Source organism: Stenotrophomonas sp. 22692, from assembly GCF_052045015.1.
GTDB lineage: Bacteria > Pseudomonadota > Gammaproteobacteria > Xanthomonadales > Xanthomonadaceae > Stenotrophomonas > Stenotrophomonas geniculata.
Map to the genome: position 1 here is coordinate 1 of NZ_JBQEMR010000032.1, position 44,259 is coordinate 44,259.

At 66.3% G+C, this 44,259-nt stretch carries 35 protein-coding genes; 6 read left to right on the forward strand and 29 right to left on the reverse strand.

Annotation, left to right across the window (positions count from 1 at the left end):
• Window positions 1-266: 266 nt before the first annotated feature.
• Both ACTJJM_RS16850 and ACTJJM_RS16855 read left to right on the forward strand, forming a co-directional pair.
• Window positions 267-1,085, forward strand: a complete 819-nt coding sequence (locus tag ACTJJM_RS16850) for a S1/P1 nuclease (protein WP_224328483.1) — start codon at window positions 267-269, stop codon at window positions 1,083-1,085.
• Between the two features lie 11 nt (window positions 1,086-1,096).
• On the forward strand, window positions 1,097-1,897 hold the full coding sequence (locus ACTJJM_RS16855) for an MBL fold metallo-hydrolase (protein ID WP_049481688.1): 801 nt from the start codon (window positions 1,097-1,099) through the stop codon (window positions 1,895-1,897).
• A 57-nt stretch (window positions 1,898-1,954) separates the two neighbouring features.
• Here the strand turns inward: ACTJJM_RS16855 and ACTJJM_RS16860 are convergent, their stop codons facing one another.
• Genes ACTJJM_RS16860 through ACTJJM_RS16870 form a run of 3 tightly spaced genes read right to left on the reverse strand, consistent with a single transcriptional unit; the run spans window position 1,955 to window position 4,114 of the window.
• Complete coding sequence (locus ACTJJM_RS16860; protein WP_071306368.1) at window positions 1,955-2,518, reverse strand: hypothetical protein; 564 nt, start codon at window positions 2,516-2,518, stop codon at window positions 1,955-1,957.
• A complete protein-coding gene (locus ACTJJM_RS16865; RefSeq protein WP_227199723.1) occupies window positions 2,515-3,756 on the reverse strand; it encodes a M56 family metallopeptidase in 1,242 nt (413 codons plus the stop codon). The genes ACTJJM_RS16860 and ACTJJM_RS16865 overlap by 4 nt, the downstream gene beginning before the upstream one ends.
• A complete protein-coding gene (locus tag ACTJJM_RS16870) occupies window positions 3,749-4,114 on the reverse strand; it encodes a BlaI/MecI/CopY family transcriptional regulator (protein WP_010484077.1) in 366 nt (121 codons plus the stop codon). The genes ACTJJM_RS16865 and ACTJJM_RS16870 overlap by 8 nt, the downstream gene beginning before the upstream one ends.
• Window positions 4,115-4,232: 118 nt before the next feature.
• Here ACTJJM_RS16870 and ACTJJM_RS16875 point away from each other — a divergent pair, with 118 nt between their 5' ends.
• Together ACTJJM_RS16875 and ACTJJM_RS16880 are read left to right on the forward strand one after the other, a co-directional pair.
• Window positions 4,233-4,790, forward strand: coding sequence for a flavin reductase family protein (locus tag ACTJJM_RS16875; RefSeq protein WP_019660006.1), 558 nt, complete (start codon window positions 4,233-4,235; stop codon window positions 4,788-4,790).
• Window positions 4,791-4,824: 34 nt separating this feature from the next.
• Window positions 4,825-6,777 (forward strand): acetyl-CoA hydrolase/transferase C-terminal domain-containing protein, encoded by a 1,953-nt coding sequence (locus ACTJJM_RS16880; RefSeq protein ID WP_224328490.1) that lies wholly within the window; start codon window positions 4,825-4,827, stop codon window positions 6,775-6,777.
• An 86-nt stretch (window positions 6,778-6,863) separates the two neighbouring features.
• On the opposite strand, the gene ACTJJM_RS16885 is transcribed toward ACTJJM_RS16880, so the two are convergent.
• The 15 genes from ACTJJM_RS16885 to ACTJJM_RS16955 form a co-directional block, all read right to left on the reverse strand.
• A complete protein-coding gene (locus ACTJJM_RS16885) occupies window positions 6,864-7,169 on the reverse strand; it encodes a HigA family addiction module antitoxin (protein WP_010484074.1) in 306 nt (101 codons plus the stop codon).
• An 11-nt stretch (window positions 7,170-7,180) separates the two neighbouring features.
• The gene (locus tag ACTJJM_RS16890; RefSeq protein WP_010484073.1) at window positions 7,181-7,459 is read right to left on the reverse strand and encodes a type II toxin-antitoxin system RelE/ParE family toxin; all 279 of its coding nucleotides are present in this window, start codon (window positions 7,457-7,459) and stop codon (window positions 7,181-7,183) included.
• Between the two features lie 271 nt (window positions 7,460-7,730).
• Complete coding sequence (gene tkt, locus ACTJJM_RS16895; RefSeq protein ID WP_010484072.1) at window positions 7,731-9,728, reverse strand: transketolase; 1,998 nt, start codon at window positions 9,726-9,728, stop codon at window positions 7,731-7,733.
• 215 nt (window positions 9,729-9,943) lie between these two features.
• Window positions 9,944-11,263, reverse strand: coding sequence for a dicarboxylate/amino acid:cation symporter (locus tag ACTJJM_RS16900; protein WP_043403118.1), 1,320 nt, complete (start codon window positions 11,261-11,263; stop codon window positions 9,944-9,946).
• 57 nt (window positions 11,264-11,320) lie between these two features.
• Entirely contained in the window at window positions 11,321-13,036 is a 1,716-nt protein-coding gene (locus tag ACTJJM_RS16905; RefSeq protein WP_224328493.1) for a BatD family protein, read from the reverse strand.
• A complete protein-coding gene (locus ACTJJM_RS16910; protein WP_053443838.1) occupies window positions 13,033-14,889 on the reverse strand; it encodes a tetratricopeptide repeat protein in 1,857 nt (618 codons plus the stop codon). The genes ACTJJM_RS16905 and ACTJJM_RS16910 overlap by 4 nt, the downstream gene beginning before the upstream one ends.
• Entirely contained in the window at window positions 14,886-15,890 is a 1,005-nt protein-coding gene (locus ACTJJM_RS16915; RefSeq protein ID WP_423159723.1) for a vWA domain-containing protein, read from the reverse strand. Before ACTJJM_RS16915 ends, ACTJJM_RS16910 begins: the two co-directional genes overlap by 4 nt.
• Window positions 15,887-16,336 (reverse strand): DUF4381 family protein, encoded by a 450-nt coding sequence (locus tag ACTJJM_RS16920; protein ID WP_053443453.1) that lies wholly within the window; start codon window positions 16,334-16,336, stop codon window positions 15,887-15,889. Before ACTJJM_RS16920 ends, ACTJJM_RS16915 begins: the two co-directional genes overlap by 4 nt.
• The gene (locus ACTJJM_RS16925; protein ID WP_171955068.1) at window positions 16,333-17,262 is read right to left on the reverse strand and encodes a DUF58 domain-containing protein; all 930 of its coding nucleotides are present in this window, start codon (window positions 17,260-17,262) and stop codon (window positions 16,333-16,335) included. The genes ACTJJM_RS16920 and ACTJJM_RS16925 overlap by 4 nt, the downstream gene beginning before the upstream one ends.
• 8 nt (window positions 17,263-17,270) lie before the next feature.
• On the reverse strand, window positions 17,271-18,296 hold the full coding sequence (locus tag ACTJJM_RS16930; protein ID WP_440865831.1) for an AAA family ATPase: 1,026 nt from the start codon (window positions 18,294-18,296) through the stop codon (window positions 17,271-17,273).
• A 226-nt stretch (window positions 18,297-18,522) separates the two neighbouring features.
• Window positions 18,523-20,496 (reverse strand): type IV pilus secretin PilQ, encoded by a 1,974-nt coding sequence (locus tag ACTJJM_RS16935; RefSeq protein WP_019659995.1) that lies wholly within the window; start codon window positions 20,494-20,496, stop codon window positions 18,523-18,525.
• Between the two features lie 21 nt (window positions 20,497-20,517).
• A complete protein-coding gene (locus ACTJJM_RS16940; RefSeq protein ID WP_010484064.1) occupies window positions 20,518-21,024 on the reverse strand; it encodes a pilus assembly protein PilP in 507 nt (168 codons plus the stop codon).
• Window positions 21,025-21,050: 26 nt separating this feature from the next.
• On the reverse strand, window positions 21,051-21,707 hold the full coding sequence (locus ACTJJM_RS16945) for a type 4a pilus biogenesis protein PilO (protein WP_049410131.1): 657 nt from the start codon (window positions 21,705-21,707) through the stop codon (window positions 21,051-21,053).
• Complete coding sequence (locus ACTJJM_RS16950; RefSeq protein ID WP_010484062.1) at window positions 21,704-22,594, reverse strand: PilN domain-containing protein; 891 nt, start codon at window positions 22,592-22,594, stop codon at window positions 21,704-21,706. The genes ACTJJM_RS16945 and ACTJJM_RS16950 overlap by 4 nt, the downstream gene beginning before the upstream one ends.
• Window positions 22,594-23,652, reverse strand: a complete 1,059-nt coding sequence (locus ACTJJM_RS16955) for a pilus assembly protein PilM (RefSeq protein ID WP_010484061.1) — start codon at window positions 23,650-23,652, stop codon at window positions 22,594-22,596. Before ACTJJM_RS16955 ends, ACTJJM_RS16950 begins: the two co-directional genes overlap by 1 nt.
• Before the next feature lie 219 nt (window positions 23,653-23,871).
• Here ACTJJM_RS16955 and ACTJJM_RS16960 point away from each other — a divergent pair, with 219 nt between their 5' ends.
• Window positions 23,872-26,295, forward strand: coding sequence for a penicillin-binding protein 1A (locus ACTJJM_RS16960; RefSeq protein ID WP_311068698.1), 2,424 nt, complete (start codon window positions 23,872-23,874; stop codon window positions 26,293-26,295).
• A gap of 360 nt (window positions 26,296-26,655) precedes the next feature.
• On the forward strand, window positions 26,656-27,300 hold the full coding sequence (locus ACTJJM_RS16965) for a hypothetical protein (protein WP_012511978.1): 645 nt from the start codon (window positions 26,656-26,658) through the stop codon (window positions 27,298-27,300).
• Between the two features lie 176 nt (window positions 27,301-27,476).
• Here ACTJJM_RS16965 and ACTJJM_RS16970 read toward each other — a convergent pair whose 3' ends face one another.
• From ACTJJM_RS16970 to ACTJJM_RS17020, 11 genes are all read right to left on the reverse strand, one after another.
• Window positions 27,477-28,220, reverse strand: a complete 744-nt coding sequence (locus ACTJJM_RS16970; RefSeq protein WP_049432669.1) for a hypothetical protein — start codon at window positions 28,218-28,220, stop codon at window positions 27,477-27,479.
• A gap of 69 nt (window positions 28,221-28,289) precedes the next feature.
• Window positions 28,290-33,458: an ESPR-type extended signal peptide-containing protein gene (locus tag ACTJJM_RS16975; protein WP_440865832.1), complete on the reverse strand. Its 5,169-nt coding sequence runs from the start codon at window positions 33,456-33,458 to the stop codon at window positions 28,290-28,292.
• Between the two features lie 63 nt (window positions 33,459-33,521).
• On the reverse strand, window positions 33,522-34,229 hold the full coding sequence (locus ACTJJM_RS16980) for a pilus assembly protein (RefSeq protein ID WP_440865833.1): 708 nt from the start codon (window positions 34,227-34,229) through the stop codon (window positions 33,522-33,524).
• A gap of 17 nt (window positions 34,230-34,246) precedes the next feature.
• Entirely contained in the window at window positions 34,247-35,380 is a 1,134-nt protein-coding gene (locus tag ACTJJM_RS16985; protein WP_311068702.1) for a CfaE/CblD family pilus tip adhesin, read from the reverse strand.
• Window positions 35,377-38,100: a TcfC E-set like domain-containing protein gene (locus tag ACTJJM_RS16990; protein ID WP_440865834.1), complete on the reverse strand. Its 2,724-nt coding sequence runs from the start codon at window positions 38,098-38,100 to the stop codon at window positions 35,377-35,379. Before ACTJJM_RS16990 ends, ACTJJM_RS16985 begins: the two co-directional genes overlap by 4 nt.
• 51 nt (window positions 38,101-38,151) lie before the next feature.
• Window positions 38,152-38,658 (reverse strand): CS1 type fimbrial major subunit, encoded by a 507-nt coding sequence (locus ACTJJM_RS16995; protein WP_043400351.1) that lies wholly within the window; start codon window positions 38,656-38,658, stop codon window positions 38,152-38,154.
• A gap of 340 nt (window positions 38,659-38,998) precedes the next feature.
• Complete coding sequence (locus ACTJJM_RS17000) at window positions 38,999-39,364, reverse strand: NirD/YgiW/YdeI family stress tolerance protein (RefSeq protein ID WP_043400377.1); 366 nt, start codon at window positions 39,362-39,364, stop codon at window positions 38,999-39,001.
• 467 nt (window positions 39,365-39,831) lie between these two features.
• Complete coding sequence (locus ACTJJM_RS17005; RefSeq protein ID WP_313311417.1) at window positions 39,832-40,896, reverse strand: hypothetical protein; 1,065 nt, start codon at window positions 40,894-40,896, stop codon at window positions 39,832-39,834.
• Window positions 40,897-41,188: 292 nt separating this feature from the next.
• Entirely contained in the window at window positions 41,189-42,466 is a 1,278-nt protein-coding gene (locus ACTJJM_RS17010) for a citrate synthase (protein WP_019338763.1), read from the reverse strand.
• A gap of 296 nt (window positions 42,467-42,762) precedes the next feature.
• A complete protein-coding gene (locus ACTJJM_RS17015) occupies window positions 42,763-43,005 on the reverse strand; it encodes a type B 50S ribosomal protein L31 (protein WP_010484049.1) in 243 nt (80 codons plus the stop codon).
• Between the two features lie 88 nt (window positions 43,006-43,093).
• Window positions 43,094-44,032 (reverse strand): nucleoside hydrolase, encoded by a 939-nt coding sequence (locus ACTJJM_RS17020; RefSeq protein ID WP_440865835.1) that lies wholly within the window; start codon window positions 44,030-44,032, stop codon window positions 43,094-43,096.
• Between the last annotated feature and the right edge of the window lie 227 nt (window positions 44,033-44,259).

A 44,259-nucleotide genomic window follows, 5' to 3' on the forward strand; every position in this document is an offset into this window, starting at 1 on the left:
GGTGGCGTTTCGTACGTCTTCAAGTTCAAAAGCGGTGTGTGGAGCGTGGGGGCTTCCCCCCCGCTCCCCCGCCGCACGCAAAACCCTCGCAGCATGTTGCCCCGGTGATTGCCGGGGCTTTTTTGTGCCTGGGACTGAAGCGGTTCCGGAGCTGGGGCAAGGCGGGGAGCGGAGCAGGGACACGCCGTAAACCCATTCCTCTGCGCTCCCACTTCGGAACAGGAACGCGCCGCTCTTCAATCCACCTACCCCGCTAGAATGTGCGCATGAAAGCCCTGCACTCCCTGTTCCTCGCCGCCGCCCTGGCGCCGGCCCTGCTGTCCGTCTCCGCCCCCGCACATGCCTGGGGCGCGCAAGGCCACCGCCTTGTCGCCGAAGTCGCCGACGCCCGCCTCAACCCCACCGCCCGCGCCGAAGTGGACCGCCTGCTGGCCACCGAACCGGACGCCACGCTGGCCAGCATCGCGCCGTGGGCCGACCAGCTGCGCGCCAAGGACCCGGGCCTGGGCCGCCGCTCGGCCGGCTGGCACTACGTCAACATCGCCGAAGACAACTGCCACTACGAAGCACCGAAGCACTGCAAAAACGGCAACTGCATCGTCGAGGCCCTGAAGGCACAGAGCGCCATCCTCGGCGATCGCAGCCTGACCGACGGCGAGCGCCTGCAGGCGCTGAAGTTCGTCGTGCATCTGGTCGGCGACATCCACCAACCGATGCACGCCGGTTACGCCCACGACAAGGGCGGCAACGATTTCCAGCTGCAGTTCGGCAACCGCGGTACCAACCTGCACTCGCTGTGGGACAGTGGCATGCTCAACACCCGCAAGCTGGACGACGCCGGCTACCTGCCGGTGCTGCAGAGCCAGCGCGCACCGAAGCTCGCGCGCCAGTCCCACCCGCAGCGCGACCCGCAGACGTGGGCCGAAGCCAGCTGCCGCATCTCCATGCAAGCTGGCGTTTATCCGGCCACGCGTAAAATCGGTGACGAATACACCGAGCGCTACCGGCCGCTGGCCGAAGCGCAGCTGCGACTGGCCGGTGAGAACCTGGCGCAGTTGCTGAACCGCGTGCTCGGCACGCGCTGAGGAGAGTTTCGATGTCGGTCCAGGTGCAGTCGTTCTTCCACCGTGACAGCAACACCTTCAGCTACCTGGTCAGCGACGTGGCCAGCGGCGAGGCGGCGCTGATCGACCCGGTCCTGGACTACGACCCGGATACCGACGCCAGCAGTGAAGCGCCGTTGCATGCCGCGTTGCAGGCCATCGAACAACAGGGCCTGCAGCTGCGCTGGCTGCTGGAAACCCATGCCCACGCCGACCATGTGTCGGCCGGGCGCCGGCTCAAGCAACGGTTCCCGCAGGCCACGCTGGCCATCGGTGAAGGCATCCGCGCGGTGCAGGCCACGTTCGCACCGCGCTATGGCCTGCAGCTTCCCGCAGCCGATGAGATCTTCGACCACCTGTTCAGCGATGGCGAGACCTTCGCTTTGGGTGACCTGCGCTGCCAGGTGATCGCCGTGCCCGGCCACACCAGCGACAGCATCGCCTATCTGATCGACAATGCGCTGTTTACCGGCGACTCGCTGTTCATGCCCGACGGCGGCACTGCCCGCTGCGATTTCCCGGGCGGCGATGCCGCGCAGTTGTACCGCTCAATCCAGCGCCTGCTGGCCCTGCCCGATGCGACGCGCGTGTTTGTCTGCCACGACTACGGCCCCGGTGGCCGCGGGTTCGCCAACGAAACCACCATCGGCCAACAGCGCGCGCACAACATCCACGTGCACGACGGCGTAGCCGAGGCAGAGTTCGTCAGCGTGCGCCAAGCCCGCGATGCGACGCTGGAAGAACCGAAGCTGATGCAGCCCGCAGTGAAGGCCAACATCCAGGGCGGGGCCTGATCCACGCCGCTGCGCCCGCCGGGCATGGCCCGGCGCTACCCCGGTCATCGCGAGCGATCATTTTCCCTGCGCGCGCACCACGTGCTGGCCCTTCACGATCTCGAAGGTAAAGGCATATTGCAGGGTGACGGCCACCGGTTCGACACGCTCGGCGCCCCGGCAGTCACCGCGATTGGCAGGCACCTTGCCGGCCGCGAAGTGGCAGACCGCTGCGGACGAGTACTTCCACATCGCCACGGCTTCCTGCGCTGCCTGCAGCAGGGGCGCATTCTCGCCCGCAGCACCTGCCGCGCACTCCGGGCGATCGGTCAATGGCAGGCTGCGCTCGACGTCGCCGTTGGCATCAACCACCACCTGCAGGCAGATGGTGGTCGGCGCCAGTTCCGCGCGCGGGTCGCGATCACCGACCTCCGGGTCCGGTGCCGCGTACAGTTGCGGCATCCGGTAGCCCTCGGTCGCACCCAGCGAATACACCTGCAGCTGCCCACTGCCGCCGCCCGCCTGCGGCTGCAGGCGCTGGTGACCGACATTCTCGCTGCGGGTATCGACGGTGGTCAGGCGATCCTGGGTTGCACACCCCACCAGCAGCGCCGCCATCAACAACAGCGGCGCGGACTTCACTTCGCGTCCTCGGTGTCATCCATGGCGTAGGTGATCGGAATGCGTACGGCACCGGCCACCGGCTTGCCGTTCTTCACCGCGGGACGATAGGTCCAGCTGCGCGCGGCGGCGATGGAGACGGCGTCGAACACCCCCGGATTGGTCGCACTGAGTACCCGCACATCGGTCGGATGGCCCTGTGCATCCACTTCGATGCGCAGATTGACCACGCCTACCTGGCGTTGCTCGACGGCGGACTTCGGATAGGACGGCGGCGGCATCTTGTCCACCTGGATCGGCCGGTCCAACCCCGCCTTGGCCGCATCGTCCTGCGCATGTTCGAACGGCTCGACACCGATCCGGGTGCCACCGGCCGCACCGCCCTGGCTGGCCCATGCCACCGCCCCCATGCCCACACACAACCCGACCACCAGCACCTGCCCGGACACCCACGGCAATGCCTTCCGCTTGGACTGCTTCAACATGGCGATACGCTCCTTCAACACGGGTTGGCTGCGCCAATGGCAGACCGCGGGCGCAACCGGGTGGACCAGCTGCGCCTTCAGCAGCGTGCTGGCATAGAGGCCGCGCAGCGCAGGCTGCGGACCGATGGTGCGGGCATCGCAGGCCAGTTCCTGATCGCGCAGGAAGCGGCGTGCCGCCCATGGCAGCAGCGGGTGGAACCAGAACACCGCGCGCGCCAGCAGCAGAGCGCCGTTGGCCCAGTGATCGCCATGGCGGCGATGGCTGCGCTCGTGCTGCAGGATCAGCCCCTGTTCCTGTGCGCTGAACTGCTGGTCGAATGCCGGACCGACCACGATGCGCGGCCGCCACAGGCCAACCAGCGCCGGCAGGCCGGGGTCGCCGCTGGCCTGCCAGCTGCCATCGGCGCGCGGCTTCAGTAGGCCCATCCGCCGTTCGAAACGACGCTGTGCGCGCAGGTCGCGCAGCAGGCACAGGCCCGTGCCCAATGCCCACAGCACCAGCAACAGCCCGGCCCATGGCAACGACGGCCCGTTCAGGGCATCGATGGCACCGGGCATCACTTTCAGCGGCAGCGTGGGCACCTGCTGCAACAACGCAACCTGCGGCAACGGCAGCATCAGTGCCACCAGCAGCATCGGCAGCAGCCACCAACTGCGGTAGGCCAGCCCCACACCGCCCATCCGCACCAGCAGCGGGCGCATTACCGCCAGCAGGACCGCGCCCACCGCCAGCCACAGGCTGGCCTGCCACAATCCGTCGAGCAGCTCAGTCATGGTCCAGCTCCTGGATCAGCTTCTTCAGTTCGGCGATGTCCTGCGCGCTCAACTGGCCGCGCTCGCTGAAGTGCGCGACCAGCGGCGCCACGCGCCCCTCGAAAACACGCCCGATGAAGTCCTGGCTCTGCGCCTCCACCCAGGCCTGGCGCTGCAGCAGCGGCCGGTACAGGTAGCGCCGGCCATCGCGCTCGGCAGCGATCGCGCCCTTGGTCAGCAGGCGGTTGAGCAGGGTCTTGATGGTCGGCTCGGCCCAGTCGCGGTGAGCCAGCGCGGCCACCACGTCATCGGCGCTACGCGGTGCCTGCTGCCACAGCACCTCCATCACAACGGCTTCGGCTTCGCTGATCGGGGTCATGGTTTACATCCGTAATCGACAGCACGATTACGCGCGTAATCGAATCATCTGTCAAGCCCCTCGACTCCGGGTTCATCCCGGCTGCGCCAGCATCGATTCCTCCCGCCCCAGGCCCCGGATGAAAGCGCTGTCCAAGAAGGATTTCCCGGTCGAGCAGGCGCGCCGCTTCCTCGAACCCGGCCCGATCGTGCTGGTCAGTACCGCGTGGCAGGGCCAGCGCAACCTGATGACGATGGGCTGGCACATGGTGATGGGTTTTTCGCCGTCGCTGGTCGCCACCTACCTGTGGAATGAAAACCACAGCCATGCACTGGCCGTCAGTAGTGGCGAGTGCGTGATCAACGTACCCGGCGTGGAGCTGCTCGATACCGTGGTCGACATCGGCAACTGCAGCGGCCGCGAGGTCGACAAGTTCGCGCGTTTCGGGCTGGATGCAGTACCTGCGCGCGAGGTCGGCGCGCCGCTGGTCGGGCAATGCCATTCCTGCTTCGAATGCCGTCTCTACGACGACAGCCAGGTGCAATCGAGCAACCTGTTCATCTGGGAAATCGTGCGCGCCCACGTCGCGCCCCGGCCGAAGCTGCCGCGCACGGTGCATTACCGCGGCGATGGGCAGTTCATGGTGTCCGGCGCGGAAGTCTCGCGTCGACGGCGGTTCAAGCCCGACATGCTGTAATGCCAGCACTCCCCCACACGCAGGACCGCCGCGCATGACCGAACACCTCACCGACCTGGACGCCGCCGTCGACTGGTTGTTTGCGCGCGTGGACGGGCCGCTGCGGATCGGGGCACCGCTGGCACTGGGCAAGCCACACCGGCTGCTCAATGCCCTCTACGCACGCGTCGAGCACGACCCTTCGCGGCCGCTGCAGCTGTATACCGCGCTGTCGCTCAACCCGCCGAAGGCCCGCGGAAACGGCCTGGAAGCGCGCTTCATGGCACCGTTCGCGCAGCGCCATTTCGGCGACGATTTCCCGCGCCTGGCCTATGCCGATGCGATCGCGCGCGACGCGTTGCCGGCACATGTGCAGGTGGAAGAGTTCTACATGCAGTCCGGCGCCCTGCTCGGTTCGCGGCAGGCGCAGTCCAGCTACACCAGCCTGAACTACACCCACGCCGCCGATGCGGTCGCCCAGCGCGCGCCGCAGGTGATCGTGCAGAAGGTGGCGATGCGGCCGGATGACCGCCGGCTGTCGTTGTCGTGCAACAACGACATCACCCAGGACACCCTGGATGCGATGACCGCGCGCGGCCTGCCGCGCCCATTGATGATCGCCGAGATCGATCCGCAGCTGCCCTATCTGGGCGGCTCGGCGACGGTCGATGTGTCGTTCTTCGATCTGGTGATTACCCCGCCACCGCCGTACCCGGCGCTGTTCGGGCTGCCGCGGCAGCCGGTCGGCGATGCCGACTACGCCATCGGTCTGTACGCCAGCACGCTGGTGCGCGACGGCGGCACCCTGCAGATCGGTATCGGCACGCTGGCCGATGCACTCAGCCACGCACTGGTGCTGCGCCATACCGACAACGCCCGCTACCGCCGCGTGCTGCACGCGCTGGATCCGCAGCTGGCCAGCCACCCGCTGGTGCAGGAGATCGGCGGGCTGGATCCGTTCGAAGTGGGCCTGTACGGCTGCAGCGAGATGCTCAACGAGGGCTTCCGCCGGCTGGTGCAGACCGGGGTGATCAAGCGCAAGGTGCACGACGACCTGGCGCTGATGCAGCGCATCGAAAATGGCAGCACGCTGTCCATCGACCACGCCACCCTGGCCGCCGAGGGCGAGTACCTGCACGGCGCGTTCTACCTGGGCTCGCCGGAGTTCTACGAGTGGTTGCGCACGCTGCCGGAAGATGAGTGTCGTGCGATCGGCATGCGCCGCATCAGCGAGATCAACCAGCTGTACGGTGGCAACGAAACGCTGGAACGCCTGCAGCGCCGGCACGCGCGCTTCTTCAATTCCTGCATGATGGCCACCGCGCTGGGCGCGGCGGTATCGGATGCGCTGGACGATGGACGCGTGGTGTCCGGCGTGGGCGGCCAGTACAACTTCGTGGCGATGGCACATGCCCTGCCGGAAGCGCGCAGCGTGCTGATGTTCCGCGCCGCGCGCGATGACAAGGGCCGGCGTGAATCCAACGTGCGCTGGAACTACGGCCACACCACCATCCCGCGCCACCTGCGCGACATCTACCTGAACGAGTACGGCATCGCCGACCTGCGCGGTCTGACCGACGAGGACTGCGTGCATGCGATGACCGCGATCACCGAAGCCCCGTTCCAGGGCGATCTGCTGCAGCAGGCACATGCCGCGCGCAAGCTGCTGGCGACCGCGCAACCGCACCCGGTGCGCCTGCAGCGCAATACGCCGCAGGCATTGGCGGCAGCGCTGGCACCGTTCCGCGCCGATGGCAGCCTGCCGGACTATCCGTTGGGCAGCGACTTCAACGAGATCGAGCAGGTGCTGGTGAAAGCGCTGGGTTGGCTGAAGGCCAACACGCAGACCCGCGGCGACAAGCTGCGTACCGTCTGGGCAGCGTTGCGGCAACCGGCCGGCGACGGCGATGCGGTGTACCTGCAGCGCATGGGCCTGCAGGCTCCGACGGATTTCGCAGAGCGCCTGGACGCGCGACTGCTGCGCCTGGCGCTGGCACGCACTGCCTGAGAAAAGGGGACGGAGGGGATCAAGTCGTTCATGCACAGACGACTTGATCCCCTCCGTCCCCTTCTTTATTCATGCATGGCGCGGATCTACTGTCCGATCCTCACTGCATCCTCAAGATACAGGCGGGCAATGGGCGGATGCTCTCGATGCTCGACCTGCCACAGGTCATAGGCCGCCTGCATCGCCAGCCACATACGAGCACTGCCGAGGCCCGCAAGTTCAAGACGGTACGCGAGTTCAGCAGAGATGCCGGCGTGCCCGTTGATGATGGTCGACAGCTGTCCACGGGAATAACCAAGGTGCTGCGCCAGCGCACTGATGGACATGCTGATCGCCGGCAGGATGTCTTCGCGCAGCGATTCTCCTGGATGCGGCGGATCATGCAACGGCATCGAGCAGACTCCTAGTGGTAATCAAGGTAATCGACCAGTTCGACGTCGAGCCCACGAAAGCGGAACACCAATCGCCAACTCGCCGAGACATTCACAGCCCAGTAGCCGCTATAGCTTCCGTGCAGGGGATGCAGGCGATTTCCGGGCAGCCCCATGTCTCCAGGCAGCCGGGCTTGATCCAACTGCAGAAGCAAACGCCGCAACCGAGCCACATGATCGGCACGGACTCCGGAAATGTCGCCCCGCTCATAGAGCGCCTTCAGGCCCTTATGCCTGAAGCTGACGATCATGCAGTACCAGTGTAAGGCCACACCTTACACTCCGCAAATCCAGTATAGGTTTCTGCGCCGCGCTTGTTGACCATTTTTACTATTGAGGTTGTCTCGGCAGACTCTCCTTTTCGCAAGGAACGCAGGCCAGATGAAGAGGCCAACGCGACAGCGGTGCCGTCGGGCGGAACACGCCGTCCCCTTTTCTCGTCCACGCATGGCGTGGATCTACCCAGGAAAACGAGAAAGGCCGGCTTGCGCCGGCCTTTCCTTCATCACGCTGCGATGCTGCTTACAGCGCCTTGGCGGCTTCCACCACGTGGGCGGTGGTGATGCCGAAGTGCTTGTACAGCTGGTCGGCCGGGGCCGAGGCACCGAAGGTGTCAATGCCGATCACTGCACCGTCCAGGCCGACGAACTGGCGCCAGAAGCCGGTGACGCCGGCTTCCACGGCCACGCGCTTGCGCACGGCGTTCGGCAGCACCGATTCACGGTAGGCCGCATCCTGGCGCAGGAACACGTCGGTGGACGGCATCGAGACCACGCGGGTCTTGAGGCCGGCCGCATCCAGCTGGGCCTTGGCTTCAGTGGCCAGCGAAACTTCCGAACCGGTGGCGATCAGGATCACGTCCGGAGTGCCGGCGGCATCGGCCAGCACGTAGCCACCGCGCTCGATCTGGGCGATCTGCTCGGCGTTGCGCGGCTGGTGCGGCAGGTTCTGGCGGCTGAACACCAGACAGCTCGGGCCGTCCTGGCGGGTGATCGCGGCCTTCCAGCTCACTGCCGACTCGACCGCATCGCACGGGCGCCACACGTCGTTGTTCGGGATGTAGCGCAGCGAGGCCAGGTGCTCCACCGGCTGGTGGGTCGGGCCGTCTTCGCCCAGGCCGATCGAATCGTGGGTGTAGACGTGGATGGCGTGGGCCGGGATCAGCGCGCTCATGCGCACGCCATTGCGGGCGTAATCGCTGAACACCAGGAAGGTGGCGTCGAACGGAATGAAGCCACCGTGCAGGGCCAGGCCATTGGCAATGGCGGTCATGCCGAACTCGCGCACGCCGTAGTACACGTAGTTGGCGTTGGCGTCGTCGCTGGCAACGGACTTGCTGCCCTTCCACAGGGTCAGGTTGGAGTGCGCCAGGTCGGCCGAGCCGCCGACGATTTCCGGCAGCAGCGGGGCATAGGCTTCAATGGCCAGCTGCGAGGCCTTGCGCGAGGCGATCGTCGGGCCTTCAGCCGCCACCTGGGCGATGTAGGCATCGGCCTTGGCAACGAAGTCGGCCGGCAGTTCGCCGTGCGAACGACGGGTCAGTTCGGCGGCCTCGCCCGGGTACTGGCTGGCGTACTTGTCGAACAGCTGTTCCCACTCGGCCTGGCGCAGGGTGCCGGCGCCATTGGCGCGCCAGCCGTCGTAGATCGCCTGCGGGATCTCGAACGGACCGTACTCCCAGCCCAGCTGCTTGCGGGTGGCTTCCAGTTCGTCCTTGCCCAGCGGTGCGCCGTGGCTGGATTCCTTGCCCGCCTTGTTCGGCGAACCAAAACCAATGGTGGTGCGGCAGCAGATCAGGGTCGGCTTGTCGCTCTGCGACAGCGCGGCCTCGATGCCGGCCTTGATGCTTTCCGGGTCGTGGCCATCGACGTCACGGACCACGTTCCAGCCATAGGCTTCGAAACGCTCCGGGGTGTTGTCGGTGAACCAGCCCTCGACGTTGCCGTCGATGGAGATGTGGTTGTTGTCCCAGAAGCAGACCAGCTTGTGCAGGCCCCAGGTACCGGCCAGCGACGCCGCTTCATGCGACACGCCTTCCATCAGGCAGCCATCGCCCATGAACACCCAGGTGCGGTGGTCGACCACTTCCAGCTCCGGGCGGTTGAAGCGCTGTGCCAGCAGCTTCTCGGCCAGGGCGAAGCCCACAGCGTTGGCGAAACCCTGGCCCAGCGGGCCGGTGGTGGTTTCCACGCCCGGGGTCTCATGGCGTTCCGGGTGGCCGGCGGTGTGGCTGCCCAGCTGGCGGAACAGCTTCAGCTGCTCGATCGGCAGGTCGTAACCGCTCAGGTGCAGCAGCGCGTACTGCAGCATCGAACCGTGGCCGTTGGACAGCACGAAACGGTCGCGGTTGAACCAGTGCGGATTGCTCGGGTTGTGGCGGAGGTAGTCGTTCCAGAGGACTTCGGCGATGTCGGCCATGCCCATGGGCATGCCGGGGTGGCCGGACTTTGCGGTTTCAACCGCATCGGCGGCAAGGAAGCGGATGGCGTTGGCCAACTGGCGACGGGTAGGCTGCGTCATGGTTCTGTCGGAATCGGGAGGCGGCCGCGGACGTGCGGGCGGCCTATTGTCCCATAGTCGCCGGGCGGGGGGTCGGTTCACCTTGCCCGGTAGTGCCGGCCGCTGGCCGGCACTTTCATGATCTCCGCCGGATTCCGCATGTGAAAAGGGGTCGGATACCTTTCCCTGCAGCAAGGAATCCGACCCCGATCAGGTCGCCAGCAGTGGCCTTGGACTCAGTCCTGGTGGGGCGTAAGCGCCGGGCCGTCGTGGGACTCGCCCTTGGCCACCAGGGTGGTCAGGGCCAGGTCGCCGGTCACGTTCAGGGCGGTACGGCACATGTCCAGGAAGTGGTTCACGCCCAGGATCAGGCCGATGCCCAGCGGGTTCACGCCCACCATCGCGCAGATCATCGCCACCACTGGCAGCGAGCCCGACGGCACGCCGGCCGTGCCGATGCCACCGAGGATGCAGACCGCCATCACCATGATCTGCTGGCCGATGCTCAGGTCCACGCCAAAGAACTGGGCCAGGAAGATCACCGTCACGCCCTCGAACAGCGCAGTGCCGTTCTGGTTGGCGGTGGCGCCCACGGTCAGCACGAAGCGCGACACGCGCTGCGGCAGACCCATCTGGTCGGCCACGCGCAGCGCGGTCGGCAGGGTGGCGTTGCTGGAGGCGGTGGAGAACGCCATCACCGTCGCTTCCTGGGTATCGCGGAAGAACGACAGCGGCGAGCGGCCGGACAGCCACACGGCGGTGCCGTAGGTCACGATCATGTGCAGGCCCAGCGCCAGCACCACCACGCCCACGTAGGCGCCCAGGCGGATGATCAGCTCGAAGCCGAACAGCGCGGCCAGGTTGAACATGAAGCAGGCCACCGCATACGGGGCCAGGCGGATGACCAGGTTGATCAGGGTCATCGAGATTTCGAACACGCCTTCGATGGCGCGACGCAGCGGGGCGACCTTCTCGTTGTCGGTCAGCACCATGCCGATGCCGAACATCAGCGCGAAGAACATCAGCGACAGGATCGCGCCGTTGTCAGACGCCGCCTGCAGCACGTTGCTCGGCACGATCGACAGCAGCATGTCCATGCCCTTCGGCGTGCCGTGGATGCCAGCGACGATTTCCTTGCTGCGCTCGGCGTTCTCCGAAAGCATCATCGCGGCGACCTGCGGATCGACGCCCGCGCCCGGCTTGAGCAGGTTGACCAGCACCAGGCCGATGCCCACGGCAATGCCGGACAGCAGCACGGTATACGCCAGGGTCTTCCAGCCGATGCGGCCGAGGGCGCGGATGTCGCCCATCTCCGACACGCCCATGATCAGCGCCGAGAAGATCAGCGGCACGATCAGCATGAAGATCAGGTTGAGGAACAGGCCCGACGCCGGGGTGGTGATGTAGTCCATTACCCACTTGGCACCGGCCTGCAGACCATCGACGCTGCCACCCAGGGCGTGCACGATCAGTCCCAGGATCAGGCCGATCGCAAAGCCGATGCCCATCTTCCAATGCAGGGGCAACTTCTTCTTGTCGGCAGCAGCTGCTGTCATGCGCGGGTTTCCTCGAAAAATGAATGCACTCTAACAAAGCGCGCAAGCGGCGCCGGTTCAGGTTCGCCGCGGCGGATACAGCGGCGCCAGGCCAGTGTCAGCGGTGATCGCCGCCGCCGACCAGTGCGGTCCGTCACGGAAGACCCCGCGCAGGCGCGTGCGCAGCGGCGCCAGATCACCTTGCCCGCCCCAGCGCGCCTGTTGCAGGTCCTGCAGCACCTGGCGCTGGGCCGGGTCATCCAACCGCGCGATGACCTGCTCGATGCGTTCAACGCCGGCCATCGCGCACAGCTGAGCTTCTACCTGATCGAAGCCTTCACCATCCAGCGCGCGGCGCAGTTCGGCCAGGCCGGCACGTCCAGTCGCCACAGCCGGCACAGCCCCCCTGCCCGCCTCAGGCGACGCCACGCGCGGGCGACGGCCACGCTGCCAGCCCCACAACAGGGTCAGCAGCCACAGCAGCGCCAGGCCGATGGCGGCGCTCATCCATGGCCACGGACGCTCGGCCAGGCCGCTGGCGCGCGGATCGGTGGCCGCGATACGACTGTCCTGGCCATCGCCCCCCGGCAGCGCAGCATCGGTGTCGATCGGCGGCAGCGGCGCAGGTGAAGCACTGCCACCGCCATTACCGGCTGCGACGGCGAGTGTCAGGTCCGGCAGCTTCGCTTCCTGTGGCTTGCCGTTGCGCACGTCCCACCACGGCAGGCGCGGCCCCGGCACCACCAGCGAACCCGGCTGGCGCGGCACGATCGAGTAACGGCGGGTGATCTTCAGCCGCGGCGTGCTGCCGTTGAAGGTCTCTTCGTACTGCGCCGGTTCGGCGAACACCTGCGCGGCGCTGCCAACGTCGGGCACCGGCAGGTCGGTGAACTGCGCGCGGGTGGCACCGTCGGCAATCGCCTCGACCACCACGTTGGCCGCCTCACCGGTACGTGCGCTGGTCGGTGCACTGGTGTAGCGCAGCTGCAGGCCCTGCAGCGGCAGCCACGGCTGCGGCGCCTGTGCCGGCTGTGCCTGTACCTGCAACGTGCGGTCGGCGCCGGTGGCATTCATCCGCCCGTCGCCGCCGCCAAAGAAGTCGTCGAAGAAGCCACCGGCACTGCGCCCACTGAAACGCGCACCGGCCAGCCGAAGTGCACCGCTGCGCTCGGGGATCAGCAGGAAGCGCCGCTCGACCACGTTGTAGCGGCGGCCATTGACCTGCCGCACATCGGTGCGGTCATCGCCCACCCGCTGCAACGACGCACCGGCGGGGGTATCCAGCACCAGTTCGCCGGAGGCCAGCTGCGAAGCGAAATACAACCGCACCACCACGCCTACGCTCTGCTGCACATACGGCGTCTGGTCATCGACAACGGTTTCGATGAAGGCCACTGCGTTGCTGTCGGGGCCGGCCACGGCAGCGGCATCCACCTGCAGGGTCAACGGCGCAGTACGTACGCTGCCCACCTGCAGGCCCGGCACCACCAGTGCACCGCTACGCCGCGGCGTGAGTGCCACGCCATACAGATTGCGCTGCTGCATGCTGCCATTGCTCCACTCCACCTGACGGCTGCTGGTCTGGCCGCTGAGATCGAAGTCGGTACGCAACGGCGTGAAGTCTGGCGCGCCCTGATCGCTCTCGACATTGAGAGTGACCGTGTCGCCCATCGCGATGCGGTCGCGGTCCAGCCACGCGCGCGGCTGCGCCCACGCCAGCAGCGGCAGCCACAGCAGCAGTGCTGCCAGTACCTGCAGTGGCCAGCGCCCGTGCATGTTGATCGCCCGCGTCATCGCCCTTCCCTCTTCCTGCGTTCGTTTTCCAGCTGGAACTTGGCCCGCAGCAATGCGCCCGGATCATCCGGCACGCGCCGCATCCACGCCTCCACCGCCTGTTGCTCCTCGCGTTGGCGCGGGGTGGTGCCGTCGCTGCCTGGCACGGGCTTGCCATCCTGTTCGCCCTTGCCCTCACGTGCCTGCTGCATTGCCTGCTGCATGCGCTGGCGCTGCTGCTCATCCGCCTGCGCCTGCGCCTTGGCATCCTCCACCTGTGGTGGCGCCTGCTGTCCATCGCGGCCACGCTCGCCGGGCTGCGGGCTCGACGGGTTCTTGTCGTCACCGGGCCTGGGCTGCCCCTGCTGGCCCGGTTGCGGCTGGCCCTGGCCGGGATTCTGCTGGCCCTGCTGCGGCTGCTGGCCCTGCTGCGGCTGCTGGCCCTGGGGATTCTGCTGCCCCTGGCCGTTCTGCGGTGGCTTCTGCTGCCCGTTCTGCGGTGGTTTCTGCTGATCCTGGCCTTTGCCACCCGACTGCTTGCGCTTGCGCGCGGCATCGACCACGGCACGGTTGGCGACCGCGTCGGCCATGCCAGGATGCAGTGCCAGCGCGCGGTCGTAGGCGGCAATGGCTTCGTCGTAGTTGCCCTGGCGGGCCAGTGCATTGGCCAGGTTGTACCAGCCCGCATCGCTGTCGATGCCCTCGAACTGCTTGCGGGCACTGGCGAAATCGCCATTGCGGTACGCCTGCGCACCTTCGGCCAGACGCTGGTGCTGCACCTGGTCGGCGCGCTTCCACAGTGTGCCCTTCACCGGCGGTGAAGCCGGCACGGCGGATGCCTGCGCCTGCACATCACTCATCCACGGCAGCAGGCCCACCGCCAGCACCGCCGCCAGCAGCGCGCGGCGGCGGAAGGCCAGCAGCGCCAGCAGCATCACCGGTGGCAGCAGCCAGAACCCTTCATCACGCCATTGCTTGCCCTCCCCGGGCCGCTGCGCCGCAGTACCTTCGCGTGCATCCAGTACACCCAGTGCGCGCAGATCACTGTCATCGGCGGCGATGCGGGCATAGCGGCCACCACCGGCCGTAGCCACCGCACGCAGGCTGCCTTCATCCAGCGTGGCCTGGCGGATCTGCCCACTGCCATCCCGGTACGCCGCACCGGCAGCTGTGCCCAGGCCCAGTACCGACACCTGCAGGCCGAGGCTGCGCGCCTGCGCGGCGGCCAGTGCCGCTTCATCATCCGCCTGATCGCTCACCAGCAGGATCTGCCCCCGCAATGCCCCGATCTGGCGCATCAACCGCGTCGCCCAGTCGATACCGCGGTCGGCACGCTGGCCGTCGCGTGGCATCACATCCGGCGACAACGCGTCCAGATACAGCGCAACGTTGCTGCCGTCGTCGGTCAGCGGCGCCACGGTGTAGGCATCCTCGGCGTAGACCACCAGGCCCACCTGTCCGCCCTGGCGGGCACGCAGCAGCTCACCCACTTTCGCCCGGGCCTGCAGCAGGCGCGACGGCGGCAGGTCGGTGGCATTGATCCGGCTGGACAGATCCAGCACGACCAGCAGCGGTGCGCTGGCCTGGAACATCGGCTGTGCCTGCTGGCGCCAGCTCGGCCCGGCCATGGCCAGCGAGGCCAGCGTCCAGCCCAGCAGCACGGCCCAGGGCAGGCGTGCACGGCGGCGCGTGCCCGCAGCCAGCAGGTGTGGCAACAGGTGGGCATCGACTGCTGTTCGCCACACATCGCTGCGCCGCTGCCGGTACAACGCCAGCGCGAGGATCAGCGGCAATGCCAGCAAGGCCCACAGCCATTCCGGGCGCAGGAAGTGCAGCGCATTCCAGTCGGGAAGATGGGATGCCAACGCGATCATCGGCGGCGCTCCGGCCACACCCATGCCAACGCACCCAGCAACAACGCCAGGCCCAACGGCCAGGCATAGCGCTCCTCGCGCGGTCGCAGGCTTGGCCCCTTCGCCGCGATCGGCTCCAGCCGGTCCAGTTCGGCGTAGATGCCGGCCAGCTGCGCGGTATCGCGGGCGCGGAAGAACTGGCCACCGGTCATGCTGGCAATCTTTTTCAACGTGGCCTCGTCGACCGGATCCTGGTCGGCGGAAATGGGAATGCCGAACAGGCGCATGCTGCCATCGCCACCAAACGCGACGGTGTGGATGCGTACACCTTCGGCGCGGGCCACTTCCGCCGCACGCAGCGGCTCCAGCACCCCGGCGTTGCTGACGCCGTCGGTCAGCAGGATCAGCACGCGCTGCCCCTCCGGTTGGCTGCGCAGGCGTTTCACTGCCAGGCCGATGGCATCACCGATGGCCGTCTCGCGCCCGGCCAGGCCGACCACGCTGTCGCGCAGCTGGTCGCGCACGCTGGCCAGATCGGCAGTAAGCGGCGTAAGCGTGTAGGCGCGGTCGCCGAAGATCAGCAGGCCGATGCGATCACCGGCACGACGATCAAGGAAATCGGCGAGCACGGCCTTGGCCGCGGTCAGGCGATCCACCGTCTGCCCGCCCAGCACCATGTCGCCCTCGCCCATGCTGCCGGACACGTCCATTGCCAGCATCATCTGCCGGCCCTGCTGCGGCGGGGTGATGGCCTCGCCCAACTGCTGCGGGCGCGTGAGTGCGATGCACAGCGCGCACCAGCCCAGCCACAACAGCAGCGTGCGCAGCCACGACACATCGACGCGGCCGCCACCGGCCAGCGCTTCCAGTTCCGTCGCTGCATAGGGCACGCGCAGCGCAGCGCCGGGGTCGGCACGACGCTTCCACCAGCGCATCAGCAACGGCAACGGCAGCGCCAGCAGGGCCAGCGGCCACGCCAGCTGCAGGTCCGGCCATGGCCAGTAACTTGCCAGCAGGTTCATCGGCGGCGCTCCAGCAGCATGGCCAGGTAGCGCTCGCGCGCCCAGCTGCGCAGCGCCGCCACATCGTTGGCGTCCACCCGCGGGCGATAGGCACCTTCGGCCAGCAGACTGCGACGTGCCGCGGGCAGCGTGCCTTCCGGATCCACGCGCTGCCACCAGGCGTCATCGCGCAGGGATTCACTGCCGGGCTGTGCCTGGCGTGCAGCGCGACGCAGCAGCCCTGCGATCGCCGCCAGTTCGGCAGCCGCATCGGCGGTGGTTGCCAGCTCCAGATCAAACAGCTGCAACCAGCGCTGGCGGCGTCGGCGGCGCTGCCACCACAGGAAGGCCATCGCCACCAGCAACAGCAGCACCACGCCGCCGATCATCAGATAGCCCGGTGCCGGTGGCCACCACGATGGGGCCGGCGGCAGCTGCACATCGCGCAGCGGCAGGTTCGCGCTCATGCCGGCACCTCGGTGGGTGATGGTGCCAGCCAGGCATCGCTGGGCGCATCGGTGGAGAGCACCTGCACATCGACGCGGCGCGCTCCCAGCTGGCGCCGCAGTTCCTGCAGCGGTTCGACGAAGTGGGCCTGCCAATGGGCATGCACCTCGCTGCGCCGCAGGTCGAGACCGATGCGCTGCTGCGCGGTCTGGAACTGCAGTGCGGCCGACGGTGGCTGCAGCTCCAGTGGATCGACCAGCAGCACCAGGCTGAGGTCGTGATGCTGGGCCAGCGCGCTCCAGCGCGCGGGCGGAATGCGGATGGCCTGCTGCGGATCGGCCAGCACCAGCACACGTGCACCGGGGCGCAGGACGCGACCGGCATGGTCCAGCGCGCGTTCCAGGCCAAGGTCATCGGCCGGGGGCTGCGCATACCAGCGGGTGAGTGCATCGAGCACGCGCAGCACGCCGCGCGGGCCTCCTGCCGGTGCGATCGGTGGTTCACGGTCGCTGCCACGCAGGGCGCCGATGCGATCGCCACGACGTTGCGCCGACCACGCGGCGACGGCGCCTGCACGTGCGGCCTGCACCGATTTGAAGCGCACGCGGGTGCCGAAGTACAGGGCCGGCGAGGTATCGGCCACGATCAGGCTGACCCGCTCGCGTTCGGCCTGGAACAGCTTGGTGTGGGCACGACCGGTCCGTGCGGTCACCCGCCAGTCGATATGCCGCGCATCATCACCGGCTACGTACTCGCGTGACTCGGCATATTCCATGCCACGCCCGCGCAGCGGTGACGGCGCCTGCCCGGCGTTGCCGGCACGGCCACGGCGTGGCGGCGGCGGACGCTGTGCAAGGCGGCGCAGGGCCACCAGTTCGGACAGCTGCGGGCGCAGCCCGTCACCGTCGCTGACGGAGGAGGCGTGGTGCAGGGATGGATCGGTCATGCGCAGGCTCAGGGTGCCGGCACCCGGGCCAGCAGCTCCTGCACCAGGCGTTCGCCATCCCAGCCTTCGGCAGTGGCTTCGTAGCTGGGCAGCACGCGATGGCGCAGCACGTCGGCAGCGACCGCACGCACATCATCAGGGGTGACGAAATCGCGGCCGGCCAGCCAGGCGCGCGCACGCGCGCAGCGTTCCAGTGCGATGGAACCGCGCGGGCTGGCGCCCCAGGCAATGCGGCGGCCCAGGCCAGCGTCATAGCGCGCCGGATCACGCGAAGCCAGCACCAGCTCGATCAGGTAGCGTTCCAGCGCCGACGCCATGTGCAGGTCCAGCACTTCGCGGCGGGCATCAAACACATCCCGCATCGGCAGCTTTTCCGGCGCCGGTGCGGCTTCGCCCAGCGCGCCACGGGCGCGCTCGCGGGCCAGGCGCAGGATCTCCGATTCGGCAGCCTGGTCCGGGTAGCCGATGCGCACATGCATCAGGAAGCGGTCCAGCTGTGCTTCCGGCAGCGGGAAGGTGCCTTCCTGTTCGATCGGGTTCTGCGTGGCCATCACCAGGAACAGCGGCGGCAGCGCGTAGGTGTGGCGGCCAACGGTAACCTGGCGCTCGCCCATCGCTTCCAGCAGTGCGGACTGCACCTTGGCTGGCGCGCGGTTGATTTCATCGGCCAGCAGGATCGGGTGGAAGATCGGTCCGGGTACGAATTCGAAGCGACCTTCCTGCGGACGCCATATCTCGGTGCCGGTCAGGTCGGCCGGCAGCAGGTCCGGGGTGAACTGCACGCGGGCGAAGTCAGCTTCCAGGCGCGAGGCCAGCGCGCGGATCGCCGTGGTCTTGGCCAGGCCCGGAGCGCCTTCCACCAGCAGGTGGCCATCGGCCAGCAGCGCGATCAGCAGGCGTTCGACCAGTGCCGCCTGGCCGACGATCTCGGCCGACAGGGCATCGCGCAGCTGGGTGAAGGCGCCATGCAGGCGGGAGGTGGCCGGCGCGGGCGGCGGCGAGACGGTTTCGGGCATCGGCGGTGGCAGGTTCATGGGGGCCTTTGACCGGCGCGGGACGGCACGGATTCCCGACATCATCGCAGGGTGCCCTGCGATTGGCATCAAGAACGGCTGAACGGCCCATCCACGCATGGCGTGGATCTACTGGGCCATCCACGCATGGCGTGGATCTACTGGACATGGGCGGCGTGGATCTACGGGTGGAAACGAAGAAGGGCCGCGCATGGCGGCCCTTCTTCGTTTCGCGGGTGGCGCGGGCTCAGTTCTGCTTGGCCACGCGCAACACCTTCGGCGTCACGAACACCAGCAGCTCGGCCTTGTCCTTGTTGCGGCCGCGCTTCTTGAACAGGTTGCCCAGGAACGGCACGTCGCCCAGGAACGGCACCTTGCTGATGCTGCTGCGGTCGGTGAACTCGTACACACCACCGATGACCACGGTCTGCCCATCCTCGACCAGCACCGCGGTGTTGACCTCGCGGCGGTTGATCGACGGCACCGTGCCGTAGCCCTGCAGTTCGATCAGGCGGTCGACTTCATCCTTCTTCACCTGCATGTTGAGGAACACGCGGTTGTCGTTGGTGATGGTCGGGGTCACCCGCAGTTCCAGCACCACTTCCTTGAACTGCACGTTCGGGGTGGAGCCGGCACCACCGGCAGCACCGGTGCCGCTGATGGTGACGTAGCCGATTTCCTTGCCTTGCTTGATCATGGCCTCGCGCTGGTTGGTGGTGACCACGCGCGGGTTGGAGATCACCTCACCTCGCGACTCTTCCTGCATGGCCGACAGCTCCACGTCCAGCAGGTAGCCTGCGTTGAGGATCGACAGCGCCAGCGAGCCAGGGTTGTTGGCTGCGGCCACCGGCAGGTTCCAGTTCAGGCCGCGCTTGATGGTCGGGCCGCTGGGAATAGGCGCCGGGCCGACGCTGCCGCCGGCCTGCCACTCGCGAATCGCCTTGGCGTTGGCCTGCGCTGTATCGACCTGCGACTTGCGGGTTTCGGCATTGGCATCCAGGCTGCCGCTGAAGTACACGTTGTCGCGGCTGCCGCTGATGCCGAACTTCGCACCCAGCTCGCGGGCGAAGGTATCGGTAGCGATGACGATACGGCTTTCGATCAGCACCTGGTCAACCGGACGGTCGATCACACCGATCAGCTCACGCATGCGCGCGATCTTCTTCGGGATGTCGCTGATCATCAGCGTGTTGGTGCGCTCGTCGGCCACGATACGGCCGCGCGAGGACAGGAAACCACTGTCTTCCTGCGACGAACCGCCACCACCGCCATTGCCGCCGCCACTGCCGCCGCCGATGCCCTTGGCCTCGGTCAGCGCTTTGAAGATCTGCGTGGCACTGTGGTAGTTGATCTGGACGTAATCGGTGACCAGGTCTTCGCGGTTCTCGATGGCGATGCGCGCGTCTTCCTTCTCCTGCTCGAACTTGGCCAGCTCAGCCTGCGGAGCGACCCAGATCACGCTGCCATCGCGACGCTTGTCCAGGCCCTTGGCGCGCAGCACGATGTCCAGCGCCTGATCCCACGGCACGTTGACCAGGCGCAGGGTCACATTGCCCTGTACCGAATCGGACGCCACCACGTTGAGATTGGATTCTTCGGCGATCAACTGCAGCACGGTGCGCACCGGCACGTCCTGGAAGTTGAAGGTCACCGGCTTGCCGGTGAAGCCACGCTGCCCCACCGCCTTGGCAGCCTGGGTGACGCTGCCGGCGGTGACCGCGCCCACCGCGGCGGGCGCCTGCCGCGGGCTGATCTCCACCACGTACTCGTTGCCGCTCTGGTAGGCCAGCGACTCCACCGCGCCACCGGTACTGAGCACCAGCTGGGTACCGGCACCGGACGGCTTGGCGTCGATGCGCTGCACCGGCGTGGCGAAGTCGGTGACGTTCATCGGCTTCTGCAGGTTGGCCGGCAGCCGGGCGTTACCGACATCGACCACCACGCTGTTGCCCTGCGTCCGCAGGTCCGGGACTGCGCCCTGGCCGTCGAACTGGACGATCAGGCGCCCGGCGCCATCATCGCCGCGCTTGAAATCGATCTTGGCCACCGACAGGCCCGCCGGCGCTGCCGCCGGTGCCACGGTGGCGCCCACCGGCTTCTCGGCCGGTGCGGCGGCCAGCGCCGGAGCGCAGGCCAGCATCAGCGCGACTCCCAACGCGCTGACACGGTTCAAGGTAGAGCGCCGGATGGGACGCAGCCCCTTGGCTTGGTGAAAGGTCATCGTGCTATCCCCAGTAAACGATCATTGATCTTCAAGCGAGAGCGTTGCCGGCCGTTCCAGCCAGCCGCCCGCGCCATCCGGCACCAGTTCGATCAGCTCCACGTGGTCCTCGAAGACCGCCGTGACCCGCCCGTCGCTCTGCCCAAGGTACCCACCCGGGCGTACCCGGTAGGTCACCTTGTCCGGCCCCATCACCAGCGCCACGGTAGCGGCGCCGGTGCCGATGGTACCGACCATGTCCAGTGCATCCAGCGGGAAGCCTTCCAGCGGCTCCTTGCGCCGGTTCGGATCCGGACGCAATCCGCCATTCCCCTGCTGCGGATTGGTCCAGGCATCGGTGAACGGGTCGCGCAGACCCTGTGCGGAGTATTCGAAGGTCTCGAACTGCTGCATCACCGGCAGCGGCTCCAGCGGCTGCGCCGGTCGGGCACGCTCGCCTTCCACCCACTTTTCAAGATTCGGCGCATCACCCGGCGTGCTGGTCACATCGCGGCCGCACGCAGCCAGCATCAGCACGACGGCAGCCATCCCACAACGCGCAAAGAGGGAACGGATCACTTCTTCTCCTCCTTGCCGGCGTCAGCCGCCTGCTGTGCCTGCACCTCGGTCTCGTCCAGATAGCGATAGGTCTTGACCGTGCCGGACAGCTCCAGCGCACCGCTGCGGGCGTTGCCGCTGGCCTTGTCCTTGGGCTTGAGGTTGATGTCGTGCATGGTCAGGATGACCACGCGCGGCAGCGACGCCACGCCACTGACGAAAGCACCGAACTGGTGGTAACTGCCCACCATGCGCAGCTTGATCGGCTTTTCGGCGTAGAACTCCTTGACCTGCTCCTGCTCCGGCTCGAACAGCTCGTTGGTCAGGCCGCTGGACAGCGCCGTCTGCGAGATGTCGATGATCAGGTCCGGCATTTCGGTCTTGCTGGGCAACTGCCGCAGCATCTGCTGCAGCACCTGTTCCATCTGTGCCAGCTGCTGCTTCAGCGGCGCCAGGTTCACCGCGCGCTCCTGCTGCTTGGTGAACTCGGCACGCAGGTCGACTTCCTTCGATTCCAGGCCGGCCAGTTCCTCGCGCTTGCCACTGATCAGCAGCATCCACGCAACGAACATGATCACCAGCGCCAACAGCGAGCAGAAGACGATCTTGGCCTTCTGCGGCCAGTTGCCGATGTCGTTGAAATCCAGGTTCTTCAGATCGATTTTCTGGCTCATGCGCGATCCCCCTGCAGCGGGGCGTTGAAGGCCTGCGGCGGCTGCGCCAGGCGGCTGCCCTCGGGCTTCGGCGCAGGCTTGGCAGCCGGGGCTGCCGGCTGGTTCGGCGCGGCCGGGGTGGCAGCAGGTGCGTTGACCGGCGCGGCGGCGGGGGCGGGTGCAGCCGGAGCAGCAGCGGGCTGGCCTGCGGCCGGTGCAGCAGGCGCCGCTGCATCCGGGCCGGCGGCAAGCGGGGCCACTGCGGGCGGAGCCGGCGTTGCCACCGAACCATCGGCGTTGAGGCCTGGCGTACCGGCCACTTCCTCACTCTGTGCCGGCAGCTTCACCTTGACCACGAACACATAGGGCAGCGCCTTGATGTCGGCCAGCGGGCCAACCTTGCCGTCCTTGTCCTTCTCGGGATCACGCGCTTCGATGATCGACAGTTCCGGGTTGGTCATCCAACCGGAGGTCTCCAGGTTGCGCATGTACGCCGAAACACGGGCGTTGGACTGGGTGCGGCCTTCCAGGGTCAGCACGTCGCCTTCCTGCTTCAGCGCGGTCAGCACCAGGCCATCGGGAATCGTGCGCACCAGCGCATCGAACAGGTGCACCATCTGCGAGCGCTTGGCCTGCAGTTCCTCAATGACCTTCTTGCGGGCCAGCAGGCGTTCCTTCTGCGCGTCGAGGCGGTCGATCTCCTTGTTCTGTTCCTTGACCTTTTCGATCTCGGCTTCCAGATAGGCGTTGCGGTCCATCTGGCCGCTCACCTGGCGGTCGTAGTAGAACCAGATCACCAGCGACAGCAGCAGGCCACCGACAGCGGCCATGCCCAGCATTGCGTAGAACTCGCGCTGGCGTTGCTTGCGCCGCTCGGCGCGCCAGGGCAATAGATTGATGCGTGCCATCAGTCAAAGCTCCTCAGCGCCAGACCGGTGGCGATCATCAGCGCGGGGGCATCCTGGGCCAGCGCATGGGCGTTCACCTTCGGGCCCAGGGTCATCTGCGCCAGCGGGTTGGCGACCACGGTCGGCACGCCCAGCTGTTCCTCGACCATTTCCGGCAGGCCGCCGAGCACGGCGCAGCCGCCGGCCAGCACGATGTGGTCAACGCGGTTGAACTCGCTGCCTGCATAGAAGAACTGCAGCAGGCGGCTGATCTGCTGGACCGTGGCTTCCTTGAACGGCTCCAGCACTTCCATCTCGTAGCTTTCCGGCAACCCGCCCTGGCGCTTGGCCAGGCCGGCTTCCTCGTAGCTCAGGCCGTAACGGCGCATGATCTCGTCGGTCAGCTGCTTGCCACCGAACACCTGTTCGCGGCTGTAGAGGCTGCGGCCACCGCGCAGGACGTTGAGGGTGGTCATGGTGGCGCCGATGTCGACCAGCGCGACCACGCCCTCGATGGACACCGGCAACTCGCTGGCCACCAGGGCATAGGCGTTCTCGACCGCGAAGGCCTCCACGTCCATCACCTTGGCCTGCAGGCCACCCAGTTCCAGGGCCGACTGGCGCAGTTCCACGTTCTCCGAACGCGACGCGGCCAGCAGCACCTGGACCATCTCCGGGTTGTTCGGGATCGCCCCGATCACCTCGAAGTCCAGGTTCACTTCCTCGATCGGGTACGGAATGTAGTTGACCGCTTCCAGCTCGATCTGGGCTTCCATGTCGTTTTCGTCGAGCTCGGCCGGCATCGGGATCACCTTGGTGATCACCGCCGAACCGGCGACGGCGGCAGCGGCCAGCTTGGCCTTGCTCCCCGAGCGGTTCATCGCACGGCGGATGGCCTCACCCACGGCCTCCACTTCCACGATGTTCTTCTCCACCACCGCGTTCGGCGGAAGAGGTTCCACGGCGTAATGTTCCACACGAAAACGGTTGCCACTGCGGGACAGCTGCAAAAGCTTTACCGCAGTCGAACTGATGTCGACGCCTACAAGCGGCGACTGACTTTTTGGGATGAGCCCCACGGTTTCTCCCCTGCCGACGGGCACTTGGACGCAAGACCTGCGCCCGAGCATTAATAACGTATTCTTAGCAAATGGCAACGGCCCTGCTGTGAAGTCCCTCACGGATTCACCATGCAGCCCCTGACTGTTCCCCTTGCGCTCCCCGGCGACGACCCCAGCCGCCACCTTGCGTAATCTATACTCTGCGACCACGAAATTCGCAATCGGAATCTGAACCCGATGACTCGACTCCGCCGCTGGCTGCGCTGGATCTTCCTGATTGTCCTGGTCCTGGCGCTGATCGGCGCGGCCGCCGTAGGCGGTCTGTACTACGCCGTGTCCTCCAAGCTTCCCGACGTGCAGACCCTGCGCGACGTGGAAATGCAGGAGCCGATGTACGTCTACGCTGCCGACGGCAAGCTGATGGCGGTGTTCGGCGAGACCCGGCGTACCCCGATCACCATGAAGGACGTGCCCGAGCGCCTGAAGCAGGCCTTCCTGGCCACCGAGGACGCCCGCTTCTACGAGCACGGCGGCGTGGACTACATGGGCATCGGCCGTGCGGTGTGGCTGCTGGCCACCACCAACGACAAGCGCGTGCCGGGTGGCTCCACCATCACCCAGCAGGTGGCCCGCCAGTTCTTCCTCAGCTCCGAGTACAGCTACACCCGCAAGCTGGCCGAGATCCTGCTGGCGCGGAAGATCGAGTCCGAGCTGAGCAAGGACGAGATCTTCGAGCTGTACCTGAACAAGAGTTTCTTCGGCAACCGCGCCTACGGCGTGGCCGCTGCCGCCGAGTTCTATTACGGCAAGAAACTGAACGAGCTGGACCTGGACGAGATGGCCTCGCTGGCCGGCATCCCCAAGTTCCCGTCCTCGGGCAACCCGATCTCCAACCCGGAGCGCGCCCGCCAGCGTCGTGACAACTATGTGCTGCAGCGCATGGCCGACCTGAAGTTCGTCAGCCAGGCCGAGGCCGACGCGGCCAAGGCCGTGCCGATGCACGCCACCGCGCATGAGCCGCCGGTGCAGGTCGATGCCCCGTACGTGGCCGAGCTGGTGCGCCAGGAAATGATCGCCCGCTTCGGCGGTGACGTGGTCAACAAGGGCTACCACGTCACTACCACGATCGATTCGACCCTGCAGACCGCCGCCAACCAGTCGGTGCGCGACGGCCTGCTGCTGTACGACCACCGCCACGGCTGGCACGGCGTGGAGAAGCAGGTGCAGGTGGGTGCCGGCGAAGACGCCGCCGCCCTGGCCGAGCACCTGCGTGGCCTGTACGGCCAGGCCGGCCTGCTGCCGGCCATCGTTGCCAGCACCGGTGCCGATGGCAGCGCCACCGTGGTGCTGGCCAACCGCAGCGAGATCGTGCTGCCGGCCGGTGCCGCCAAGTGGACCAACAAGACCCCGGGCAAGCTGGTGCAGCGCGGTGACATCGTGCGCGTGCGTGCCGGTGCCAAGGAAGGTGAGTGGCTGCTGGATCAGCTCCCGCGCGGCCAGTCCGCGCTGGTCTCGCTGGATGCCCACAGCGGCGCGCTGAAGGCGCTGGTTGGCGGTTTCAGCTTCTCCGGCAACAAGTTCAACCGTGCCACCCAGGCCCGCCGCCAGCCAGGTTCGAGCTTCAAGCCCTTCATCTACGCCGCGGCCTTCGACAAGGGCTACAACCCGGCCTCGATCGTGCTCGACGCCCCGGTCGTGTTCCGCGACCGCCGCGGCAAGACCTGGGCCCCGCAGAACGACGGCGGCGGTTTCCGCGGCCCGATGCGCCTGCGCGAAGCGCTGGTGCAGTCGCGCAACCTGGTCTCGGTGCGCCTGCTGGACGGCATGGGCGTGGACTACGCGCGCAAGTACATCAGCGAGTTCGGCTTCGCCGAATCCGAGCTGCCGCCGAACCTGTCGATGTCGCTGGGTACTGCTTCGCTCACCCCGCTGTCGGTGGCCCGTGGCTACGCCGTGTTCGCCAACGGCGGCTCGCGCGTGGACACCTGGCTGATCGACCAGGTCAACGACCGCGACGGCAACCTGGTATTCAAGGAAAACCCGGCGCTGGCCTGCCGCGAGTGCGCCGGCAGCAGCGACCAGCCGGTGAACCAGGTGGTGGACGGCTTCAACTTCGGCGCCCCGGCCCCGAAGGTGGACCCGGCCGCTGCGGCCAAGGCCGAAGCCAAGGCCGAGACCCCGGCCGCGCCGGTCAACCCCGATGCCCGCACCGCCCCGCGCGCGATCGACGCCCGCACCGCCTACCAGCTGGTGTCGATGATGCGCGACGTGGTCCAGCGCGGTACCGGCGCCCAGGCCAAGGTGCTCGGCCGCGAGGACGTGGGCGGCAAGACCGGCTCCACCAACGACCACCGCGATGCCTGGTTCTCCGGCTTCGGCGGCCCGTACGTGACTACCGTGTGGGTGGGCCGCGACGACTTCCGCTCGCTGGGCTACCGCGAATACGGTGGCAAGGCCGCCCTGCCGATCTGGATCGACTACATGCGCACCGCGCTGAAGGACACCCCGATTGCGCAGAACGAGCCGCCCAGCGGCATGGTCCAGGCCACCCTCAACGGCGCGACCGAGTGGGTGAAGGTGGAAGACATGGACCGCCTGACCGACTACGACCTGAACCTCAATACGCCGCAGGCCGACGCCGCCGCGTTCGATATCTTCTGAGGAAGGATTCGGTGGGTGCCAACCGTTGGTTGGCACTGCCCTTTGTAGGGCCGAGCCCATGCTCGGCTTCGGGGGCCCGCGGTAGAGCAGCCGAGCATGGGCTCGGCTCTACAGGATCAACGGCACCCTTTTGCTCCGGTAGATGCCAACCTTGGTTGGCGCCGCCTTTGTAGAGCCGAGCCATGCTCGGCTCCGGGCGCTCGCGGTAGAGCAGCCGAGCATGGGCTCGGCTCTACAGGATCAACGGCACCCGATTGCCGTGGTGGGTGCCAACCGTTGGTTGGCATCTCTGCGCCATACCCACGCAGATGTCACATCCCTGCGCTACTCTGTAGCCAGGTCGCAACAGGGAGTCATCGCATGCATCGCGCCCGTCAGCATGCTGCCAGCCAGACCCGCGAGCGGCGCCACCGCCTCGCCCACGAAGCCGCCCGCCTGATGGCCGAAGGCGGCATCCGCGACTACCACCAGGCCAAGTTGAAGGCCGCCAGCCGGCTCGGCATCCACGACGATGCCTCCCTGCCCCGCAACACCGAGATCGAAGACGCCCTGCGCGAGTACCAGCGGCTGTTCTCCGGGCCCCAGCACGGCAACGAGCTTCAGCGCCGCCGCGAAGCTGCAATGCGTGCGCTGGAGTTCCTGCACGGCTTCGCCCCGCGCCTGGCTGGCCCAGTGCTGGACGGCACCGCCGACGCCAACAGCCCCGTGCAGCTGCACCTGCACAGCGACGACCCGGAGGCCGTGCATCGCTTCCTGGACGAGCACGGCATCCCCGCCGAATCACGGACGCGCCGCCTGCGCATGGACCGCGAACGCTGCCTGGATGTGCCGGTGTGGGTGTTCAGTGCGGAGGAACTGACCTTCGACCTGGCCGTACTGCCGTACGACGCCCTGCGCCAAGCACCGCTGTCGCCGGTGGATGAGAAGCCGATGCGGCGCGCGTCCGTCGCGCAGTTGCGGCAGGTGCTGGCCGAGGCGGAGATCACCGCGTACATCGGCGGATGACGGTGGCGCCGGCCCATGGCCGGCGAGCGTAGCGGTACCTGCCAGTGGTGGGTGCGGACCGTTGGTCCGCACCGTGCTTCAGGCAACCGATTGCCGACCGTAGAGCAGTCGAGCGCGGCTCGACTCTACAAAAGCTGCGCTACCTGCTCTGGCAGATGCCGCCCATCATGCTCCCGCTACCAGACGAAACGGGTATCGCGCAGCGGGTCGCTGAGCAACCGCGGCAACCAGGGCGCGGGGGCTCGCTGCGGATACTCCCGCATCATCTGCGCATGCATGGCCTGCAGGTCCCTCAGCAAGCCGGCCTGAAAGTAGACGTCGTTGAACGTATCCGACCACCCACTCTTCACCCGCTCACGCTCGCCGCCCTTCAAGAGCGGCATCTGGTCCAGCGGCACGTCCAGGATGGTCGCCAGTGAGGCGTTGATCTGCGCATTCTCCACAGCGGCCTTGCGCACGGGATCCAACCGATCCCGAATCTGCCGGCAGTCGTAGGGGAAGCACCCGCCTGTGACGTTGATGTAGTCAGCGATGTCCGCCAGCATGTCGGCCTTCAGACGCCACACCACCTCGCTGTCCATCACCTGCCGCACCCGCATCGTGCGCAGCGTACTCGCGCGCACGTCCTCCGGCGTGGTGAACTCGGCCCCCCGCGTGCTGCCAGCGTGACGCACCAGCACGATGCGATGGATCGCCTCGTGGGTGACGCCCTCGATGCGCAGCGCCGCTGTATCCGGATGTATGCGCGGCGGCGGCACGCCCAGCATCTGCCACATGTACCACAGGACCAGCAGTAGACCGACGATGCACAGACCGCTCATCAGCGTCCACAGATCCAGGTTCCGTGTGTAGTAGCGATAGCGCGCCCGCCAGATATAGAACGTGCGATAGCTGATGAAGCCGCTTACCCATCTGTACATTGCCATCTCCTTGGCCAGGACCCCGGCGCGACGGGGTGGATTACGCGCGTCACGCCGGGGCTCCATCGCTTACCAGCCGATGCCCACACCCACGCCCATGCTGCGTTCACCGCTATTGGTGAACGCACCATTGAGGCTGAAGGTGGCCGAGCCCTTTTCGTTGAGCACACGCTGGTAGCCCACCGCCATGGCCGATTCGCCTTCGGCATAGCCCACGCCCGCGCCGAGGCGGTTGTAGGTGGCCAGGCCGGCGGTGTTCATGGCCATGGCCGTCTGCGCACTGCTCATCGCGGCCATGCGGTTGAAGCGCTTGTCCATCTTGTCCAGGCGGCGTTCGAAGTTGCTGATCGCGCCATCGGTGTATTCGTTGGCGCGGGCCAGCATCTTCTCCAGTTCGGCGGTATCGACCTGCGGCGTGGGCGACGGCGTGTCGTCCTTCTTCGACTTCGGCTGTGGCGCGGGCGACGTGCCCTCGCCTGCCGAGGCTACCTGCGGCGAATCGCTGGCTTCCGGTGTTGGCGTGACCTGCTCGGTCGGTGCGGCCGAAGCCGTAGCCAACGCACGCGACTGCGGCTGGCCATCCACGCGCTGCTCCAGCCCATCCATGCGGCCGTTGAGCTGCTGCTGCACGGCGTGCAGCTGGCCGCCGTTGACCGCCTCGCGGCTGCCAGCGGCGATCAGGCCGTTGGCCACGTTGGAGATGACCATGCCGTTGGCGCCGGCCAGGGTGAGCTGGGCGGTGCCGTCGCTGCGGGTGGAGGGCGTTTCCTGGAAGACCGAGCGGAGCTGGGTTTCGACGCGGTCCATGCGGGAGCCGGTGGTGACTACGGCGGAGTCCAGCGTGGTGAGAGCGTCGTTGACGGTGTTCTGGTGCTGGCCCTGGATGTTGAAGCCGGGGGTGGTGACGTTGCCGTTGGCGTCGATGTTGCCGCCGAGGGCGGACAGGGCGCCGCGGAGCTGGCCGATGGTGGCTGCGTCATGCTGAGCGACCCCATGAGCGACATTGGTCAATCTACGCTTGAGCGAATCACTGCCAAAGGAAACCACCCCCCTTTCTGAAGCATACGAATAGGCCCCGAGAGCGACGGACTCCAAAGCATCTTCCGTGACAATTGCATAGGTTCCCAACGCAACTCCACCGCTCTGGTCCACTCTCGCACCTGCGCCCAGCGCATATCCATTTTCCGCGAAAGAACTGACATACGCGCCACGCCCCAAGGCAACAGAGTTCTTCCCGAGCGCGCTTGTATAGCTGCCAACTGCTGTCCCCCCTTCAGAATCCATCGAAGCCTGAGCTCCGCTACCGAGCGCAACGCCGTAGATTCCTGCCTCAGCGCGCTCCCTATGCAGTTCCGATCCGACCGCCAGCATTTCTGTACGCTCTTCCAAACCTGCGACTTTGGAATTGGTTGCATACAACTGCCCACCGTTCACAACATCCTTACTCTCAGGCAACAGCATTCCATCGGCTACACCTGTAAGGGTCGCGCCACCGAAGTCGATTACGCCACCAGGGTTGGCGGCAACGGCAACGGCAACGGCAACACCGGAATTTTCCGCGTCGCGGAGTGCGTCGAGATCACTCCTGTTCCGCGCGATGTCCTGCTTCGCCGCGTACAGCTGACTACCAGTCACCGCATCACGACTACCTGCAGCAATGCGTCCATCGGCCAGATTCGACAGAACCATGCCCTGCGCGCCTGCCAAGTTCAGCTGACCAACTCCATCCGCCCGGGTCGAGGGCGACTGTTGGAACGTCGCACGCAGCTGACCTTCGAGACCATCTACTCGGCTTCCTGACCTGATCACCGCCCCATCGAGTGCAGCCAACGCGTCTCCGACGTTGGTCTGCGTCCCACCTTGGACGTTGTAGATGGGGTTGTTCACACCACCGTAGCTATCCAGCCCTGCCCCGCCGCCCAAGGCAGAGAGAGACTCAGCCAACTGCACGATAGCAACAGCATCGTATTCGCCTGTGCCACGGGAAATCCCCGTCAACCTGCGTTGGACGTTGTCGTTCCCAAACGACACTGTGTCAGGCTGGGACGCAATCGAACCATAGCCAATTGCAACAGCATTATGAGCCCCAGCTTGGACTCTGCTTTCTGCACCCAAAGCCATTCCCTGACTCGCGTTGACAGATGTACCGACCCCCAAAGCAAACCCACCTTCCGCGTCCTGCGCGACGAATGCTGCGCGGCCGATCGAGATAGAATTCTTCCCGATAGCACGTGCATATGCACCAAGGGCAACTCCACCCTCACCATCAGGAGTTGCCTGTGCCGAGTCTCCAATAGCTACTGATCCCAGCCCTGCACTCGACGCCTTCTGATCTCCGCCAGCACCGACTGATACGAATCCTCCTGCCATTTCCAGCGCCGCGATCTTCTCATTAGCTGCAAACAACTGCCCGCCATTCACCGCATCGGTGCTGGTCGCAGAACTGATATCCCCCGCTGCCACCCCCGATACGCGGGCGCCTTCCATGTCCACCAGGCGACGATCAGCACTGAACTTGACCACGCCATCCAGATCCGGATCGAAGTTATCGAAGTCCGCACGCAGCGCATCCAGCTCGATCCGGTTGTCGGCGATACGCCCGTCCTGATCCTTCAGCTGCTGCGCATGCCCTGCCAAAGCCTGCCGCTGCGTCTCCACCGTGGTATTGGTCGCAAACAGCTGCTGCCCGGTCACCGCATCCGTGCTGCCCGTACTCAGCGTGCCGTTGGCGATGTTGTAGATGCGCCGCTTGCCACCGCTCTTGTTCGCAACATCCACGATAGTCCCAGTGTTCTCCGCACCCAGACGCACGTTGCCACTGGCAGACACCTGGCCCACCAGTCCGCCCAAGGCATCAGCCTTCAGAACAGCGCCATCGGCTACGCCACGGGCAGCGTCGGCCGCCGTCTTCGCCGCGGTTGCCGCCGTGCGCACGCTGGTCACTTCGCTATTGGTGGCATTGAGCTGCTGCCCGGTCACTGCATCCGTGCTGGACGCACTGAGCACGCCATTGGCCAGATTCTGCAGCTTGCGCTTGGCGCCACTCTTGTTGGCCACGTCGACGACGGTGCCGGTGTTGTCTGCACCCAGGCGCACGTTGCCACTTGCCGATACCTGCCCCACCAGGCCATCCAGTACCGCCACGCGCGCCTGCGCTGCGTCCGCCGTGGACTTCACGGCGGTAACGTTGCTGTTGGTGGCATTCAACTGCTTGCCGGTGACGGCCTCCGTGCTTGACGTGCTCAGTACCCCATCCTTCAGGCCGGTGATGCTGCGCACCGCATTGGACTTGTTGCGGGCATCCAGCACCGTGCCGGTGTTCTCGCCGCCCAAGCGTACGTTGCCACTGGCCGATACCTGGCTGACCAGGCCACTGACCGTATTGGCCTTGGCCAGCGCCGTATTGGCGTTGGTGTTGGCCGTAGTGGCGGTGGTCTGCGCTGCTGTGGCCGTCGTCTTCGCGGCGTCGGCCGCCGTCTGAGCAGTCGTCACATTGGCGTTGGTTGCATTGAGTTGCTTACCCGTCACGGCCTCAGTGCTGGATGTAGAAAGCGCCCCATCCTTCAGGCCAGTGATGCTGCGAACAGCGTTGGACTTGTTGCGGACATCCAGCACGGTGCCAGTGTTCTCGCCGCCAAGGCGCACGTTACCACTGGCCGAGACTTGGCTGACCAGGCCGCTGACCGCATTGGCCTTGGCCAACGCTGCGTTGGCATTGGTATTGGCCGTATTGGCGGTGGACTGTGCTGCGGTGGCTGTCGCCTTTGCAGCATCGGCTGCGACCTGAGCACTGGCGACATTACCGTTGGTGACATTGAGCTGCTTGCCCGTTACCGCGTCGGTGCTGGTACTGGACAGCCTCGCATCGGCCAGATTGACGATCCGGCGCTTGGTGGTTCCGCTACCTACCGAAACCGTATTTGCTTCAGTCGCAACAGAACCTCGACCCAGCGCAATGGCGCCGGCAGCACTCGTAGATGCGCCGTAGCCAATGGCCACGCTGTCGTGGCTGGCAGCGCTTTTGCCACCGAGGGCAATGGCGCCGTTGTATCCATCCGCGCCCGCGCGCGAATCGGCGCCGATCGCTATCGCGCCCTCTGAACTGCCGTTGTCGACACGAGAGCCACTACCTACTGCCAGACCATTGCGCCCATTCACATAGGCTGAATTTCCATAAGCTGTAGCGCCAATTCCAGTTGCACTCGAACGAGTACCGACTGCGGTTGCGTGAGTGCTACCCGTCAGCGCTTCGTAGCCAACCGCAATACCATACTCATTTTTGGCCAAGGCAGATTTCCCGAAGGCAGTCGCCCCCTTCCCTGATGCCTGAGCCCCGCGCCCCATGCTCAGCGCCCCCTCGCCCAAGGCCCGCGCTTCATAGCCCAAGGCAATAGCATCGTTCTCGGCCCTGGACAGACCGCCCAGTGCGATTGCTCCCGTCCATCCATCCGAGCCCGCAAACGAGCCTCCGCCGATGGCGATACGAGACACGCCAGCGGAACTGTCCACGGTCCTTGCGCTTCGTCCAATTGCGATGGCGTCGTCGCCAATGGCCGTCGCGTGGTTGCCCACTGCGATTGAGTATGCGCCGAATGCTTTGGCTACTGTTCCCACCGCAGTCGCGTAATTTGCCGTTGCCTGGCTCAGATACCCCAGCGCGTGAGCGCTATCTGCAGATGCAATGGCCGAAGCTCCAAGCGCGACAGACGACTTCCCACTGGAGTTGGCCTGTCGGCCAATCGCAACTGCGCTCGAGGCGGATGCTTTTGAATCGTTACCCATCGCTATGGCCGAGCCCCCAGTTGCCTGAGCGTTGGCACCCACAGCGACGCTGTAGTGTTCACCGGCAAGCGCCCTCCAGCCGAACGCAGCGGAGTAGAAGTTCTCGGACCTCGCCTCCGGACCCACGGCCGAACTGCCATAGCCATTGGCTTTCGCTTGATAGCCAAGTTCCAGCGCATTGATGCCCGCACGTGGCGTAGCTGAGAACAGCGAGTATGCGGAAGAAGATCCTGCGCGCACCTCCGAGTTCAAGCACAGCGCCTGCCAGATGGATTCATCGCACTCATCAGCCGCAATGATGTCGCCAGCTTCTGCTGAGGGAACCGCAAGAACAAGCCCAAGCAACACTGCGCCCGCAGCCGTTGACCGCGGCTTACCTGCGCTCGACGCCAGTTCGCTGGCAACAACCCAGCATTGGCGGGTTCGATTCCACACACGTCTATAGATACGGTTCATTGCTTACTCCTTAACAGCCAGTTCAAGTGAAAGCCCGCCAGCCCTGCTGGCGGGGCCGGGGAATCAACCAGCGCTGGGCGCCAGGGTCTGTACGTGCTCGCGATAGCCATCGCGGGTCAGGCGGTAACGCAGCTGCAGCGTGTGTCCGGGCTGCACGGGGAACGGCAGCTCCAGCGCACTGCCGGGATACAGGCTTCGCGACACGTCGTGCGCGGTGCAGCGCGCACCATCGCAATCGGCGACGCTGGTAATGCCTACGCGCACCGTGCCGGTGTTGCGCAGGCGGTTGCCTTCCACCTGTACCGCCATGGCTGGCTGCGCGGGCAGCACATTGACCAGCGCCCCCCAGACCAGGCTGACGCCGATGTTGGCCTGTGCACGCTCACCCTCGCCTGCGTGCTCAATCCCTTCAGGGCCACGCACACCTTCGAAGTACACGCGGTAGGCGGTTTCCTTCTCGACCGGCTGCAGCGGAATCACCCGGATCAGGCGATTGCCGCCACCGGCCAGCGCGAACTTGCCGGGGGTGATGGCGATGGCCGCTTCGCCGGGCTCAACCTCAACCTCCTGCTCGTCTGCGCCGGCGGGATTGACGATGCGCTTGATCGAGGCCTGCACGTACTGCGGCTGGGTGGACTGCGAATAGATGCGGATCTGCGCGCCCTTCTTCACGTCTACCGACGTGCGCATGGGGTGCACGGTGAGATTGGCGTGGGCAGGCATCGCCATCAGCAGCGACAAGGGAAGCAGGCAACGAATGAGAGGCTTCATCGGGGGCTCCATGGGAATCAGGGCGTGACAGTGGGAACGCGCAGTTCCACCTTGAGATCGCCGTCGTAGTAGCCGGGGTGCTTGCTGCTGACCGGCACACGGGGGGTATCCAGCGTCAGTGGCGTGGGCACGCAGAACACCGGCTGCGTCATGCCGGGCAACAGCACCAGGCGCAGCTTTGCGGTATCGATGCCGTGCAGCAGTTGCTCTACACCGTTGCGCATGGGCAGGGCGCTGCCGTTGTGATCGAGGGTGACGTTGTAGTCCACGCGCTGCGTGGCATCGCTGCCGCCGTCCGTGTGCCAGACCGAGTAGCCGGAAGGCCCCGGAGGACGTGGTCCACTGTCACGCACGGTGACGCCCAGGTACTGGCTCTGCGAGCCCAGTCCGTCGTACAGGCACATGTCGAGTTGGGTTCGGCCGCCGACGGTCTGGGCGATCGGGTCGTACTGCAGGTTCAGGCCGACGTGCGGGGTGACCTGATCGAAGAGCGGGAAGTAGATAGAGACCGCGTTGTGGTCGGTGATGGTGAAGGCGAAGGTGAATGAGTAATCAGCGAGATGCTGGTGCGGTGGCTTTCTCAAAGCCAAATCAAGTTTTGCTGACCAGTGCCCAGCTACAAGCTGCTCCAACTGGCCGGAGCTCAACTTCATCTCTACCGCAGTTCCAACTCGATCTACACCTCCGCATGAGCCCGTAACTGACGACCAGATTGGCCTGAAAGGGCCAGACCAGTAGTCGAAGCTGCATGCACCTGTGGCATCAATGCGCCGAATTGCTGCAGTTACTTCGATATCAACTTCCATGCCACTACGGCTTTCTGTAAACCGCAATGGAATGCTGCTATTGCTACCGACGCCATTCTCGAGAGTGTCACTGGTGGGGCACTTTCCGCGCCTTGAGCTGGAGTTTGAGCTGCAAGTCATGAACATACGGCCGTACTCCAACGTTCCCTGCTGCTCGTAGCCGAATACAGTCCTCGGCGCCCACAACTCGATATCCCCCGGAATCGCAGAGCGATCCCAGCTCATCACGATGTCGCGATGCTCACTCGTTGGATGCGTCTCCGGCGGCTGCTGCGCCATCGCCCGCGGCGCCAACACCACCAACGCACACAGCACCGCCATCACCCACCACACCCGCCGGTTCACTGCGCACCTCCCGCGGCCGCGGTCTGCGGCGTGGCGGCAATCAACGCCTGCTCCTGCAGTAGCCGGGTCACCCGCGCCTGGTGGCGGATGTCGGCGGGTAGCTGGGCCACGGCCAGCGGTTCGCACTGCACGGCGCCCACCAGCATCACCACGCTGCGGCGCTCGCGCACCTGCAGCGGGCAGTGCAGCAGGCGGTCGTCCTGCAGCAGGTACAGGGACTTTTCGCGTCGTGGAAAGTCGGCCACGAAGCCTCCATTGCTGCCGGTGCCCGGCACCGGCGCGTTGAGAATGCGGGCGCCGCGCAGCGGTGCACCGGCGATGTCGTGGGCGTTGCCGATGAAGGTGTAGGTCACTTCAATCGGCACCGGCATGCGCACCAGGCGCCCCGGCGAGAGGAACAGCGGGCGCGCCCCGCCCACACCGCTCACGCGCACGGCGGCGATGCTGTCCAGTGCGCTGGCGTCCTGCACTTCGGCGCGGTGCGATTGGTAGGCGGAAATCGGCAGCAGGCGGCGTTCGCCCAGCTTCAGCCGCTGCCGGCGCAGTCCACCCACCTGCAGTTCGGCGGCCACGCCGGTCAGGTCCAGATCGTCGGTGCCATCCACCTGCACCGCCAGCCCGGCATCGGCGCCCACGCCTGCGCCCCAGTACAGGCCGCGCGAGCCGATGGCCAGGCCGGAACTGTGCGTGGCGCTGTACGCCACCTCGTTGCCACCCTGGTGCTGATAGCGCGATACCGTAGCGCCGGTCTGGCCGATGCGGTTCTGCAGCTGCCCGCTGAGCGTGGCGCTGTAGCGTTCGTTGTTGTTGCCGCGTAGTTCGCCAGACACTTCGCGGTACTGGTCTTCGTATTCCTGGCGCAGGGTCTGGCCGGCGCTGTAGTTGACGTCCGGTCGTGCATGTTGCGGCTGGCGCACATCCAGGCCGTAGCGCCGCTGCGAGCTACCGCGGTCACCGCGCTGCAGGCGGTTGAGGCTGACGTTGAAATAGATGCCGCGGTCACGACCATCGCGCAGGCCGCCGCCATTGGTCTGCTGCCACACGCCGATGCGGCTGGAGACACTGAACTCGCCCCAGCGCTGGCTGCGGCTGTAGCTGGCCTGCCAGGTGCGGCTGAGCTGCGGCACGCGCGTGGGCTGTGGCAGCCACGGCGGCAACAGCGGGTCGAGCCCGGCCAGCGGATCATCCCCCAGCCCCGGCTGCAGTGTGCCTGCGCGCCAGGTCTGACGGCGGGTGTAGGCCACGTAGGCGTTGCCGCCCGCCACCGGCAGCGCCATCGAGGCGCTGAGCGAATCAGCACAACCGAGCCGGTCGCGTGCGTCGTCCTCGAACTGGCAGGCACGGCCGCGCATGCGCTGGTGGTACACATTCCACGAGGCGCGGCGACGATACGAAAGCTGATGCTGCTGGCCACGGCTGCCATCGCTGCCGTGCATGCCGCTGAAAGTGCCGCGAATCTCCTGGGTGGCGAACACATGGCGCAGGTCCAGCCGCAGTTCGCCATAGCTGAAGCCGCCGAGGTCGGCGACACCGGCGGTCACCGCCACGTTGCGCGATACCGGCACGCGCAGGCCGGCCATCGCTGCCGCCTCGTCGTTGAAACGGTCGCTGCGGCGCTCGTTACGGCGGCCACCCTGCATGAACCACTGCACGCTGCTGTCGGTCCAGTCGCCGCCCTTGTCGAACGGCGCGTCCTCGCTGCGCACCAGCACACCGTCTTCGTAGATGCGCAGGGTGACGGTGTAGTTGCCCAGCGGAAACCGGCGCGTATCGAGCTGGTTGATACCGGCCTGCAGGTAGAAGGTCTGCAGCAGGCGCTCGCCATCGAAGGCATCCACGCGTGCGTCGCGCGCCAGCAACACGGTGAGCGGCGTGGCTTGTACGGCGGCCGCCGAATCCACGTAGGCCTGCGTGGTGCCCAGGCGCAGGCCCTGGAAGCGGTCCATCGGCAGCATGCTGAAGCTGAAAGTGCCGCCCTGCGGACTGCTTAGGTTGCGGCGGTCCATGCGCCCGGCCTGCAGGTAGTGCTGCTGCCCCAGGTCATGGCGGTAATAGGCGTTGTCCAGCTGGAAGTCGCGGTTGGCGCGGCCGCCGCGATAGTGCTGCTGGCTGAAGGTCCAATCGGCAGACAGGTGCCCGCGCTGCAACACGCCCAGCGCGCCCATGCCCTGCGCGGCCAGCGACTGGTAGCCGCGGCCGCCGCTGACGTTGAGCGTGTGCTGGTGCAGGAAGGCATTTTCGGCATTGGCGCTGACCTGGTGGTAGCGCTCGGCGGCCGGTTCGCCGGGAATCCATTGGCGGGCAACGAACAGGCGCACGGCGCCCACGCCTTCGTCATACAGCGCGCGCACGGCGGTGGGCTCCTCGGGGGGATCGATGTAACCGCAACCGGCGCTGGCGCCGCCGTAACGGCAGGCCAGGTGGCTGTTGCGCGGCAGCGGCTGCGACAGCGCTGGCAACAACGCGGCCTGTGCCTCGGCGGGCAGCTGCAATGCCTGCAGCGCCTCGGCCGGGGCTTCCAGCTGCACGTGTTCCAGAGTCACGCGCACCGGCACCAGCCCAGTCGAGCGACCGAACAGGCGCACCTCAAGTTGTTCGGTCTGGCCTTCGACCAGATCCTCGAAACCGGCGGGAACGCCGCGCGCCGCGACCAGGGGCGTGGCCAACGACAGGGCGAGCGCGACCGCCAGCCGGGTGACGGCGGGTGCGGGAAATTTCATGGGGGTGTTACCGGAAGCGGCCGGCCCGGGATGCGGGCCGGCGCGGGCGCCTTACGGGCTGGCGGTCTTCTGCTGCATGGCGATGGTGACGATGCCTTCGTAGGTACCGCCCTTGGCGATCGGCGCCTGGGTGGTCTGCGCGATACGCAGCGGCATCGGGATCGATGCGCCCTCCAGTGCGCCGTCGAACAGGTCGGACGCGGCGAAGTCCTGCGCGGCCACGGTCAGCGCCTTGCCGTTGAGGCTGACAGTCAGCGGCACCGGGGCACCGCTGCCATCGGTATTGAGCAGCTGCGGAGCGCTGCCGACGCGCACTTCGATGTCCTTGTCGTCATCGTTGGAGTAGATGCGCACCTGCTGGGTCCACGGCACCAGGCCGGTGACCGGGTTGTGGACCATGTTGACCACCGAATCCAGCGCGGTGCCATCGGCCTTGAGCAGGGCCAGGGTCGGGTCGACGTTGGCCCAGACCTTGATGTCGGCGTCGAACGCGTTGGCGGACAGCGAAACAGTGGCCAGCGCTGCAGCGAGCGTGGCCTTCTTCAGAATGGCGTGCATGTGTGTCTCTCTCGGACAGGGGGAATATGAAAGCCCCCCTCCCCAAGGAGAAAGGGAGGGAGGCGCCGCCCGTGGAGGTGGTCACGGGCGACGAGAGAATGGTAGGTAGGCCTACCGCACGCAGGCCATGCAACAATTCCTAAATAACTGAACGTTAAGAAGAATTCTTGAGGGCTTTCAATGTTTGAGGATTATGCAAATTTCCTCACGACTTGAATGCAAGAAACCTCATTGCGTTGCATTTGTAGCGTCGAGTGATACTCGACTATCGCTTGAGGTGCACCGTGTGCGCATGAGCCGAGCACTGCTCGACGCTACGTGTAGAAATCGCGAACGACCTTCAACGCACGGGCACTACGGTGACGTGCTCCACGTCGATGTCGGTCGGCTTGAAGCGGTGCGTATCCACCTCACCGTGCAGCTCCACCACGGTGGTCGCGCTGACGGCCTGGTGGCTGGGCAGATCCTTGTCGTCGATTTCCACATCGATCTCGCCGGTGGCGTCCTTGAAGCGGTAGCGCTCATGGCCGATCCTGGCCACCAGCGTGCCCCGCAGCACCACCGGCTGGTCGTCACGCTGGGCGCGCGCCTCGGCAACCGTGGTGACGGCATGGGTGGCGCCCGGGCCGGTGTACTGGGCGAAGGCCCCAGCGCTGAGCAGGCTCAACGTGGTGGCGATGAGCGCAAGGGTGAGTCGTCGGTTCATGGTGTTGTCCATGCAGGGATAAGTGCCCACAGCTTCCCTCGCCTCGATAGTGACGCCCATGCAATAACTCCGAAAAGATGTGAAAACGACATCCGACGTCAGAAACCATTCATCGCGGACCCAACGCCTCTTTCAGCATCCATTCCGAGCGGATTTTCTGCGGCCTTCCGGCGTGTGCTGGGGTGTTCGCCCAACCGGTACGCGGAGGCGTAGTTCAGCTGCCAAGCCATGCTTTTGTAGAGTCGAGCCATGCTCGACTGCTGTTCGCACGGCGCGCATGACTCGAGCATCGCTCGACGCTGCAAACACATGCACACGCACAGCGGGATGGCATCAGGCCGCCTTACGGCGGCCTGACGGCTCCACTCAACGATGCAATCTCAGAAGAAGATTGCGTACAGGATCAGCAGCGGAATCGGCACGCCCAACAGCCAGAGCAGAATCATTTTCATCTCAGGTCTCCTCGTTCAAAGGTCGCGGCGGCGGCCGCCCCAGGTGGCGCTGAGGCTGGCGAAGAACGCGCCGATCAGCAGGGTGATGAACAGCCACAGTGCGGCATACGCTGCTGCCTTGCGGGCATCGTCGGCCGCCTGCTTGGCGGTGGTCTTGGCTTTCTCCAGCGCGGCACGCATGCGCGTCTGCACATCGGTCACACGGGCCTGCGCTTCGGCCTGGCTCATGCCGGTTTCGCGCGCGATGAGCTGCGACAGGTACTGGGTGTCGGCCGGGTCGAAGCCATCGCCTTGCAGGCTGTTGACGATGATGCGGTTCACTTCGGCGCGCAGTTCGCGACGGTCGCCGGCCGGCGCACGACCCGGCATCGGGCGCGGCGGCGCCATGCCGGCCTCGCGTGGGCCCGCATTCGGTGCCGGCGCCGGAGCCGCGTTCGGATCCAACGGCGCGCCCGGCGGTGGCGGCGCCGCGGGATCGGCAGCACCGGGGTTGGTGGCATTGCGGAACAGGGAATCCACCCAATAGTTGAGGTCGCCTTCCGGTGCGGCCGCGGCGGCGCTACCGGCACCTGCGGCGGCAACGCCGGCCGTGGATGCGGCAGCGCCTGCAGTGGCACCCGCCACCTTTGCACCGGCGCCCAGCACGCCGCCGATGGCCGAGGTCAGCAGGCCCGCAGTCAGCAGCGTGGCCACGGCCCACGACACGAAGCCGTGCGCGGTATCTCGGAAATAGGTTTCATCGCCATGGATCTGCGTCCATTTGGTGCGCAGGCGGCCAGCCAGGTAGCCACCCAGGCCGGAGGCGGCCAGTGCGGTGAAGGTGAGCCAGGCGATGCTGGACCAGCCGAAGGTTTCCTTGCTGACGCCTTCGAACGACCACGGCGACACCGAGGAGAGGCCAAGGCCGACACCGAGGATGAGCAGGATGAGGGAGAGTGCGGCGGCAGCGGCGGCACCTGCGAAGATCGCGCCCCAGGAAACGGCGCTTTCGCTGGGAGGGGCGACGATGGGGGCGGTGACGACAGTGGCGACGTCGGGACCAAGCGGGCCGCTCTCGGGTGGGTCGAATCGGGTACTCATCGGGATGGACGCTCCATTTCAGGTGCTGCGGATGCAGCTGGCGTCCTGAGGCTGCGCGAGCGGTTGTGAAGCTGGCGAGACCCTTGAATCACGCGGTCTTGGCGCGATGAAGCGCGTGCCAACCAAGGTTGGCACCTACCGGAGGCGGATGCGGTGGTAGATCCACGCCATGCGTGGATGATTTTTCGCGGGCGCCGAAATCGTGCGGACCAACGGTCCGCACCTACCAGGTCCGCGCAAAAAAAAACGCCCCGCGGATGCGGGGCGTTCTCGGCACAACCTACGCGGGCGATCAGCCCTGGTAGTCGCGCACGTCGCTGCCGGTGTAGACCTGGCGCGGACGGCCGATCTTCATTTCCGGGTCGACCTGCTGTTCCAGCCAATGCGACACCCAGCCGGAGGTACGGCCCAGGGCGAACATGACGGTGAACATCTCGGTCGGGATCTGCAGCGCCTTGTAGATGATGCCGCTGTAGAAATCGACGTTCGGGTACAGCTTGCGGGCGACGAAGTACTCGTCCTGCAGCGCGGCCTGTTCCAGCTTCACGGCCACGTCCAGCAGCGGATCCTGCACGCCCAGCTGCTTGAGCACCTTGCTGGTCATCTCGCCGATGACCTTGGCGCGCGGGTCGAAGTTCTTGTAGACGCGGTGGCCGAAGCCCATCAGGCGGAAGCCGGAGGTCTTGTCCTTGGCCTTGACCACGGCGGACTCGACGTTGTCGGCAGTGCCGATCTCTTCCAGCATCTTCAGCACGGCTTCGTTGGCACCGCCGTGGGCCGGACCCCACAGCGCGGTGACGCCAGCGGCGACCGACGCGTACGGGTTGGCACCGGTCGAACCGACCAGGCGCACGGTCGAGGTCGAGGCGTTCTGCTCGTGGTCGGCGTGCAGGATGAACAGCAGGTCCAGCGCCTTGACCACGTCCGGGTTCAGATCGTACTGGCCGTCAGCCGACTCGAAGGTCTGCTTCAGGAAGCGGCTGACATAGTCCAGCGAGGTGTCCGGCTTGTTGGCCGGCAGGCCCTTGCCGTGGCGGTAGATCAGCGCCGACAGGGTCGGCACCTTGGCGATCAGGCGCACGGCGGCCTGGCGGCGCTGTTCGGCGTCGGACAGGTCCAGCGAGGCGTGATAGATGCCCGACAGCTGCGCGATGGCGGCGGTCAGGATCGCCATCGGATGGGCATCCTTGGCGAAGCTGCCGATCAGGGTGTTGATCGAATCGTCGACGTTGGCTTCGGCAGCCAGCTCATCGGTGAAGGCCTTCAGCTGCTCGGCGCTCGGGCGCTCGCCGTTGATCAGCAGGTAGGCCACTTCGACGTAGCTCGACTTTTCCGACAGCTGTTCGATCGGGTAGCCGCGGTACAGCAGCACGCCCTTGTCGCCGTCGATGTAGGTGATGGCGGACTTGCAGCTGGCCGTCGCGGTGAAGCCGGAATCGTAGGTGAAATACCCCGTTTCCTTGGTCAGCTTCGCGATGTCGACGCAGTCGTTGCCAAGGGTGGGTTTGATGACGGGCAGAACGACCGACTTATCGCCGGCGTTGAGCGTGACCTGATCAAGATCGGACACTGTGTGCGCTCCTTCATGGGAAGGCGCCTGCCCAAGCGCATTGGTCAGGCACGTGAATGACGTCCTCGGCCTGTGCCGGGGATCAGGTCATTATCGCACAGCAGCATTTGCCCGGCGCTAGACAGAAGTCGTATACGACAGGCGACCAGACGCCGGCCGTTGAGCGGCCCGGATCGGCAAAAGTGTTGTCACACGAACGCAGTGTTCCGTCCATCCAAACGCCCGTTGGGTTGGCGTTGGGGAAAAACAAACGGCCGCGCAGAGCGCGGCCGTCGGTTCGAAGCTGGATCGACAGATCAGCGCGCGTAGCGCTTCTGGAACTTGTCGATACGGCCCGAGGTGTCGATGACCTTGTGCTTGCCCGTGTAGAACGGGTGCGAAGCCGAGGAAATTTCAACCTTCACCAGCGGGTAGTCGTTGCCGTCTTCCCACTTGATGGTTTCCTTCGTCGCCATGGTCGAGCGGGTCAGGATCTTGAAATCGGAGGTGACGTCATGGAAGACGACGTCGCGGTAGTTCGGATGGATATCGGCCTTCATGGGCTCACACCGTAAATGGGCTGGTGGTCAAGAGCGGCATTATAAGCACCGGTTGCCGCTCGGGGCAACCGGTGCGGGTCAATCGGCTTCAGTCCGCGCCCAGGGCCTGGCGCACCAGGGCCTCGAAACGCTGCTGGTCGTAGGCCATCAGCAGATCGCAGTTGTCCGGCTGGCCGGTCTGGCGGTTCCAGTCGACGATGGTGGCACCGCGGCTGAACGTGCCGTTCAGCTCCACGTTCAGCGGGCGCGACTCGACCCGCAGCTGCCCTTCCGGGTTCAGCGCCCAGGCCATGGCCACCGCATCGGCGGTGTACCAGCGCCCGCCCTTGCTGTCTTCGGACAGGCCACGGGTCTTGCGCGAGATCAGCTCGTAGAAACGGGCGCGATCGGAATCGGCCTGCAGCCACTTCTCGGCGTCCTGCAGCGGCAGGCCATGGGCGACGGTAGCCTCCCAGTCCGACACCAGGAGGTGCTTGAACGAAGTGAACACCACGTGCGCCGCTTCCGGGTCGAAGGCGATGTTGAATTCGGCCGCTGGGGTGATGTTGCCGTGGCAGGTGACCGCGCCGCCCATCACCACGATGCGCTTGATGCGCTGTGGCAGGGTCGGGTCCAGCTTCAGCGCCAGGGCCAGGTTGGTCAGCGGGCCGAGCATCACCAGCATCAGTTCGCCGGCGTGCTCGTGCGACAGGCGCAGGATGGCCAGTGCGGCGTGCTCGGCTTCGGCCTGGCGGCTCGGCGGCGGCAGGTCCACGTCGCCGTAGCCGTCACGGCCATGCACGTGGGCAGCGTCGACGTAGGGATGCAGCAGCGGATCCGGGCTGCCGGCAAACACCGGCACGTCGGCGCGGCCGACGATGTCGCAGAGCTTGAGGGCGTTGCGGACGGTGTATTCGAGGCCGACATTGCCGGCGGCGATGGTCAGGGCGACCACGTCGTGCCGTTCATCGGCGAAGGCCATCAGCAGGGCCAGGGCGTCGTCCACACCGGGGTCGGTGTCGATCAACAGCGGGATCTTGTGGGTCATCGTTGCCGTCTTCAGATCGGCAACGAAGTGTGGACCGGGATGATGACCGTTGCAAGTACGGGGTGTTGGGGTTCTGGCAGGGCTGCGCCCTGCACCCGCAGAGGCAGGAGCAACGGCAACGGCAACAGCAACGTCGAAAGCTGGTTTCCTGGGGTATGGCGGGGTGGGTCCGGTGGCGGGGGACGCCGTGAACCCGTCCATGGGGGCTTGGCCGCGGCATCCATGCC

Coding starts and splice junctions, on each gene's coding strand:
- ACTJJM_RS16850 (WP_224328483.1), top strand. CDS start 267: ATGAAAGCCCTGCACTCCCTGTTCCTCGCCGCCGCCCTGGCGCCGGCC.
- ACTJJM_RS16855 (WP_049481688.1), top strand. CDS start 1,097: ATGTCGGTCCAGGTGCAGTCGTTCTTCCACCGTGACAGCAACACCTTC.
- ACTJJM_RS16865 (WP_227199723.1), bottom strand. CDS start 3,756: ATGACTGAGCTGCTCGACGGATTGTGGCAGGCCAGCCTGTGGCTGGCG.
- ACTJJM_RS16870 (WP_010484077.1), bottom strand. CDS start 4,114: ATGACCCCGATCAGCGAAGCCGAAGCCGTTGTGATGGAGGTGCTGTGG.
- ACTJJM_RS16875 (WP_019660006.1), top strand. CDS start 4,233: ATGAAAGCGCTGTCCAAGAAGGATTTCCCGGTCGAGCAGGCGCGCCGC.
- ACTJJM_RS16880 (WP_224328490.1), top strand. CDS start 4,825: ATGACCGAACACCTCACCGACCTGGACGCCGCCGTCGACTGGTTGTTT.
- ACTJJM_RS16885 (WP_010484074.1), bottom strand. CDS start 7,169: ATGCCGTTGCATGATCCGCCGCATCCAGGAGAATCGCTGCGCGAAGAC.
- ACTJJM_RS16890 (WP_010484073.1), bottom strand. CDS start 7,459: ATGATCGTCAGCTTCAGGCATAAGGGCCTGAAGGCGCTCTATGAGCGG.
- tkt (WP_010484072.1), bottom strand. CDS start 9,728: ATGACGCAGCCTACCCGTCGCCAGTTGGCCAACGCCATCCGCTTCCTT.
- ACTJJM_RS16900 (WP_043403118.1), bottom strand. CDS start 11,263: ATGACAGCAGCTGCTGCCGACAAGAAGAAGTTGCCCCTGCATTGGAAG.
- ACTJJM_RS16905 (WP_224328493.1), bottom strand. CDS start 13,036: ATGACGCGGGCGATCAACATGCACGGGCGCTGGCCACTGCAGGTACTG.
- ACTJJM_RS16910 (WP_053443838.1), bottom strand. CDS start 14,889: ATGATCGCGTTGGCATCCCATCTTCCCGACTGGAATGCGCTGCACTTC.
- ACTJJM_RS16915 (WP_423159723.1), bottom strand. CDS start 15,890: ATGAACCTGCTGGCAAGTTACTGGCCATGGCCGGACCTGCAGCTGGCG.
- ACTJJM_RS16920 (WP_053443453.1), bottom strand. CDS start 16,336: ATGAGCGCGAACCTGCCGCTGCGCGATGTGCAGCTGCCGCCGGCCCCA.
- ACTJJM_RS16925 (WP_171955068.1), bottom strand. CDS start 17,262: ATGACCGATCCATCCCTGCACCACGCCTCCTCCGTCAGCGACGGTGAC.
- ACTJJM_RS16930 (WP_440865831.1), bottom strand. CDS start 18,296: ATGAACCTGCCACCGCCGATGCCCGAAACCGTCTCGCCGCCGCCCGCG.
- ACTJJM_RS16935 (WP_019659995.1), bottom strand. CDS start 20,496: ATGACCTTTCACCAAGCCAAGGGGCTGCGTCCCATCCGGCGCTCTACC.
- ACTJJM_RS16940 (WP_010484064.1), bottom strand. CDS start 21,024: ATGGCTGCCGTCGTGCTGATGCTGGCTGCGTGCGGCCGCGATGTGACC.
- ACTJJM_RS16945 (WP_049410131.1), bottom strand. CDS start 21,707: ATGAGCCAGAAAATCGATCTGAAGAACCTGGATTTCAACGACATCGGC.
- ACTJJM_RS16950 (WP_010484062.1), bottom strand. CDS start 22,594: ATGGCACGCATCAATCTATTGCCCTGGCGCGCCGAGCGGCGCAAGCAA.
- ACTJJM_RS16960 (WP_311068698.1), top strand. CDS start 23,872: ATGACTCGACTCCGCCGCTGGCTGCGCTGGATCTTCCTGATTGTCCTG.
- ACTJJM_RS16965 (WP_012511978.1), top strand. CDS start 26,656: ATGCATCGCGCCCGTCAGCATGCTGCCAGCCAGACCCGCGAGCGGCGC.
- ACTJJM_RS16970 (WP_049432669.1), bottom strand. CDS start 28,220: ATGTACAGATGGGTAAGCGGCTTCATCAGCTATCGCACGTTCTATATC.
- ACTJJM_RS16975 (WP_440865832.1), bottom strand. CDS start 33,458: ATGAACCGTATCTATAGACGTGTGTGGAATCGAACCCGCCAATGCTGG.
- ACTJJM_RS16980 (WP_440865833.1), bottom strand. CDS start 34,229: ATGAAGCCTCTCATTCGTTGCCTGCTTCCCTTGTCGCTGCTGATGGCG.
- ACTJJM_RS16990 (WP_440865834.1), bottom strand. CDS start 38,100: ATGAAATTTCCCGCACCCGCCGTCACCCGGCTGGCGGTCGCGCTCGCC.
- ACTJJM_RS16995 (WP_043400351.1), bottom strand. CDS start 38,658: ATGCACGCCATTCTGAAGAAGGCCACGCTCGCTGCAGCGCTGGCCACT.
- ACTJJM_RS17000 (WP_043400377.1), bottom strand. CDS start 39,364: ATGAACCGACGACTCACCCTTGCGCTCATCGCCACCACGTTGAGCCTG.
- ACTJJM_RS17005 (WP_313311417.1), bottom strand. CDS start 40,896: ATGAGTACCCGATTCGACCCACCCGAGAGCGGCCCGCTTGGTCCCGAC.
- ACTJJM_RS17015 (WP_010484049.1), bottom strand. CDS start 43,005: ATGAAGGCCGATATCCATCCGAACTACCGCGACGTCGTCTTCCATGAC.
- ACTJJM_RS17020 (WP_440865835.1), bottom strand. CDS start 44,032: ATGACCCACAAGATCCCGCTGTTGATCGACACCGACCCCGGTGTGGAC.